This window comes from Flavobacterium sp. UMI-01 (assembly GCF_019656315.1).
GTDB lineage: Bacteria > Bacteroidota > Bacteroidia > Flavobacteriales > Flavobacteriaceae > Flavobacterium.
The window spans coordinates 115,343-173,013 of sequence record NZ_BPLU01000073.1 but is presented as its reverse complement, the minus strand read 5'-3'; the positions used below and the strand labels follow the sequence as shown (position 1 = coordinate 173,013).

Annotated in this window: 48 protein-coding genes (2 of these 48 running past the window's edge); 23 read left to right on the top strand and 25 right to left on the bottom strand. The window is 35.2% G+C overall.

Features of this window, described 5'->3' with window-relative positions; translation table 11 throughout:
• From K5R64_RS17025 to K5R64_RS17015, 3 genes are all read right to left on the bottom strand, one after another.
• A protein-coding gene (locus K5R64_RS17025; RefSeq protein WP_220765147.1) for a DEAD/DEAH box helicase crosses the window boundary here: on the bottom strand, positions 1–1,032 show its 5' portion. It extends 306 nt beyond the left edge of the window; the window shows 1,032 of its 1,338 coding nt (coding positions 1–1,032); it begins with the start codon at positions 1,030–1,032; its stop codon lies off the left edge, out of view.
• 46 nt (positions 1,033–1,078) lie between these two features.
• Positions 1,079–2,635, bottom strand: a complete 1,557-nt coding sequence (locus tag K5R64_RS17020; RefSeq protein WP_220765145.1) for a DEAD/DEAH box helicase — start codon at positions 2,633–2,635, stop codon at positions 1,079–1,081.
• Between the two features lie 96 nt (positions 2,636–2,731).
• Positions 2,732–3,268: a DUF6155 family protein gene (locus K5R64_RS17015; RefSeq protein WP_220765143.1), complete on the bottom strand. Its 537-nt coding sequence runs from the start codon at positions 3,266–3,268 to the stop codon at positions 2,732–2,734.
• A gap of 92 nt (positions 3,269–3,360) precedes the next feature.
• Between K5R64_RS17015 and K5R64_RS17010 the strand changes: the two genes are divergently transcribed.
• Complete coding sequence (locus K5R64_RS17010; protein WP_220765142.1) at positions 3,361–3,645, top strand: DUF3817 domain-containing protein; 285 nt, start codon at positions 3,361–3,363, stop codon at positions 3,643–3,645.
• A gap of 147 nt (positions 3,646–3,792) precedes the next feature.
• Here the strand turns inward: K5R64_RS17010 and K5R64_RS17005 are convergent, their stop codons facing one another.
• Both K5R64_RS17005 and sucC read right to left on the bottom strand, forming a co-directional pair.
• Positions 3,793–4,128, bottom strand: a complete 336-nt coding sequence (locus K5R64_RS17005) for a hypothetical protein (RefSeq protein ID WP_220765141.1) — start codon at positions 4,126–4,128, stop codon at positions 3,793–3,795.
• A gap of 373 nt (positions 4,129–4,501) precedes the next feature.
• Complete coding sequence (gene sucC / locus K5R64_RS17000) at positions 4,502–5,695, bottom strand: ADP-forming succinate--CoA ligase subunit beta (protein ID WP_220765140.1); 1,194 nt, start codon at positions 5,693–5,695, stop codon at positions 4,502–4,504.
• A gap of 416 nt (positions 5,696–6,111) precedes the next feature.
• Between sucC and gltB the strand changes: the two genes are divergently transcribed.
• From gltB to K5R64_RS16985, 3 genes are all read left to right on the top strand, one after another.
• Entirely contained in the window at positions 6,112–10,626 is a 4,515-nt protein-coding gene (gene gltB, locus K5R64_RS16995; RefSeq protein WP_220765139.1) for a glutamate synthase large subunit, read from the top strand.
• A gap of 4 nt (positions 10,627–10,630) precedes the next feature.
• Complete coding sequence (locus tag K5R64_RS16990; protein WP_220765138.1) at positions 10,631–12,085, top strand: glutamate synthase subunit beta; 1,455 nt, start codon at positions 10,631–10,633, stop codon at positions 12,083–12,085.
• A gap of 136 nt (positions 12,086–12,221) precedes the next feature.
• On the top strand, positions 12,222–12,698 hold the full coding sequence (locus tag K5R64_RS16985) for a DUF6265 family protein (RefSeq protein ID WP_255580413.1): 477 nt from the start codon (positions 12,222–12,224) through the stop codon (positions 12,696–12,698).
• Positions 12,699–12,817: 119 nt separating this feature from the next.
• Here K5R64_RS16985 and K5R64_RS16980 read toward each other — a convergent pair whose 3' ends face one another.
• Positions 12,818–15,061 (bottom strand): heparinase II/III family protein, encoded by a 2,244-nt coding sequence (locus K5R64_RS16980; RefSeq protein ID WP_220765137.1) that lies wholly within the window; start codon positions 15,059–15,061, stop codon positions 12,818–12,820.
• A 353-nt stretch (positions 15,062–15,414) separates the two neighbouring features.
• Here K5R64_RS16980 and K5R64_RS17330 point away from each other — a divergent pair, with 353 nt between their 5' ends.
• Both K5R64_RS17330 and K5R64_RS16970 read left to right on the top strand, forming a co-directional pair.
• On the top strand, positions 15,415–15,531 hold the full coding sequence (locus K5R64_RS17330) for a type II toxin-antitoxin system HigB family toxin (protein ID WP_220765167.1): 117 nt from the start codon (positions 15,415–15,417) through the stop codon (positions 15,529–15,531).
• A gap of 5 nt (positions 15,532–15,536) precedes the next feature.
• Positions 15,537–15,893: a type II toxin-antitoxin system HigA family antitoxin gene (locus K5R64_RS16970; protein ID WP_220765135.1), complete on the top strand. Its 357-nt coding sequence runs from the start codon at positions 15,537–15,539 to the stop codon at positions 15,891–15,893.
• A gap of 406 nt (positions 15,894–16,299) precedes the next feature.
• Here the strand turns inward: K5R64_RS16970 and K5R64_RS16965 are convergent, their stop codons facing one another.
• The 7 genes from K5R64_RS16965 to K5R64_RS16935 form a co-directional block, all read right to left on the bottom strand.
• A complete protein-coding gene (locus tag K5R64_RS16965; protein WP_220765134.1) occupies positions 16,300–18,591 on the bottom strand; it encodes a restriction endonuclease in 2,292 nt (763 codons plus the stop codon).
• Positions 18,592–19,047: 456 nt separating this feature from the next.
• Positions 19,048–20,520, bottom strand: a complete 1,473-nt coding sequence (ilvC, locus tag K5R64_RS16960; RefSeq protein ID WP_220765133.1) for a ketol-acid reductoisomerase — start codon at positions 20,518–20,520, stop codon at positions 19,048–19,050.
• A 3-nt stretch (positions 20,521–20,523) separates the two neighbouring features.
• Entirely contained in the window at positions 20,524–21,057 is a 534-nt protein-coding gene (ilvN, locus tag K5R64_RS16955) for an acetolactate synthase small subunit (protein ID WP_220765132.1), read from the bottom strand.
• Positions 21,058–21,160: 103 nt separating this feature from the next.
• Positions 21,161–22,858 carry a biosynthetic-type acetolactate synthase large subunit gene (gene ilvB / locus K5R64_RS16950; RefSeq protein WP_220765131.1) on the bottom strand — a complete coding sequence of 566 codons (1,698 nt, stop codon included), beginning with the start codon at positions 22,856–22,858 and terminating at the stop codon, positions 21,161–21,163.
• 123 nt (positions 22,859–22,981) lie between these two features.
• A complete protein-coding gene (gene ilvD, locus K5R64_RS16945; RefSeq protein ID WP_220765130.1) occupies positions 22,982–24,655 on the bottom strand; it encodes a dihydroxy-acid dehydratase in 1,674 nt (557 codons plus the stop codon).
• A 36-nt stretch (positions 24,656–24,691) separates the two neighbouring features.
• Entirely contained in the window at positions 24,692–25,810 is a 1,119-nt protein-coding gene (leuB, locus tag K5R64_RS16940; RefSeq protein WP_220765129.1) for a 3-isopropylmalate dehydrogenase, read from the bottom strand.
• Between the two features lie 12 nt (positions 25,811–25,822).
• Positions 25,823–26,998 (bottom strand): 2-isopropylmalate synthase, encoded by a 1,176-nt coding sequence (locus K5R64_RS16935; protein WP_220765127.1) that lies wholly within the window; start codon positions 26,996–26,998, stop codon positions 25,823–25,825.
• Between the two features lie 154 nt (positions 26,999–27,152).
• Here K5R64_RS16935 and K5R64_RS16930 point away from each other — a divergent pair, with 154 nt between their 5' ends.
• The 10 genes from K5R64_RS16930 to K5R64_RS16885 all read left to right on the top strand — a co-directional run bounded on the left by K5R64_RS16930 (position 27,153) and on the right by K5R64_RS16885 (position 36,658).
• The gene (locus K5R64_RS16930; protein ID WP_220765125.1) at positions 27,153–28,697 is read left to right on the top strand and encodes a hypothetical protein; all 1,545 of its coding nucleotides are present in this window, start codon (positions 27,153–27,155) and stop codon (positions 28,695–28,697) included.
• Positions 28,698–28,851: 154 nt separating this feature from the next.
• The gene (locus K5R64_RS16925) at positions 28,852–29,802 is read left to right on the top strand and encodes an isopenicillin N synthase family oxygenase (protein ID WP_220765123.1); all 951 of its coding nucleotides are present in this window, start codon (positions 28,852–28,854) and stop codon (positions 29,800–29,802) included.
• A 173-nt stretch (positions 29,803–29,975) separates the two neighbouring features.
• A complete protein-coding gene (locus tag K5R64_RS16920) occupies positions 29,976–30,308 on the top strand; it encodes a translation initiation factor (protein WP_220765122.1) in 333 nt (110 codons plus the stop codon).
• 14 nt (positions 30,309–30,322) lie between these two features.
• The gene (locus K5R64_RS16915) at positions 30,323–31,192 is read left to right on the top strand and encodes a nucleoside phosphorylase (protein WP_220765121.1); all 870 of its coding nucleotides are present in this window, start codon (positions 30,323–30,325) and stop codon (positions 31,190–31,192) included.
• Positions 31,193–31,258: 66 nt separating this feature from the next.
• Positions 31,259–32,110, top strand: coding sequence for a substrate-binding domain-containing protein (locus K5R64_RS16910; RefSeq protein WP_220765120.1), 852 nt, complete (start codon positions 31,259–31,261; stop codon positions 32,108–32,110).
• 22 nt (positions 32,111–32,132) lie between these two features.
• Positions 32,133–33,065 (top strand): transglutaminase, encoded by a 933-nt coding sequence (locus tag K5R64_RS16905; RefSeq protein ID WP_220765119.1) that lies wholly within the window; start codon positions 32,133–32,135, stop codon positions 33,063–33,065.
• Between the two features lie 62 nt (positions 33,066–33,127).
• A complete protein-coding gene (locus K5R64_RS16900; protein WP_220765118.1) occupies positions 33,128–33,763 on the top strand; it encodes an SGNH/GDSL hydrolase family protein in 636 nt (211 codons plus the stop codon).
• 91 nt (positions 33,764–33,854) lie between these two features.
• Complete coding sequence (gene rlmD, locus K5R64_RS16895) at positions 33,855–35,270, top strand: 23S rRNA (uracil(1939)-C(5))-methyltransferase RlmD (RefSeq protein WP_220765117.1); 1,416 nt, start codon at positions 33,855–33,857, stop codon at positions 35,268–35,270.
• 82 nt (positions 35,271–35,352) lie between these two features.
• Positions 35,353–35,874 carry a DUF6452 family protein gene (locus tag K5R64_RS16890; RefSeq protein WP_220765116.1) on the top strand — a complete coding sequence of 174 codons (522 nt, stop codon included), beginning with the start codon at positions 35,353–35,355 and terminating at the stop codon, positions 35,872–35,874.
• Complete coding sequence (locus K5R64_RS16885; protein WP_220765115.1) at positions 35,846–36,658, top strand: DUF6048 family protein; 813 nt, start codon at positions 35,846–35,848, stop codon at positions 36,656–36,658. The genes K5R64_RS16890 and K5R64_RS16885 overlap by 29 nt, the downstream gene beginning before the upstream one ends.
• Before the next feature lie 38 nt (positions 36,659–36,696).
• Here K5R64_RS16885 and K5R64_RS16880 read toward each other — a convergent pair whose 3' ends face one another.
• Both K5R64_RS16880 and K5R64_RS16875 read right to left on the bottom strand, forming a co-directional pair.
• Complete coding sequence (locus K5R64_RS16880; protein WP_220765114.1) at positions 36,697–36,933, bottom strand: hypothetical protein; 237 nt, start codon at positions 36,931–36,933, stop codon at positions 36,697–36,699.
• A gap of 62 nt (positions 36,934–36,995) precedes the next feature.
• Positions 36,996–38,159 carry a class I SAM-dependent RNA methyltransferase gene (locus K5R64_RS16875; protein WP_220765113.1) on the bottom strand — a complete coding sequence of 388 codons (1,164 nt, stop codon included), beginning with the start codon at positions 38,157–38,159 and terminating at the stop codon, positions 36,996–36,998.
• A 392-nt stretch (positions 38,160–38,551) separates the two neighbouring features.
• Between K5R64_RS16875 and K5R64_RS16870 the strand changes: the two genes are divergently transcribed.
• The 3 genes from K5R64_RS16870 to K5R64_RS16860 all read left to right on the top strand — a co-directional run bounded on the left by K5R64_RS16870 (position 38,552) and on the right by K5R64_RS16860 (position 40,906).
• Positions 38,552–39,316: a class I SAM-dependent methyltransferase gene (locus K5R64_RS16870; RefSeq protein WP_220765112.1), complete on the top strand. Its 765-nt coding sequence runs from the start codon at positions 38,552–38,554 to the stop codon at positions 39,314–39,316.
• An 80-nt stretch (positions 39,317–39,396) separates the two neighbouring features.
• The gene (locus tag K5R64_RS16865) at positions 39,397–40,068 is read left to right on the top strand and encodes a ZIP family metal transporter (protein ID WP_220765111.1); all 672 of its coding nucleotides are present in this window, start codon (positions 39,397–39,399) and stop codon (positions 40,066–40,068) included.
• 40 nt (positions 40,069–40,108) lie between these two features.
• Positions 40,109–40,906, top strand: a complete 798-nt coding sequence (locus tag K5R64_RS16860; protein ID WP_220765109.1) for an NYN domain-containing protein — start codon at positions 40,109–40,111, stop codon at positions 40,904–40,906.
• Here K5R64_RS16860 and K5R64_RS16855 read toward each other — a convergent pair.
• Positions 40,872–43,283: a hybrid sensor histidine kinase/response regulator gene (locus K5R64_RS16855; protein ID WP_220765107.1), complete on the bottom strand. Its 2,412-nt coding sequence runs from the start codon at positions 43,281–43,283 to the stop codon at positions 40,872–40,874. The genes K5R64_RS16860 and K5R64_RS16855 overlap by 35 nt on opposite strands.
• Before the next feature lie 463 nt (positions 43,284–43,746).
• Here K5R64_RS16855 and K5R64_RS16850 point away from each other — a divergent pair, with 463 nt between their 5' ends.
• From K5R64_RS16850 to K5R64_RS16840, 3 genes are all read left to right on the top strand, one after another.
• Positions 43,747–44,325, top strand: a complete 579-nt coding sequence (locus tag K5R64_RS16850; RefSeq protein WP_220765105.1) for a non-canonical purine NTP diphosphatase — start codon at positions 43,747–43,749, stop codon at positions 44,323–44,325.
• Positions 44,326–44,526: 201 nt separating this feature from the next.
• Positions 44,527–46,416 carry a DEAD/DEAH box helicase gene (locus tag K5R64_RS16845; RefSeq protein ID WP_220765103.1) on the top strand — a complete coding sequence of 630 codons (1,890 nt, stop codon included), beginning with the start codon at positions 44,527–44,529 and terminating at the stop codon, positions 46,414–46,416.
• 91 nt (positions 46,417–46,507) lie between these two features.
• Positions 46,508–47,278, top strand: coding sequence for a carboxypeptidase-like regulatory domain-containing protein (locus K5R64_RS16840; RefSeq protein ID WP_220765101.1), 771 nt, complete (start codon positions 46,508–46,510; stop codon positions 47,276–47,278).
• Between the two features lie 23 nt (positions 47,279–47,301).
• On the opposite strand, the gene bcp is transcribed toward K5R64_RS16840, so the two are convergent.
• Positions 47,302–47,754 carry a thioredoxin-dependent thiol peroxidase gene (bcp, locus tag K5R64_RS16835; protein WP_220765099.1) on the bottom strand — a complete coding sequence of 151 codons (453 nt, stop codon included), beginning with the start codon at positions 47,752–47,754 and terminating at the stop codon, positions 47,302–47,304.
• Positions 47,755–47,952: 198 nt separating this feature from the next.
• Here bcp and nth point away from each other — a divergent pair, with 198 nt between their 5' ends.
• Complete coding sequence (nth, locus tag K5R64_RS16830) at positions 47,953–48,603, top strand: endonuclease III (RefSeq protein ID WP_220765097.1); 651 nt, start codon at positions 47,953–47,955, stop codon at positions 48,601–48,603.
• A 62-nt stretch (positions 48,604–48,665) separates the two neighbouring features.
• Here nth and K5R64_RS16825 read toward each other — a convergent pair whose 3' ends face one another.
• From K5R64_RS16825 to K5R64_RS16790, 8 genes are all read right to left on the bottom strand, one after another.
• A complete protein-coding gene (locus K5R64_RS16825) occupies positions 48,666–48,809 on the bottom strand; it encodes a hypothetical protein (protein ID WP_220765095.1) in 144 nt (47 codons plus the stop codon).
• A gap of 51 nt (positions 48,810–48,860) precedes the next feature.
• Positions 48,861–49,445: an RNA polymerase sigma factor gene (locus K5R64_RS16820; protein ID WP_220765093.1), complete on the bottom strand. Its 585-nt coding sequence runs from the start codon at positions 49,443–49,445 to the stop codon at positions 48,861–48,863.
• 231 nt (positions 49,446–49,676) lie between these two features.
• A complete protein-coding gene (locus K5R64_RS16815; protein ID WP_220765091.1) occupies positions 49,677–50,432 on the bottom strand; it encodes a family 16 glycosylhydrolase in 756 nt (251 codons plus the stop codon).
• A gap of 2 nt (positions 50,433–50,434) precedes the next feature.
• Positions 50,435–52,741 carry a beta-glucosidase BglX gene (bglX, locus tag K5R64_RS16810; RefSeq protein WP_220765089.1) on the bottom strand — a complete coding sequence of 769 codons (2,307 nt, stop codon included), beginning with the start codon at positions 52,739–52,741 and terminating at the stop codon, positions 50,435–50,437.
• A 58-nt stretch (positions 52,742–52,799) separates the two neighbouring features.
• Positions 52,800–54,446: a family 16 glycosylhydrolase gene (locus K5R64_RS16805; RefSeq protein ID WP_255580412.1), complete on the bottom strand. Its 1,647-nt coding sequence runs from the start codon at positions 54,444–54,446 to the stop codon at positions 52,800–52,802.
• An 11-nt stretch (positions 54,447–54,457) separates the two neighbouring features.
• A complete protein-coding gene (locus tag K5R64_RS16800; RefSeq protein WP_220765085.1) occupies positions 54,458–56,083 on the bottom strand; it encodes a hypothetical protein in 1,626 nt (541 codons plus the stop codon).
• Positions 56,084–56,137: 54 nt separating this feature from the next.
• Positions 56,138–57,616 (bottom strand): RagB/SusD family nutrient uptake outer membrane protein, encoded by a 1,479-nt coding sequence (locus K5R64_RS16795; RefSeq protein ID WP_220765083.1) that lies wholly within the window; start codon positions 57,614–57,616, stop codon positions 56,138–56,140.
• A gap of 11 nt (positions 57,617–57,627) precedes the next feature.
• A protein-coding gene (locus tag K5R64_RS16790) for a TonB-dependent receptor (protein WP_220765080.1) crosses the window boundary here: on the bottom strand, positions 57,628–57,671 show its final stretch. Its footprint extends 3,004 nt past the window's final position; only the last 44 of its 3,048 coding nucleotides appear in the window; its start codon lies beyond the right edge, outside the window — the gene reads right to left on this strand; the stop codon is at positions 57,628–57,630.

Genomic DNA, 57,671 nt, shown 5'->3' with positions numbered 1-57,671 from the left:
CAAGGATAATCCTTCTCCTCCTGCTCTCGCAGTTCTTCCGCTACGATGAACATAATTTTCATAAGTGTCTGGCAAATGGTAATTGACTACATACGAAACCTCTTTGACATCGATTCCTCTTGCTGCCAAATCAGTAGCTACCAATATATTGATATGTCCTTCCCGAAATTGCTCCATAATTCGGTCTCGAATACCTTGGGTCAAACTCCCATGAATTGCCCCCGACGAAAAACGGTTTATCGCTAAATTTTTTGCTAACTTATTGACCGCTGCTTTTGTTTTACAAAAAATTATACCGCGTTCTCCCTCTTTACTATTTAGAAAATGCATCAACACTTCCAATTTTTCAATGGGTTCTACAACTACATATTGATGTTGAATTCCTTGATTCCCTACTGTTTCCATATCAGCATTAATTTGAACAACATTTTTATTCAAATAATTCTGTATCAATTGCTTGATTGTTCCTGGTAAAGTTGCAGAAAACAATATGGTTTTATGATTTTTAGGCAAAGAAGCTACTATTTCGTCCAAACTCTCTTTAAGTATAGAAACCATTTCGTCAGCTTCATCTAACACTAAAAAGGCGGTAGCCGATAAATCAATCGCTTGACGTTGAATCAAATCGACTAATCTACCAGGTGTGGCCACTAAAATATGAGTGGGTTGTTTTAATCTTTCTATTTGAGGTTTGATAGGAACTCCTCCACAAGTGGAAACAATTGAAATCCCTGAAATATTTTTACCAAAAGATTCAAGATTACTAAAAATTTGATGTCCTAATTCTCGTGTGGGAACCAAAATTACTGCTTGTATTGTTGCAACTTCTGTAGATACCAGTTGAAGTAAGGGCAGGCCAAAAGCAGCTGTTTTACCAGTACCTGTTTTAGCGATACCTACTAAATCTGTTGTGTTGCGCAGTAATAACGGAATTGTTTTTTGCTGAATTTCTGTAGGTTCAACAATATTTAATGCCGTAAGTGCTTGCAGAATTGGTGCCGAAATTCCTAAATCCGAGAATTGTTTTGTCATGATAATGAACTTGTTTTAATCAATTAAATTTTAGAATCTCTACTTATTATTCCTCATCATCTTCTTCTTCTAACTCTCGCAATATTTTTTCTCTATATTTTTTGCCTATCAATAGCGTCAATTTTTGTTTGTAGTCATCTACTAACCACTCTCGGTAATTTTTACTACACTGACTCAAACATTTAGAATACCTTTTGATTCGGCATTCTATATCTTGATCCAACTCTTTGGATAACAATCTAGCCTCTTTTAAATCCTCAGTGTTATCCACACACATCGAAGCGTGTTGGTCTAACGATTTTTCGAGCACTACCTTTGAACGTAAATTCTGTGCAATCGCTTGTTTGTGTTCTTCATCGACATCAAAAGTTACATCAGCAGTTTTACTAAACTTAGCACGCAATTCTGGTGGCATAGAATATTTAAAATGCAATTCAATTTCCGAATCGTCTCTTAAATTTTCAAGATAAAATTCAGGTGATTTAAAAATATGTTGCCAATTGACTGGCTCACTCCATAACCCAAAACGAGCTGCGTTATTTCCTAAATCGATAACAGTAAATTCTTCTTTATTGGCTAATTTTCGAGAACCACGACCTATCATTTGAAAATATAAAGTAAGAGACTTAGTTGCTCTATTCAAAATGATGGTTTCTACTGTAGGTTCATCAAAACCCGTCGTTAAGATTCCAACAGAAGTTAAAATAGCATCGGGTGTGTGCTTGAACCAATATAAAATCTCTTTTCGCTCCTCATTACTACTAGTATTGTCTAAATGGCGAATAGGGTAACCCGCTTCTCTAAAAGTATCATATACATACAACGAAGTATTAATACCGTTATTAAAAATTAGGGTTTTCTTACCTAATGATCTTTCGGTATAAGCATGCAATAATTTTTCTTGCATCATCGTATTTGTATATAAATCATCGGATGATTTTACAGTATAATCTCCATTGATTCCCACTTTCAGCGAAGTTAATCCTACATCATAACTATAGGTAACAGCACGAGCTAAGAATCCTTTTTCAATTAAAGACGCAATCGTATCGCCTACAATTAATTCGTCATAGCTCTGATGCATTGGCAACTTGATATTCGAACTTAATGGTGTAGCGGTAACTCCTAAAATAAAAGCGTTTTTAAACGAGTTTAATAATTTTCTAAACGAATTATAATGTGCCTCATCAATGATTACCAAACCAATATTGTCCAAATGCAATTTTTCATCATTGATTCGGTTTTTCAAAGTTTCGACCATAGCTACAAAACATGAAAAATCATTTTGGTCTGGAAGGTCTTTTACCTTACTGTTGATGATTTTATTTTTTACTCCAAAACCTTTTAACATCTTGGAGGTTTGCTTACACAACTCAATCCTATGTGTTAAAACGACAACTTTTTTATCGTGTTTGGAAAGATACCTACGAACAATTTCAGAAAAAATCACCGTTTTTCCACCACCAGTAGGTAGTTGGTACAAAAGATGATGTTGCTTTGGTCCATTATCTATACGTTCAAAAATGGCGTCAATATCGCCTTGCTGATACGCATAAAGTTCTTTTTTCTCTTCTTTTTCTACTTCTAAAATGTTTTCGAGCATTATCTATTATTGATTTTTTGCAAAAATACGTCTAAAAAACAGTTAAACGGTTATAATTAAACAAAAAGATAGATAATCTTTAAATAAATAGGAATTCTAATTGTTTTCCCGTTCAAATAGTTCTATAATCGCATTAAATTGCGCTTGATTTTTCCATTTTTGCACTAAAATTTCATTATGTATGGCTATAATTCTTTTTTCAAACGCAGCAACCATGCCATTTGCAATAACAAAACGCACCGCTTGCTCATAAGAATTGAAGATGCTTTTGTAAAAAGACTCAAGTCTATTCTTGTTTTCTGCTGAAAATGCCAACGCAATTTCAATAGTATATAACATTAAATCGGCAGTAATAAAAGGATCTACTCCTAAAAGTAAAAATTGCTTGATGTGCTTTTGGGCAACAGAACGTCGCATCTTAGGCTTGCTCCTTTTTCCCGTCGTTTTTACTGGAAAAAATTCGTTCGAGATCTTAAGTTTACTCTCTCGTAATAACACTTCTTCCTTTGGGTTAAAAACAAAATCATAATAGGTTTTTACAGGCAAAAACTTATCATACAAAGAAATAATCTGCTCCTCGAGTTGTTCTTTATTCAACTCAATCAAATATTTTTTTAATTCTCTTTTACTCATAGTTAAAAAACACAAAAACAACGTTAAAATTGCTCAATATATGATATTTAAGCCAATGTTATTGTTTATTTTTGCCCAAAAACAAAAACATCATGTTCAAACTTTTCAAAATCACCGCTATATTAGAAGGAATATCTTATTTGGTTTTATTTTCAAATATGCTTTTCATTAAAACCACTAATCCTGAATTATACCACACCTTACTATACCCTATCGGAATGAGCCATGGCATCTTGTTTATTGGTTATGTAGGCTTAGCCATACTATTAAAAAAGGCTCAAAACTGGGATTGGAAGACATTAGGAATTATTCTAGTAGCTTCGTTAATACCGTTTGGCACTTTTTATATCGATAAAAAATATTTAGCTACTGCTTAAAAACACCTCTTAGGAATTAACCCCTGGCTTACTATATAAACAAAAAATGTTCATGCTTTCAAACTGCAATGAACATTTTTTTTATAAAATAATTTAGCTATTCTTGAATACCAAATTCCAAATTCATCTGCATTTGAAATTTTATCGTTAAGACTGAAAATTTACTTCAAAAACATAGTCTTTATCCAACTGGATATCGTCAGTTAATAGTTTTTTATAATTTAATTTTTCAATAATGTAGTTGCTCAATTCCGAATTATCGGTATCCGTATGCAAAACAATAATCTCTCTATTGGAGTTCACTCTAATCCTTACTTTTACCAAGGTTGGACTTTCTAGTTCGCCTACCGCACGATCAGGAGTTAAAAAATTAGTTAGTTCCGTAGTAGTGGACAATTGTCTCTTTTTAGGTTTTAATGCTTTGGCCTCAACAACTGAACCCATCATTAAAAAGAACGCTATTATTAATGCTATTTTTTTCATTGTTACTTATCGTTATAATTTGACTTATTTTCTTATTACAAGACAAAATTACAGTCTTACTCACAAACAAAACAGCATGTTGCAAGGACTTAACGCAATGGTAAAATGCATAAAAAAAGTAAAAAAATTGTTTAACTATTTTATTTCTTGAAAAAATACCAACCATAAAAAATTAAACTAGTATCGATGCGTTTTTAACAATAAAAAAGCAAAACACCCCTTAAATATTCATCTAATGGAGCTATTCTTATCATTAACATTCCAATAACCTTACAGTAGTTTTCCTTTAAATTTAGCATAAAAAAAATCCTGAGCAGTACTCAGGATTTTTATAATGATGTGTTATAAAAATAACACTTTATTTACTTTTCAATTATGATAAAGCAGCTTGTACTTGGTCTGCAGCTTCTTGGAAAGCAACAGCTGACAAAATTGGCATACCTGAATTATCAATTAATTCTTTTGCAATTTCGGCATTTGTACCTTGTAAACGAACGATGATTGGCACTTTAATAGCGTCTCCCATATTTTTATAAGCATCAACAACACCTTGTGCCACACGATCACAACGAACGATACCACCAAAAATGTTAATCAAAATTGCTTTTACGTTTGGATCCTTTAAGATGATACGGAAAGCTGTTTCAACACGTTTTGCGTCAGCAGTTCCTCCTACATCTAAGAAGTTTGCAGGCTCAAAACCAGCATACTTAATTAAGTCCATAGTTGCCATTGCTAATCCAGCACCGTTTACCATACACCCTACAGTTCCATCAAGGTCAACATAGTTTAATCCTACTTCTTTAGCCTCAACTTCGATAGGGTTTTCCTCAAGAACATCACGCATTTCAGCATACGCTCTTTGTCTGTACAAAGCATTATCATCAATATTTACTTTAGCATCTACAGCCAAAATTTTATCATCAGATGTTTTCAAAACAGGGTTAATTTCAAACATAGAAGCGTCAGAACCAATATAAGCTTTGTATAACGCATCAATGAATTTCACCATTTCTTTAAAAGCATTTCCAGTTACGCCTAAGTTAAAAGCGATTCTTCTAGCTTGAAAACCTTGTAATCCTACCGCAGGATCAATTTCCTCAGTAAAGATTAAATGCGGAGTATGCTCAGCAACTTCTTCAATATCCATTCCACCTTCAGTAGAATACATAATCATATTACGACCAGTAGCTCTATTCAATAATACGGAAACATAAAATTCAGAAGTTTCACTTTCTCCTGGATAATATACATCTTCAGCAACTAATACTTTGTGTACTTTTTTCCCCTCAGCAGATGTTTGAGGAGTTACCAATTGCATTCCGATGATTTGACCAGCAATTTCAGCAACTTGATCTAAATTTTTAGCCAATTTAACACCACCACCTTTACCACGTCCACCTGCGTGAACCTGAGCTTTAATAACGTGCCAACCTGTACCAGTTTCAGCAGTTAATTGTTTTGCAGCTGCTACCGCTTCTACTGCATTATTAGCCACTATTCCGCGTTGCACGCGAACTCCGTAGCTAGCTAAAATTTCTTTACCTTGATATTCGTGTATGTTCATAATATAGATTTTATCTGGACCCTGAATTTGTTTCAGAATAAATAAGTGGCACAAAAGTAGCAAAATACATCCTAAGAGAGAAACGTTTTTGGAATTTAAAAATCAATAATTTGATAACAAATGTTAAATAAAACGAATTTCATTTTTTGCATCAAAAAAATTCAGTTTCTAGAAAATCGCGTCACTATAACGTTTGAAAATTCGCAAAAAAAATTACAAAAACTTATCCAAATTGGTTAAAATAGCCTTTTAAAAACAAATAAAATTATTAATTTATCAAAACAAGATAGCAAAAACCGAATTATTTACAATTTTACTCAGATTTTATGCTTTTATTACAAAAATATAGCTTCCGTCTCGTTTTCAATTCATAATATATAATGAAATCTTTATTTTTGTAAAAAAATTTATCAAGCATGAAACTTAAAGAACAAGGCCTTTATTTGCCAGAATTCGAGCATGAAAACTGTGGAGCTGGTTTTATTTGCAACCTTAAAGGTGAGAAAACGAATCAAATTATACACGACGCATTAGAAATTCTAGTAAAACTAGAGCACCGTGGTGGTGTAAGTGCTGACGGAAAAACGGGAGATGGTGCTGGACTTTTGATTGACATACCACACGAATATTTCAATAGAGTTTGTGACTTCTCAATACCTGCCCCTCGTGAGTATGCAGTTGGAATGGTGTTTTTACCAAAAATCAAAAATCAATATGTATATTGTAAAGACATTTTTGAAAAAGAAATTAAAGCGCAAGGACTTTCTGTTTTAGGATGGAGAGAAGTTCCTGTTGATTCTACTCAATTAGGTGAAATTGCATTAGCTTCGGAACCAACGATTGAACAAATTTTTGTTGGAAAAACTGAAGCTATTGACGAAGCTACTTTCAAAGCTAAGTTATATGCTGCACGTAAAATCACAGAACATACTATTGCTGGTTCTAAAATCTCGCAGAGTTCTTATTTTTATGTTCCTAGTTTATCTACTACTACCTTAATATATAAAGGTATCATTATGCCTGAAGATATTGGGCCTTATTATACCGATTTACAACAAAGTGACTTAGTGACTCGTTTGGCTTTAGTACACCAACGTTTCTCTACTAACACGATGCCTACTTGGGAGCTAGCGCAACCATTTAGATATATGTGTCAAAATGGAGAGATTAACACGTTGCGTGGAAACGTAAGTAGAATGCGTGTACGTGAAGAAATCATGAAGAGTGATGTCTTTGGTCCTCAAATCGAAAGATTGTTCCCTATCATCTTACCTGGAAAATCAGATTCTGCTTCTATGGATATGGTGGTAGAGCTATTAACCCATACAGGTCGTTCATTACCGGAAGTTATGATGATGATGATTCCTGAAGCATGGGAAAAACACAAAACCATGTCTGAGGAAAGAAAAGCGTTCTACGAATACAATGCTTGTATTATGGAACCTTGGGATGGTCCTGCATCTGTACCATTTTCTGACGGTGATTACGTAGGAGCTTTATTAGACCGTAACGGTTTAAGACCTTCTCGTTATACTGTTACTAAGAGTGGTAAATTGATTATGGCTTCTGAAATTGGTGTGGTCGAAGTAGATCCTGCTGATGTAGAAAGCCACGGTAGATTAGAGCCAGGAAAAATGTTCTTGGTTGACATGAACGAAGGTCGTATCATCAATGACGAAGAAATCAAAAGTAAAATTGTTTCTGAAAGACCTTATAAAGAATGGTTGAAACAATACCGTTTGAACTTAAAAGATGTTCCTACCACATCTAAAGCATGTCCAATCGAAACAATTGATTTAAAAACAAGAGAACGTTTATTTAACTATACCTTAGAGGATATTCAGGATATGATTACCCCTATGGCTCAAGTAGGAAAAGAAGCTTTGGGTTCTATGGGTATCGATACCCCTCTTGCTGTTTTGTCAGACAGACCTCAATTGATTCCAAATTACTTCAAACAATTATTTGCTCAAGTAACCAATCCTCCTTTGGATGGTATTCGTGAAGAAATTGTAACTGATATCAGCTTAGCTTTAGGACAAGACCGAAATATTTTTGATATTTCTAGCAAACAATGTCGTAAATTAAGAATTCAGAATCCAGTTATCTCTAACGATGATTTGGAAAAAATTAGAAATATTGATATCGATCATTTCAAAGCTGAAACAATCGAAATCCTTTACTCAAAATCAAAAGGATTAAATGGTTTAGAAAATGCTTTAGAGGACATTATCATCCAAATTACAAAAGCTGTTGAAAGAGGAACAAACATCATTATCCTATCTGATAGAGGTGTTAATAAAGAATTCGCTCCTATCCCTGCTTTATTAGCTTGTTCTTATGTTCACCACCAAATGAACCGTTTGCGTAAGCGTTCTTATTTTGATATCATTATCGAATCAGCTGAACCACGTGAACCACATCATTTTGCTACTTTATTTGGGTATGGCGCAAGTGCCATCAACCCTTATATGGTAAACGAAATTATTCGCGTACAAGTACAAGAAGGTTTCATTACTGGAATTAGCGAACAAAAAGCAGTGGACAACTTCAACAAAGCAATTGGTTCAGGAATTTTAAAAATCATGAACAAAATTGGAATCTCTACTTTACACTCGTATAGAGGTTCTCAAATTTTTGAAATTGTTGGTTTCAACTCTAAATTTGTTGAAAAATACTTCCCATACACTGCTTCAAGAATTGAAGGTATTGGATTGTATGAAATTGAAAAAGAAATTAGCGAAAGATATAACTATGCGTATCCAGACGTATTAATTCCAAACCGTTTAGGATTAAACATTGGTGGAGAATACAGATGGAGACGTAACGGGGAAAGACACATGTTCAACCCAACTACTATTGCTAAATTGCAACAAGCGGTACGTTTGAGCGATCAAGCGAGTTATGATGTGTATGCTAAAACCGTAAACGATCAGGCTAAAAACTTAATGACTATTCGTGGTTTATTTGAGTTTGACAACTTAGATCCTATTCCGTTAGACGAAGTAGAACCATGGACTGAAATCGTAAAACGTTTCAAAACAGGTGCGATGTCTTACGGGTCTATCTCTAGAGAAGCACACGAGAATTTGGCCATCGCCATGAACCGTATTGGAGGAAAATCCAATTCAGGTGAAGGTGGAGAAGACAGAACTCGTTTCCAACCAGATGTAAATGGTGACAGTCGCAACTCGGCTATCAAACAAGTAGCTTCTGGACGTTTTGGAGTAACTTCTCACTATTTATCAAGCGCCAAAGAGATTCAAATTAAAATGGCTCAAGGGGCTAAACCAGGAGAAGGTGGACAATTACCAGGTGAAAAAGTATTGCCTTGGATTGCGTCGGCTCGTAACTCAACTCCGTTCGTTGGATTGATTTCACCTCCACCACACCACGATATTTATTCAATTGAGGATTTAGCACAATTAATCTTTGACTTGAAAAATGCCAACAGAGAAGCCCGTATTAACGTGAAATTAGTATCTGAAGTTGGTGTTGGTACGATTGCTGCAGGTGTTGCTAAAGCAAAAGCGGATGTGGTATTAATCGCAGGTTACGATGGTGGTACTGGAGCATCTCCTTTAACTTCATTGAAACACGCAGGTCTTCCTTGGGAACTTGGATTGGCAGAAGCACAACAAACGTTAGTATTAAACAACTTAAGAAGCCGTATCGTTGTAGAGTGCGACGGACAATTAAAAACAGGTCGTGACGTAGCTATTGCTGCTTTATTAGGTGCTGAAGAGTTTGGTTTTGCCACTGCTCCTCTAGTAGCTTCAGGATGTATCATGATGCGTAAGTGTCACTTGAATACTTGTCCGGTAGGTATTGCAACTCAAGATAAAGAATTGCGTAAAAACTTCAAAGGAACTCCTGAGCACGTAATCAACTTCTTCTACTATGTAGCAGAAGAGTTAAGAGGAATTATGGCTCAATTAGGTTTCAGAACCATGGAAGAAATGATTGGTCAAACGCACAAAATCAATTCTAACAAAGCTATTACCCATTACAAAGCAAGAGGATTGGATTTGTCTTCTATCTTACACAGACCTGACACGTACAAATACATGACGGTTCGTAACACTGAGAAACAAGATCACGGATTAGACAATGTATTGGATTTCCAAATCCTGAAAGATTCTCACCGTGCTTTGTATAGAAAAGAAAAAATGACATTGAATTACCCAATTAGCAACATCAACCGTTCAGTGGGAGCTATTGTAAGTAACGAAATTTCAAAAATATACGGTCACTTAGGATTACCAGAAGACACTTTAAATATTAATTTCACTGGTTCAGCAGGACAAAGTTTAGGTGCTTTCAGTGCACATGGATTGACTTTTACAGTTGAAGGAAACACCAATGACTATTTAGGAAAAGGACTTTCTGGAGCTAAATTAATCATTAAGAAACCAGCAGCAGCTACCTTTGTTGCAGAAGAAAACATCATCGTAGGTAACGTTTGTTTATTTGGTGCCATCGAAGGAGAAGCTTACATCAACGGTATAGCAGGAGAGCGTTTTGCTGTACGTAACTCAGGTGCCATTGCTGTAGTAGAAGGTGTGGGAGATCACGGTTGTGAATACATGACAGGTGGTAAAGTAGTTGTTCTTGGTAAAACAGGAAGAAACTTTGCAGCAGGTATGAGTGGTGGTATCGCTTACATCTATGATCCAGAGCATAAATTCAAAAATGGTTTGTGTAACACCGAAACAATAGAATTTGAAACTGTGGAAGGCAACGAAGCTGATGAATTGAAACAATTAATTGAGAGACACGTACTGTACACTAACAGTAGTAAAGGAACGCAATTATTGAATGATTGGAACGCTAGCTTAAACAATTTCGTAAAAGTAATGCCTACAGAATACAAAAAAGCATTGAAGCGTTTGGAAACTGAGGTACAAATGGTAGAAGAATTAACAGTATAATACAATGGGAAAAGTAACAGGTTTTAAAGAATTCGAAAGAAAAGATGAATCATACACAGCAGTACAAGAGCGTGTAGGACATTATAAAGAATTTACAGTTCCTTTGAGTGAAGCTGAAATTACAGAACAAGGTTCTCGTTGTATGGATTGTGGTATTCCATTTTGTCATAGTGGATGTCCATTAGGGAATTTAATCCCTGATTTCAACCACATGGTACACCAAGGAGAATGGCAAAAAGCGTCTTGGATACTTCATTCCACTAATAATTTCCCTGAATTCACAGGACGTTTATGTCCTGCGCCATGTGAGAAAGCATGTGTATTAGGGATTATTAACGAACCAATTTCTATTGAAAATATAGAAAAAAATATTGTGGAACGCGCCTTCGCAGAAGGATGGATTAAACCACAACCTCCAAAAACAAGAACAGGTAAAACAGTTGCTGTTGTAGGTTCAGGCCCTGCTGGTTTAGCGGCTGCACAACAATTAAACAGAGCCGGTCACACCGTTACTGTTTTTGAAAGAGACAACGCTATTGGTGGATTATTACGTTATGGTATCCCTAATTTCAAATTGGAAAAAGAAATTATCGACCGTCGTATTGCTATCCTTGAGGCAGAAGGAATTACTTTCAAAGTCAACACTAACGTAGGTGTAAACTATGATATCAATGACTTAAAAGCATTTGATTCTATCGTTCTTTGTGGTGGTGCAACAGAAAGAAGAAGCTTACCTACCCCAGGTGCTGATGCAGATGGTGTGGTCCAAGCAATGGATTTCTTAACACAACAAACCAAAGTTGTTTTTGGAGAAAAAATCGAAAATCAAGTAGTAGCTACTGGTAAAGATGTAATCGTTATCGGTGGTGGAGATACAGGTTCTGACTGTGTGGGTACTTCAAACCGTCAAGGAGCTAAATCAGTAACCAACTTTGAAATTATGCCAAAACCTCCTGTAGGAAGAAGCGAAACAACGCCTTGGCCTTACTGGCCGTTGCAGTTGAAAACATCTTCTTCTCACAAAGAAGGATGCGAAAGAAACTGGTTAATCAACACCAAAGAATTTATCAAAGATGCTAATGGCAAATTAACTGCGCTTAAAACAGTAAATGTTGAATGGAAAATCGTTCCTGGACAACGTCCTGAGTTGATTGAAGTAGAAGGCTCAGAGAAAATATGGCCATGTGACTTAGCTTTATTAGCTTTAGGTTTTACAGGTCCAGAAAAAACTTTAGCAGAACAATTAGGTCTTGAAACCGACTTTAGAAGCAATTACAAAGCAAACAATTACCAAACCAATATTCCTAACATCTTTACAGCTGGGGATATGAGAAGAGGACAATCTTTAATTGTTTGGGCAATATCTGAAGGTCGTGAAGCAGCTAGAGAAGTAGATTTGTATTTAATGGGAACAACTAACCTTCCTACGAAAGAAGGTGGTGATTTACCAGGAGTATAAAACTCTATTTTATCAATTCATAAGAATGAGGCTGTCTATTTTTAGACAGCCTCTGTTTTTTTACACTCCTATTAATTGTGTATAAACTATCTTTTTTTCCTATTTTAGCCACTGAAAACCATCATTAAAATATTTTATGATTCCTAAAATTACTCTTTTTTCGCTCTTGATAGCCTGTGCTTCGTGTTCTAAAAGTACAAAGTCAGACAACGAACTCATTCGTTCCTCTGAATGGATTTTAGGAAAATGGGAACAACAATCCTCCGAAGGAAAACTAACAGAGAATTGGGTAAAAACGAATGACAGTACCCTGACTGCTACTTCCTTTTTTATTAGAGAAAAGGACACTATTCACAAAGAATATGTATCCTTGCAACAAGTAGGTGATTCTTTGATTTTTAAAACTAAAATCATAGGACAAAACAACAACCAACCGCTCGTTTTTTCATCTAAAGAAGAAATTGAAAACCAACTTCAATTTGAAAACCCAAATCAAGACTACCCTCAAAAAATTAGCTATTCTACTCCCAAAGCAAATCAGTTAGTCGTACAAATTTCGGGGAAACAGTTGGGCAAACCTAGTACTGAAAAATACACTTTATCAAAAAAATAAAGGAGCCACAATAGGCTCCTTCCATTTTTTCTATCCGATTAAACGTTTGAAGAGCATAAAAAGGATGCAATTAGCAACTCCCCTACTATGAGACCTAATCGAAAAATAATCGCATTAGACTATTTTATTTCAATTGTAATCGATTCTCCTGGTTTAAGAACGAATGCTTTTTTAGATTTAGCATAACCATACGCTACTGTTACGTCTTTTGTATGGAGTGATTGAATCGTGATCTTTTTTTCGTTTTGCATCACAAACGCATCGGCTGGCTCAGAAAACGCAATCGTCACTGAAGGAAGCGTTACTTTTTTTACAGCAAATAACACCGTTTTGCCTTCCTTAGTCAAGGTGGTAGCCCCTATTCCTTCTATTCCCCATTTGGACGAATTCACTTCCCAACCTTTTAAAGAAGGATTCTTTTTATCTTCATCAATTCTATCATCAAATTTTCTGAAAGGAACAATTGCAGTGATAAAATTAAAATGAGTCTTATCTTTTGTAGCCACTACAGACCATTGCTTGCCATTTTTCCCCGAAGTTTCAACCAAATCCGTCGGTACCAGTTGGTAAATATCACTACCTGAACCATCATTAAAACTTGAACGCAATAAATTTGGTGCTTTTTCTAAGCTATAATGACCTTGCCACACTTGTTTATAGGTGTGAGGTGTTGCCGAATGAAAATCATCTTTAACCAACCAAAAATCATCTTTTAAATAAATCACCTTTCTTGCATACGTAACCCCGCTTTTTTCAAATCCATCATGACTTCCTATATAAACTTCTATAGCATCATTGACATTCCAAGAAATTGTTTTGGGATGAGGCAAAACAGCAAATTTTCCAAAACCGCTTCCGCCTTGATTGCCTGCATATTCCTTGCCTTGCAATTCACCATCAACTAAAGCTACATTTTTGACCATTGAATTTTTGAAAAATTCATAATCTTTAAGCGAATAACGCACTTGATAATTGGGTAAAATGACCTGACCGTTTGCCATCGCCTGAATTCCTAACATATCGCCATGCTGATGGTCAGGTTTATCAGGATCCAATCCATTAGAAATGGCCATCACCATTGCATCTGGCTCCCAACCTTGGCGCATGATATAATAACCCGTATCAGGAAACACCACCGACTTAAACTCAGGTTTCTTGGCTTGAATCGCCTTTAGCATTTGCAACTGGGTATCATTCAAATACCAATACATATCCGACTCTACAAAATCATTTGCAAAATACCCCATTTCAGGTTCTCCAAACAACAAATAGCCCAACGTAAGCGCTCCTGAAATTGTATTTTTTTCAGCCCAAGGTGCATTGGTATCATCCGAAAAAACAGGAGCCGACTTGTCGGGATATGCAATTTTGGTCAAGGTAGTAAACAACGATTTCAGTTTGCTTTCCCAAAAAGTATCTACTTGTATGTTGCTGTTTTTGGCTAATTGATACACATAATAATAGGTGTCAATATCGCTGATATGATAATGTACGGTACGTTCAAATTGGAATCCATCTTTATTAATTTCTTTAGACAAATGTTGTTCTAACAACCCCATCGAACGTTGGTACCATGCATCAGCATCTTTAAAATCTCGAAACAAAATTGAAAGCATGGCCAAAGCCGACATCCCCCGTGTTTGATGATTTCCGGGTACAAATTCGGTGTTTGTTGCATACAGATTGGAAGCGTGTTGCAATAAGGTAGCAATTGTTAGCAATTGGTCGTCATCAGAATATTCTTTTTCACCCAAAAAGAAAGTGTGAATGTGTAACCAATTTAATATGCGATAACCCGAACGAAAAGCTTCATATACCCCATTTCCGTCCTCAATAGTTTCATATTTATTCGCCAATAAAGCAGCATTTAACGACGCCATTTGATTTTTAAAATACCTCAGGTATTCTGGATTTTTTTGTTGGTATTTGTAATAAAAAGCAATATCCACCATCTTGTGCTGACGCGCCAAATGACGCAAAGCATACGCATTGACTGGTTCACCGTTTTGGTAATTGTAGGGCAATTTCCATTGTGCATTCGCTGGAAATTTGGTCATGTGGTCTAAAGCTCTTTCGGTATGATGGTGTATGGCATTTTCATAAATGGTCGTGTATTGTTTGAAACGTTCTTCTCCATTTTTCCAATCGTAAAAATACCTTTCTGAAAATTTAGTTCTAAAATATTCCGCTAATTGAGCAGTAGAAATGGCATTGACTCCTCCTAACGCCTGTTGAACTTCGGGTTTCAAATACGCACTTAATTTATTGGAGGCAATAATTGATTCCGAGGGAATGGTTTGAGCGGTACTTATTTGGAAAAAAACAGCCAGTAAGAAAAGCGTACTACGTCGTATAAAGTTCATTGTATAAAAGTTAATAGTTAGTAATTCTGTCCCCATTTTAATGCTATATCCTTCCCTGGTCAAAAGAAAGAAATTAAAAATGGTAAACCAAAATGGTAAACCAAATATACTTATATATTTTGAAACTATACAAAACTCTTTTAAATAAATAGCAGCATAGACCTCCATAAAAATTATCTGAACGACTATGATAGCGATATCTGCGTTGCAAATGCTAAGATTTATTATTTAGTTTAAGAAGGCAATAATGGGATTGAGCATTAGAAGATACGCTAAATAACGACAGAAATAAATTAATAACCAACATAATAAAAACCGTTTTTTATTACTTTTACTTATAAAAAGTAGTTTCAATAAATTTTCAACAAGCTTCTTGTTATGTAATATGGTTTGGAACACATAAAGAATATGACAAAATAGACGTAGAAACAATAGCCTTTGATACCACGATTTTAATTAATAAAAAGTAATGATGATGAACTGGAAAGTATTAAAAACCGAAGACGATTACAATAAGGCTTCCATTCGTATGATGGAAATCTTTCACGCCATACCCAATACACCCGAAGATGACGAACTGGATTTATTGATTGTTTTAATTAAAGATTATGACGAAAAAAACTATCACTTACCTGAACTCGATGTTCTTGAAGTAATAAAATATAAAATGCAGGAAATGGGCATCAAAGCAAAAGATTTGGAGCCTATTATCGGCAGCAAAGGACATGTTTCTGCTATTCTTTCAGGCAAAAGAGAAATCACTTTGAAAATGGCACAAAAACTAAAAAACTTTTTTAAACTGCCTGCTGAAGTATTTTTGCATAGTGTTTAAACATTTCTAATAACTAAATATTTCATTAACTAAGGAAAGATTACTACAAAGAGATGATTATATTAGTATTCGTGATTAATACAAATTATCTTTTAATTTAATAGGTTACTGGATGCAATCGAAGCAGTAAGGCAACTCGACTGCGCTCGATGTGACACAAGTTTATGTTTACTTTAAACCTATTGTCAGGTCGAGCGCAGTCGAGACCAATTAGTATACTTTTCAATCTTCATAGTAATACCTTTGTATAAATTACAACAACTTATTTATAAGTATCCGCGTTACAAACGCCACTAATCTTCTTTTAATTTAAGTAGGTATTCGTTGCAAACGAGCACCAGATGGGTTACTACAAAATTCGCAATCTTGCCAAACGCCTGTTAGCGTCAGTTTTTTTTATAGGGAACTAACGTTCAAATATTGCATCGATATCATCATCACTTGAACTTCCAGAATAAAAACCACCGTGACTGTCTCGATCATAGTCAGGCTCATAACTTTCCAAATATCTAGTTATTTTTGAATCTACATCAATACTTGATATTATGTCTGATGTTGAAAAAGAAATTTTATTAAGAACATTTTCATTGAAGCCATCTAAAAATGAATCAAGATTTTGTCTTATTTCATCTTCAATACCATTAATATCAACATCTGGCTCATAATCACCTTCATAATAATTGTATGAATTTGAGATGTGTCTGGAGTAATCTATATCCAAATCATTATTGTTAACAATACTAATTAAGTATTTATCAAGTAAAATATTAATTTGCATTAAAATATTTTCATCATCAATATCATTATCATCAACAAAATTTAATAGTCTTTTTAATGTGTCTTCATCATCTACATCGTTTATAAAACCATGCAGAAATTCGAAATTTTGAAATTTAATTTTGGGTTCAAATTCTGTGAGAATGAATAATAATTCCCACAATCTCTCACCACTTGGGTTATCTGCGTTTATTATAATGTTCAAAAAGTTTTCTAATCTTTTATTAATTATATCATCAAAAAAGTCAATGTAACTTAGGGTAATTAAAAAATCCCAATTCTCATCTTTTAGTTTACTTTCAAAGAAGAAATCAAATAGATTTTCTAATATTCTACTAGTAAGATTTTTATTTATTTTGTTATTCCTCAATAAAGTATGTAAATAATCAATTGATACTTCTGAATTTAATGATTTTAGAATATTACAAATTAAATCAATTTCATTTGAGTATGTACCTAATACAAAATCTGCAATTGAAGGATTAAATAGCACATATTCATATTTTTCGTCACCAATTTTATTTCTATTCAATAATGATTTTGTAGCTAGCTTTCTTACCGATTCAAAACTTTTATCAGAATTATCTCCAAAATTTAACGGGTGAATCCTTAGATATGTATTATAAGAATCTCTCAAACTTTCTTCAGATATTTTACCATTATTAAAAACAGTTAAAAATGTTAGAGCTCTTACAAAGTCATCAGTTTGATTTTGAAAATATCCTTCCCAAATAACTTCAGGGTTATTTAGACTTTGATGAATATATGTCCAATAGTTTTCTGATTTAATATCACCAATAACAGAAGAATCGGTTATAAATTCGATAATTCTTGGATTAAAATTTCTGTGCTTGATAATGTCTTTGTATCTTTTATCTTTATAAATTACATCAATGAATTGTTTTGGTAATTTTGAATGATAAATATGATTATAAAGAATTTTTGCTTTATCTATATTAGTTAAGTTTTCAATTGTAAGTAGAAATTCATTCTCTCTTATTTTTAAATTTTGAAAAATATGACTTAAACTATAAGCTTTATTCAAAATGTTTGTACGTGATGTAAGAATAAATTTTTTACTATTATCCTTTCTAATTCTACTAATGAATTTGACAATATGGGAATCCTTTTTATTATTGATAGCGTCATAAATATTACTTCCTAAGAAGTCATCACAATAAAAAAGAATTTTTTTTTGTTCATTTTCGCGATACAAACTTTCAGCTTCACTTATATCTTCTTCAATGTCACAGAATTCATAACCTTTTGCTATATATAGAATTGCCAAATTATCAGCAAGTGTAGTTTTACCAATCCCTGGTTCACCTGTCAGAATTATAACATTATTTTCTTCTAAAATTTTAAGCCCCTTGTTATGATTTTCAGTAACTACATATCTAAATGATTTTTCTTCAATGTCTCGTATAGTAAATTGACTTCTACCTTTTATTGCATTGTTAATTAAAATGTCTAGTACACTTGTACTAGTAATCCATAGTTTATAGTTTCTTTCGACAACGTCCTGATTTTCTTTCTTAGATAAAAACAAATTCAAGTCTTCTTTTCCCCAAATATCTCTTTCAGTTTGAATGTATGGTTTAAAAATATTTAGAATTTCTTTTTTATTTATTCTAGAAAGTGTTTTTGAAGTTATAAAAATATATTTACTAGGATTTAACTTTTTTACTTTGTCTAATTCCTCGTTTTTTAATTTTGAAATTAATTGTGAATAAGGAGTTTCTAAATAATGTTTGCATTGTATAATGCCTTCTTTTTTGTCTCCAATCCAGAATCTACCATCTACACCACCATCTCTTCCAGACTTAAAAATTTCAACTTTAATGCTATATTCTTTTTCAATTACAGTTGCTGCTAAAATTTCAAATTCTCTGTCATTTAATTTTGAGTAGTCATATTCCATTTCCTTAATTAGTTTTATCCAAATATATGGAATTATAATTCTCTATTTTTTTGGACGGCTTTTTTGCAAAATTGTCGCTAACTTGTATATGTATGACAAACATCATACTTTATTAAAAACCAAATATATTGAAATTATCTTACAAATTATAGATGAGCTATAAAATTGAATTTTAAAAGAGATAGTAATAAAACAAAACGTCTTTCATAGCCCCGATAGCAGTGAAAATCCTCTTGTATGGCGAATAGCCTATACAAGAGATTGTAACGAATAGCGGGACTACTGGTTATTTTGGAAATGATAAGTTCTGCTCCTAAAAAATAATAGGCACAAAAAAAAAGCGAAGTAAAATTAATTACTCCGCTTTTTAGTTTTATTATCGTTATTAGGACTTCGACAAGCTCAGTCTGACATTACTTCGACTCCCGACGCTTCGGGACAGCCTGACAACTAAAATTAAACGATTTTTTTCATTGCAGTCATTGACTCTCTTAACCAAGCTCCTACTTCTTCTACTGGGTGGTTACGGATGATGTTGTTTACTTCGATTAATTCTCTGTTATCAACTCCGTTGCTTCCGTTGTTGAATGGACGACCAATTAAGTTAGATGGTGCGTTTTTCACGTACTCAGCGATTAATGGTTTACAAGCGTGGTCAAATAAGTAACATCCGTACTCAGCTGTATCAGAGATTACACGGTTCATTTCGAACAATTTCTTTCTTGCAATTGTGTTCGCAATAAGTGGCGTTTCGTGTAATGACTCGTAGTAAGCTGACTCTTCGATGATTCCTGAATCAGTCATTGCTTCAAAAGCCAATTCTACTCCCGCTTTTACCATAGCAACCATTAAAGTACCGTTGTCATAGTATTCTTGCTCTGAGATTTCAACATCACCAGCTGGTGTTTTTTCGAAGTTGGTTTCTCCTGTAGCTGCTCGCCAAGCCAATAAGTTTTTGTCATCATTAGCCCAGTCTTCCATCATTGTTTTAGAGAAGTGACCTGAGATGATATCATCCATGTGTTTTTGAAACAACGGACGCATGATGTCTTTTAATTCTTCTGCGGCGTTGAATGCAGCAATTTTAGCTGGATTAGACAATCTATCCATCATATTTGTGATACCTCCGTGTTTCAAACCTTCGGTAATTGTTTCCCATCCGTATTGGATTAATTTAGAAGCGTATCCTGGCTCAACACCTTCCGCTACCATTTTGTCAAAACATAGGATAGAACCTGTTTGCAACAATCCACAAAGAATCGTTTGCTCACCCATTAAGTCTGATTTTACCTCAGCTACGAAAGAAGAACGCAATACTCCTGCTCTATCTCCTCCTGTTGCTACAGCATACGCTTTAGCTTGAGCTAAACCTTCACCGTTAGGGTCATTTTCAGGGTGTACAGCAATTAAAGTAGGTACACCAAATCCTCTTTTATATTCTTCACGAACTTCAGAACCTGGACATTTAGGAGCACACATAATAACCGTTAAGTCTTTACGAATTTGCATTCCCTCTTCAACAATGTTGAAACCGTGAGAGTAAGCCAATGTAGCGCCTTGTTTCATCAAAGGCATAATTGCATTTACTACTGCTGTGTGTTGTTTATCTGGAGTTAAGTTACATACTAAATCAGCTGTAGGAATTAAATCTTCATACGTTCCCACAGTGAAACCATTATCAACTGCATTCTTATAAGACGCTCTTTTCTCAGCGATAGCTTCAGCACGCAAAGCGTAAGAGATATCTAAACCTGAATCTCTCATGTTCAAACCTTGGTTTAACCCTTGGGCTCCACAACCTACTATAACTACTTTTTTTCCTTTTAAAGCAGTAATTCCGTCCACAAATTCAGATTTATCCATGAATTCGCAAACGCCTAATTGTTCTAACTGTAATCTAAGTGGTAATGAATTGAAGTAATTTGCCATTTTTTAGTATTTATTTATATTTAATTCTTGTAATAATGTTGATATTTCCATTGGTTCTTTTGAAACTGAAATTCGTCCAGAACGTACAAATTGCATGATTCCAAAAGGTTTTAATTTTTCATATAATTCTTCAATCTCAGAACGACGTCCCGATTTTGATATCACAAAAAAATCTCTTGAAACCGTTACTATTTCAGAGTTGCTTTCTTTTATGATGTTTTGAATTTGTCTTTCGTCAAATAACAAACTGGATTTAATTTTAAACAAAGCGTTTTCAAGGAAGATGGTTTCTTCATCTACGTGATAAAAAGCTTTGATTACTTCTATCTGTTTTTCTATCTGACCAACAATATTTTGTACCCATTTTTCAGTTGTGTCAACCACAATAATAAATCTTGAAACGTTTTCAATCTCTGATTCAGAAACGTTTAAACTCAAAATATTGATATGTCGTTTCAAAAAAATACCTGAAATACGATTCAGCAAACCTACGTTGTTTTCTGAATATACTGAAATGGTGAATGTTTTATTTTCCATTATTTTTTTATTTAAAGTTTAAAATCGTTTAAAGTTTAAAATCGTTTAATGAATTAACAACTCATTTTAATAAACAACTTTAAACCTTACACTTTAAACCATTTTAAGATAATCTGATATCCGAAACCGAAGCACCTGTAGGAATCATCGGGAACACATTGTTTTCTTTTTCTACCATTACTTCTAAGAAATAAGAATCTTTTGATGCTAGCATTTCAGCAATGGCTTCGTCAAGTTCTTCTCTCTTGGTTACTTTTCTCGCTTTGATGTAATAACCTTCGGCAATCGCACAGAAATTAGGATTAATCATCACTGTAGAAGCGTATCGGTAATCAAAAAACAATTCTTGCCATTGACGCACCATTCCTAAGAATTCGTTATTCAATACCACAATTTTTACAGGTACTTTGGTTTGATGAATGGTTCCTAATTCTTGAATATTCATTTGGAATCCTCCATCACCTATAATTGCTACTACTTCACGATCAGGTCGTCCCATTTTGGCACCGATAGCTGCAGGTAAAGCAAACCCCATCGTTCCTAAACCTCCTGAAGTAACATTACTTTTGGTTTGATTGAACTTAGAATAGCGACAGGTAAACATTTGGTGTTGTCCTACATCCGAAACCATAATGGCATCCCCATTTGAATGTTTGTTAATCATTTCGATGGTTTCACCCATAGAAATTCCTTTTCCATTCGTAGGTGCCAACTCTTCATTGATGACCGCATCTAATTCAATTTGATAGTACTTCTTGAATTCATTATGCCATTCTTCGTGCGAATTGGATTCGATAAAAGGCAATAAAGCTGTTAAGGCTTCTTTTAGGTCTCCCAAAACGGCTACATCCGTTTTAACATTTTTATCAACTTCGGCTGGATCAATTTCAAAATGAATTACTTTGGCTTGCTTTGCATACGTTGCTAAGTTTCCAGTAACACGGTCGTCAAAACGCATTCCCAATGCAATTAATACATCACATTCGTTAGTCAAAAGATTAGGACCGTAATTTCCGTGCATACCTACCATCCCTACATTCAATGGGTGTTCGGTAGGTAAAGCTGAAAGTCCTAAAATGGTCCAAGCTGTAGGAATACCTGCTTTTTCGATTAAAGCTTTTAACTCTTGTTCAGCTTGACTTAGGATTACGCCTTGTCCAAAAACGATAAAAGGTTTTTTAGCTTTATTAATAATTTCAGCCGCTTCTTTTACCTTGTCAATTTTTAAAACTGGTTTTGGATGGTAACTTCTAATATCAGTACATTTTTTGTAACTGAAATCCAAGGTATCAAATTGTGCATTTTTAGTAATATCAATCAATACTGGACCTGGACGTCCTGATCTTGCGATATAAAATGCTTTTGCTATAATTTCAGGAATTTCATGTGCCTCTGTAATTTGGTAATTCCATTTGGTTACCGGAGTTGAAATACCAATGATATCGGTTTCTTGAAAAGCATCAGAACCCAATAAATGTTTCCCTACTTGTCCAGTAATACATACCAACGGAGTAGAATCAATTTGAGCATCTGCAATTCCAGTCACCAAGTTCGTAGCTCCTGGTCCAGAAGTTGCGATTGCAACCCCTACTTTCCCGGTAGCTCTCGCAAACCCTTGAGCCGCATGAGCAGCCCCTTGTTCGTGACGCACCAAAACGTGATGCAATTTATCTTGAAATTTATATAATTCGTCATATACTGGCATGATTGCCCCACCTGGATATCCGTAAACCAAGTCGGCACCTTCTTCTAGCAAACACCTAATTACGGCTTCTGCTCCAGTGATTTTTGTTGTTTCCATTTTGTGTTTTTTATCTACTCTTAGCGCTCTAAACTAAAGCGCGTGTTGAGACTGATTTATAGCTTTTTACTTTTAATTCTAAAATAAAACTTTGGAATCTCCTCTCTATGAGGAAACCAAGTATTATTTGTCTGTTACACATCCTTCAGATGCACTTGAGACTGAACGCATATATTTAAGTAAAACACCTTGTGTAATTCCATTGTCAGGTCTAGTCCAATTTGCTTTACGCTTAGCCAATTCTTCATCAGAGACTTTCATATTGATGGTGTTTTTCACCGCATCAATCGCAATAACATCACCGTTTTGAATCAAGGCAATACCACCACCTTCATAAGCTTCAGGCGTTACGTGCCCTACCACAAATCCGTGAGAACCACCTGAAAAACGTCCATCAGTAATTAAGGCAACAGTACTTCCTAAACCTGCACCCATAATAGCCGAAGTAGGTTTCAACATTTCAGACATTCCTGGACCACCTTTAGGACCGCAGTAACGGATAACCACTACATTTCCTGGTTTTACTTCCCCAGCTTGAATTCCTCTGATAACGTCTTTTTCATTTTCATACACCACAGCCGTTCCTTCGAAGAATTCTCCTTCTTTACCACTAATTTTAGCCACACAACCTTCAGTAGCAATATTTCCGTAAAGAATTTGGATATTACCTGTTGCTTTTAAAGCTTGGCTAACTTCAAAGACAACATCTTGACCTTCGTGTAATTCTGGTACTTCTGCTAAGTTTTCAGCGATAGTTTTTCCAGTTACAGTCAAACAATCTCCATGCAAGAAACCTTCTTTCAATAAATACTTCATCACAGCAGGAACACCACCTACATTATGCAAATCTTCCATTAAGTATTTACCACTTGGTTTCAAATCAGCTAACAAAGGTGTTCTATCGCTGATATCTTGGAAATCTTTCAAAGTCAATTCAATCCCTACAGAATGAGCCATTGCAATTAAGTGCATAACCGCATTGGTAGAACCACCTAAAACTGCTACCATTGTAATCGCATTTTCAAATGCTTTACGAGTCATAATATCTCTAGGCTTGATGTCTTTTTCTAATAATATTTTGATAGCCTTACCAGCATTCGCACATTCTTCTCTTTTCTCTGGACTCAAAGCTGGGTTAGAAGAACTGTATGGCAAACTCATCCCTAAGGCTTCAATAGCTGAAGACATGGTATTAGCCGTGTACATTCCTCCACAAGCTCCTGCTCCTGGGCAAGCGTTTTGTATCACTCCTTTAAAATCTTCAGGAGTTATGGAATTGCTAAACTTTTTTCCTAAGGCTTCAAAAGCAGAAACAATATTCAAATCTTGTCCTTTCCATTTTCCTGGATGAATAGAACCCCCATACACCATAATCGATGGACGATTAACACGACCCATAGCCATTAAAGCACCTGGCATATTTTTATCACAACCTGGCACGGCAATCATACCATCGTACCATTGTGCTCCCATTACCGTTTCAATAGAATCAGCAATAACATCACGAGATACTAATGAAAAACGCATTCCGTCATTTCCATTAGACATACCATCACTTACACCAATAGTATTAAAAATAAGACCTACTAAATCTTCCTTCCAGACACTTTCTTTGATATCTTTAGCCAATCCGTTTAAGTGCATGTTACAAGGATTACCATCATACCCCATACTCACAATTCCCACTTGCGCTTTTTTAAGATCCTCTTCTGTTAATCCTAATGCATAGAACATCGCTTGAGAAGCTGGTTGTGTTTCGTCTTGAGTGATTGTCTTACTGTATTTATTTAATTCCATTATATATATGTTTGTATATGTATTATTATTTATTTTTTAAACTATGGTTGATTGGCCGATACTTACATTGTCATTGTTAAAGTAGAGCAAATCATCTTTATCTAAAATAAAATTAGAGATGAAATCTCCAACTTCATTGGTTCCGAATTTTGACTCTGGATTCAAGTCCATGGTGACGACTTTTAGTGCGATAGCTTTTTCAACTGCGTCATGAATTTTTTTAGCTTCTTTATGCAAACCAAAATACTCTAACAACAATCCTGCTGATAATATAGAAGCAAATGGATTGGCAATGTTTTTTCCTTTAGCTTGTGGAAAAGTTCCATGAACAGGCTCAAATAAGGCATGAGTATCTCCAATAGAACTAGATGCTAACATCCCTATTGAACCCGTAATAATACTCGACATATCCGAAAGAATATCACCAAATAAATTTTCAGTCAAAACAACATCAAACTGTTTGGGTTTGGCAATGATTTGTTTAGCAGCATTATCTACATACAAATAATTTAATTCTACATCGGGATAGTCTTTACTTACGGTAGTTACTACTTTTCTCCAAAGTCTAGACGTTTCCAAAACGTTTGCTTTATCGATTAAGGAAACTATTTTTCTTCTCTTTTGTGCCGCTTGAAAAGCCAGATGAGCAATTTTTAAAATTTGTTCTTCTGTATATTTACACAAATCTGTAGCAATAGTTCCTTCATCGTTTATTGTTTTTTCATCAAAATAAATTCCTCCTGAGAGTTCTCTATAAATCAAAAAATCAGTTCCTTCAATAATTTCTTTTTTCAAAGGCGAACTTTCTAGCAAACCGTCATACGGTTTTATTGGCTTGTTATTGACAAACAAACCCAAAGCTTTCCTTAACTGAAACAACCCCTGCTCTGGACGAATCTTAGCTTCGGGGTCATTATCGTATTTAAGATCCCCAATAGCTCCAAACAAAACAGCATCTGTGTTCAAACACAAATTCAAAGTTTGTTCCGGCAATGGTTTCCCTGTTTTTTCAATAGCCGCAGCTCCTACTAAAGCTTCTTCAAAAATAAACTCATGATCAAACATGACAGCGGTCGCTTTCAATGCTTTCATGGCCTGCAAAACTACTTCAGGACCTATACCGTCCCCTGCGAGTACTGCTATTTTTAAATTCATGGCTCTAAGAGTTTAATTTCTAACTAAATCGTCTTTTAAATTTGACGCTGCAATAATTTGATGGATATCATCATCCATTACTTCTTTCTTAATATCAGCAAATTTCAAAAACTCTTGGTAAACGATATCTAATTGAGTTTTTGTTAATTCGTAACCTACTTTTTTAGCTCTATAAGCTAATGCTGCCCTTCCACTTCGAGCGGTTAAGATAATCGAAGACTCATTGACACCTACATCTAATGGATCCATGATTTCATAGGTCTCTCTGTTTTTAATCACACCATCTTGATGAATCCCGGAACTGTGTGCAAAAGCATTCGAACCTACAATTGCCTTATTAGGTTGTACCATCATTCCCATGCTGTCCGAAACCAAACGACTCATTTCATTCAATTGTTTGGTATCGATATCAGTGTATAAATTAAGGTAAGGATGTTGCTTGAAAATCATTACCACTTCCTCAAGGGCAGTATTTCCTGCACGCTCACCGATACCATTGATTGTACATTCAATTTGTCTCGCTCCATTCATCGCTCCCGCAATTGAATTGGCTGTTGCCATACCCAAATCGTTATGACAGTGGCAAGAAATAGTGACGTTTTCAATACCTTTTACATTTTCTTTAAGGTATTTTATTTTTTCACCGTACTCGTGTGGCAAACAATACCCAGTAGTATCTGGAATATTAAGTACTGTAGCTCCTGACTTGATCACTTCTTCACAGACTCGAGCCAAGAAAGCGTTATCCGTACGACCAGCATCCTCTGCATAAAACTCGACATCCTCAACATACGTTTTAGCGTGAGCAACAGCAAATTTTGCTCTAGCAATAATATCTTCTGGAGTTGTATTTAATTTATGAATAATATGGGATTGTGAAGTACCAATTCCGGTATGAATACGAGGTTTTTTAGCGTGTTTCAAAGCTTGACCTGCCACATCAATATCGTTTTTCACAGCACGTGTCAAACCACATACGGTTGCATTTTTTACAATTTTACTAATTTCAGAAACAGATAAAAAATCACCAGGACTTGACACAGGAAATCCAGCTTCGATGATATCAACACCCATTCCGTCCAATCGTTCTGCTATTACGAGTTTCTGTTTGGTATCTAATTTACATCCTGGAACTTGTTCGCCGTCTCTTAAAGTGGTATCAAAAATTTGAACTTTCTCTCTATTCATTTTAATTTATTTAATGTAATTTCACAACTTCATAACAAAAATAGATTTCATTACTTTAATATAAAACTCAAATTAATGAAATATACTGCTTATAAAGCGAACCAAAACTTTGTAAATCACTATAAAACAAGTAATTAAGCTCATATATTTTACAATGGCTAACCATCAAAAAGATTTCTTATTTGTATTAATAAAATCACTTTCAAAGTCTGAAAAAAGACAATTTAAGATTTTTGCCAGTCGATTAGAGACTAGTTCCAATACAAAATTTATAGAATTATTCAATATTTTAGACAAATCTGAAGTTTATGATGAAAAATTAATTTTGAAAAGCGGCATCATCAAAAAGGTGCAATTATCGAATCTTAAATCCTATTTGTACAAACAAATATTGGTGAGTATTCGATTGAATATTCCCAGTCAAAACATCCGCTATCAATTAAGAGAGCAGATCGATTTTGCCACCATTCTTTACAATAAAGGATTGTACAAACAAAGCTTAAAAATTTTGGATAAAACCAAGATTCAAGCGCTAGAAAATGACGAAAAATACATCGCTTTTGAAATCGTAGAATTCGAAAAACTCATCGAATCCCAATACATTACACGCAGTATTCAAGGCCGTGCAGACGAATTAGTCATTCAAGCCAAAGAACTCAACTATCGCAACACCATTTCTAGTAAGTTATCCAATTTATCGTTACAGTTGTATGGTATTATGCTCAAAACAGGCTATGTTAAGAACGACGAAGAGTATAAATATATTGACGATTATTTTATCAAACACACCTCCAAACTAGACGAAAACAAATTTGGTTTCAGAGAAAAATATTGGTTTTACAATGCTAATTTATGGCGTAGTTTCCTTGTTCAGGATTTTCTTTCCAGTTATAAATTTGCCTACAAATGGGTGACTTTGTTCTATGATAATCCCAACATGATTTACTTAAACCCTGTTTTTTTCTTAAAAGGAAATAATTATTTCTTGGAATCGGTTTTTATGTTGAAATACCAAACCAAGTTTAAAAAATACTTGAATTTACTTGAACATACTATCGAAGATTCGCGTTTTCCTGTTAATGATAATATTGCTTCATTGTCCTTTTTGTATTTGTATAACAACAAATTAAACTATCACATACTAGAAGGTTCTTTTGAAGAAGGCGAATACCTGATTCCTGCTATTTTAGAAAAAATCCAAATACACAGTGACCACTTAGATGAGCATCACGAAATGTTATTTTATTACAAAATAGCCTGTATTTACTTTGGTTCAGATAAGTTCACCGAATCGATTTATTATTTAGAGAAAATCATCAACAATAAAAACCTGACCATGCGTGAGGATTTGATGTGTTTTGCCCGATTATTACATCTTATTGCACATTATGAATTGGGGAAAGATTTTCATTTGGAAACTCAAATCAAAAACACTTATAAGTTCTTACTCAAAATGAACGACTTACATGAGGTTCAAAAAGAAATCATCCGATTCATGAGAAACCTTAACTCTATTTACCCGTCAGACATCAAAAAAGAATTTGTCAAAATGAGAGAACGTTTTATTGAATTAGAAAAAATCCCTTATGAAAAAAGAGCATTCCTATACCTCGATATTATTTCGTGGCTAGAAAGCAAAATTGAAAATCGAAAAATAGGAGACATTATTAAAGAAAAAGCCAAATTAGGCAATCGATGAGAAATAGGAATTATGAGGTTAGAGATTAGAGTTAAAAATTAAAAGATTAATTGTACAAAACAAACTAATCCCCCTCTTTAACTCCTTAAAAAATTAAACCCTAAACAATTAACCGATTAACCGCTTACTCAACCCCCCTTAAACTGACAACAAAATGCAAAATATTCCCAGTGTAGATTTAACTGATTTTCTGTCCGAAGATCCAAAACGTAAAGAAAAATTTGTAAACGAAATTGGTGCTGCCTTTGAGGACATAGGCTTTGTAGCGCTCAAAGGACACTTTTTAGAGCAAAGTTTGGTTGACGAACTATATGCTGAAATTCGAAAGTTTTTTAGCCTTCCATTAGAAATCAAACAAAAATACGAAGACCCCGCTCTAGGCGGACAACGAGGGTATGTCTCTTTTGGAAAAGAACATGCCAAAGGACGCAAAGAAGGCGATTTAAAAGAATTTTGGCATTTTGGACAATATGTAGGAGACAGTTCAAAATACGCCTCTGAATATCCAAAAAACATAACTGTCGAGGAATTACCACGCTTTAATGCCGTAGGAAAAGAAGCGTATCAAATGCTTGAAAAAACAGGGATTTATGTTTTGAGAGCTTTGGCATTGCGCTTGGGATTAGACGAATTTTACTTTGATAAATACGCCGAAGAAGGAAATTCCATTTTGCGCCCGATACATTACCCTCCTATTACGAGCGAACCTGAAAATGCCATCAGAGCAGCTGCGCATGGTGATATCAATTTGATTACCCTTTTGATGGGTGCACAAGGTAAAGGATTGCAAGTTCAAAATCACAATGGCGACTGGATTGATGCTATTGCACAACCCGATGAATTAGTTATCAACGTAGGTGATATGCTTTCTCGCCATACGAACAACAAATTAAAATCAACCATACATCAGGTGGTCAATCCACCTAGAGAATTATGGGGCACTTCCCGTTATTCTATTCCGTTTTTCATGCACCCAGTGAGCGACATGCCTCTAAATTGCTTAGAAAATTGTATCGATAGCGAAAATCCTAAACAGTTTGAAGACATCACAGCTGGAGAGTTCCTATACGAGCGTTTGGTTGATTTAGGATTGATAAAAAAATAAAACTGACGTGAACAGGGTACACTGATGACACGGATTCGCAAAACCGAATCGCTGATAGAAACTGATTTTCATTTATTTAGCTATTAAAAATCCGTTTTTATCAGTGTCTTTACCAAGTAAATCTGTTTTTATCAGCGTCCTTTTTAAGTGTTCCAAAAAAATAAAAATAAAAAATGAGTTTAGAAGACCAATTAAAAAACTTATTCCCAGACCACGTTCCTAGCAATGAGCCTGAGGAAATTGATGATACCCCACACGAATTATATATTCAAAAAGAACCTATCATTTGTAAATACGAAAAAAGAAAAGGCAAAGCCACCACTATTATTGAGGGTTATGAAGGAGAAGACGAAGATTTTAAAATACTTGCCAAAGAACTCAAAACCAAATTAAGTGTAGGCGGTAGTTTCAAAGACGGAGCATTGATTATTCAAGGAGATTATCGCGATAAAATCATGACTATTCTCAAAGAAAAAGGTTTTAAAGTAAAACGTGTAGGCGGATAATTTATGTACTAAAAATGATAGCATCATCTGAATTAATCTTGAATCCTGACGGAAGTGTGTATCACTTGAACCTCAAACCCGAAAATATTGCTCATGATATTATCTTTGTAGGTGACCCTGATCGTGTGGAAAAAATTACACAGTTATTTGACTCAATAGAATTTTCAACACAAAAAAGGGAATTCAAAACCCAAACAGGAATATACAAAGGCAAACGACTCACCGTCATCTCAACAGGAATTGGCGCAGACAATATTGATATTGTACTAAACGAATTGGATGCTTTAGTCAACATCGATTTAAAAACGAGAACAATTAAAGACAAGCTAACTTCTTTAAATATTGTTCGGATAGGTACTTCGGGTTCTTTGCAGGTTGAAATACCTGTTGATTCGTTTGTAATGTCTAAGATAGGTTTAGGACTTGACAACATGCTTCGCTCCTATCAAAATAATTCTGTTACCAATTCAAACTTGGAAGAAGCTTTCGTGAACCATACTAATTGGGACAATCGAAAAGGAAAACCCTATGCCGTTCATTGTTCTGAAAAACTAGAAAAACAGTTTGAAAGTGATCGTATTTACAAAGGAATTACTGCTACCGCAGGAGGATTTTTTGGTCCTCAAGGACGAATTTTACGCCTAGCAATCCAAGACGAAAAATTGAATAACAAAATAGACTCATTCAATTACAAAGGAATAAAAATCACGAACCTCGAAATGGAAACCGCCGCTATCTATGGACTTTCGGCTCTTTTAGGACACCATGCACTTTCCTTAAATGCCATTATTGCCAATCGCGCAAACGGGACATTTAGCAATAATCCTGACGTAACAATTGAAAAATTGATTGATTACGTTTTAACTCAAATAAGCAAAGAATGAACACCATAAATATAGATTTCTTAAATTTCTCCAATTTTTAAAATCTGTGTTCCAAAAAAAATAAAAATGACAACGATAAAAATTGTAAGCGTACCCGAACATTTTAATTTACCTTGGCATTTAGCCCTTGAAAACAAAGCATTCGAAAAAGAAAACATCGATTTACAATGGACAGACGTTCCCGAAGGTACTGGAAAAATGTGCCAAATGTTACGATCTGGCGAAACGGATATGGCCGTTATTTTGACGGAAGGAATCATCAAAGACATCAATGCTGGCAATCCTAGTAAACTCGTTCAAATATATGTAGAAACGCCTCTTATTTGGGGAATTCACGTGGCAGCTCAATCTAACTATCATACAATTGCTGATTTAAAAAATACCAAAGCCGCTATATCCAGATTAGGTTCGGGCTCCCAGCTAATGGCGTATGTCAATGCCAACAATCAGGGATGGGAAACCAACGATTTACAATTTGAAATAGTCAATACAATTGATGGCGCTGTTGAAGCATTATCTAGCGGAACAGCAGATTATTTCATGTGGGAACGATTCATGACAAAACCGCTAGTAGATAAAGGAATCTTCAGAAAAGTAGGCGATTGCCCTACGCCTTGGCCTTGCTTCGTTATTGCTGTTCGGGACGAAATCTTAGCAACAAAAACTGATGTGATAAAAACGATTCTGAAAATCATAAACCAAACAACACAGACTTTCAAAAGCATTCCCAATATCGATACCGTTTTGGCTACCAAATACCATCAAAAAATAGAAGACATTCAGGAATGGCTTTCTTTAACCGAATGGTCTCAGCATAATTTAGATGAAAAATTGTTAAACAATGTCCAAAAACAACTTTTTCAACTCAAAATCATTAATAAAATAGGTACTTTTGAAGAAATTGTAAAATCAATATAGTTTTTACCTTTTCAGGTTATTTATGTTTAAAATAAAAAACATTACGTTTACTCAACTAAGACAAAGTCTTCAGCTAAGAAAGCCATGGGACGATGTCATTATTTTTGTTCTTAATGTTTTGCTTTCCATTCCGTTGTTCATCATCGCTCATGAGAATTTAATCGAGCTTAACTGGATATTCAATTTAGACCGAGTGTTACTTTTTGTGTGCTTGGTTATTCTCATCCAACTCCTATTAAGACTTTTACGAACCATTATCATCATTTGCATTTTTTTGTATGTATTGGTTTTGTTTTATGGGACCACTTTTGGAAATTACGGATTCAACAGTGTATTCGAAGATTACAATTCGATGATTTATACCATGTCAGACAATCCCTATCCTCAAGACATCATTGTATCCAAACTCTTGCCGTTTCCTAACAAATCCAAAATTCTTAATGCAATCGAGTATCAAAATCCTAAAGTGCGCAACTTTGCCGTTATGGCTACCACCAAGCATTTTAAAAATATTAAAGGATATTCTGACTACAGAACCATCATTCAATGTTTTGCTGTTTTTAAAGAAATTAACGAACGTTGGAATTACGTCAGTGACCCTAAAGACGGTGATTATATAGCCAGTGCCAGTGAATCGCTAGACTATTTTTCGGGGGATTGTGACGATCATTCCATTCTGATGGCGGCTTGTGTACGAGCCATAGGCGGCACACCCCGACTAATCCATACCAAAGGACATATTTATCCTGAAATTCTTATTGGCAAAATGAATGACCTCGAAACGGTAAATTTTTTGATAAAAAACACCTTATTTTCAAAAGAAAGTTTTCGAAAACAATTGCACTATCATATCGACGAACGCAATCAAATATGGCTCAACTTAGACTACACCGCCAAATATCCTGGTGGTCCCTTTATGTCTGAAGAAATTTTAGGAGCCTTAACTTTGAATTAAGAATGCTTCTTTATTTTTGTGATATCCAAAATTATTGTCGCTAAACAATTAGATACTTTTCCATGAAATCGCCTACCGCCACACAAGATTGGCCCTACCTAAAAAAATATCAAGAGGAAAACTTGGTAATCAGTCAGCATCCAAATACCGGAAACCGCATTGTTTTTATGGGAGATTCGATTACAGAATTCTGGAGTAGAGAGCATCCCGCATTTTTTTCTAGGAAAGAATACATCAACCGAGGTATTAGTGGGCAAACTACACCTCAAATGCTCATCCGTTTTAGAGCTGATGTAATTTTACTGAAACCAAAAACAGTAGTGCTACTTGCTGGTGGTAACGATATTGCAGGTAATACAGGCGAATCTACCCTTGAAATGATAATGAACAACATCATTTCGATGGTAGAGCTAGCCAAAATGAATATGATTAAAGTCGTATTATGCTCTCTTCTACCTGCAAATTATTTTTATTGGAATCCCAAAGAATGTCCAGCCCATCGGATTATTGCACTAAATCAATTGTTAGCTGCCTATGCTGAAGCTAACCAGCTTCCTTTTGTAGATTATTATTCAGCAATGGTAGATGATGAACAAGGGCTTAAAAAAGAATACTCAGAAGACGGTGTCCATCCCAACCAAGCTGGGTATCAAATTATGACTCCTATTCTTGAAAAAATGCTCCACAACTTGGTATAACAATCTTATGGTAGCTACTGTCAATCTTACTTTTTTAAAAATATTTCACAAATTGAATTTATAAAAGCCAACAAACACTTATTTTTGCGCCATGGGTAGAAAAAATACAGACAAAGTTGTCTTTCATCAGATAAAAGTCCTTGATGCAGGTGCAAAAGGCGTTTCGGTAGCAAAGGCTCCCGATGGAAAAGTAGTGTTTATCCCGAATGTAGTTCCGGGTGATGTAGTGGATGTGCAAACTTTCAAAAAACGCAAAGCCTATTACGAAGGTAAAGCAGTTAAATTTCACGAATATTCCGAACATCGTGTTGAGCCAATTTGTGAGCATTTTGGTGTTTGTGGCGGTTGTAAATGGCAAAACATGAATTATAACCAACAGCTGTTTTACAAACACAATGAAGTTAAAAATCATCTGCAACGCATTGGAAAAATTGAATTACCTGAATTTGAACCTATTTTAGGTTCAGAAAAACAATTTTTCTATAGAAACAAAATGGAATTTTCGTTTTCCAACAGCCGTTGGTTAACCGAAGCTGAAATTGGAAGTGATGAAGATTTAGGAAATAGAAATGCTCTTGGTTTCCATATTCCAAAAATGTGGGACAAAATTCTGGACATCAAAAAATGCCATTTACAGGAAGATCCTTCAAATGCCATTAGAAACGAAGTTCGTGATTTTGCGAATGCAAATGATTTGACTTTCTTCAACCCTAGAGAACATGCAGGCCTGTTGAGAACCTTAATGTTGCGTACTGCTTCAACAGGTGAAATCATGGTTTTGATACAGTTTTTTGAAGATGACCAAGCCAAAAGAGAATTGCTATTAAATCATTTGTACACCAAATTTCCGCAAATCACCTCTTTACAATATGTTGTAAACAATAAAGCCAATGACACGCTTTACGACCAAGACATTCAATTGTATAAAGGGCGTGACTATATTTTGGAAGAAATGGAAGGTTTGAAATTTAGTATCAACGCCAAATCATTTTATCAAACCAACTCAGACCAAGCCTATGAATTATACAAAATAACACGCGATTTTGCTGGTTTAACAGGAAATGAAACGGTTTATGACCTATATACAGGCACAGGAACAATTGCACAATTTGTTTCTAAAAAAGCCAAAAAAGTAATTGGAGTTGAAAGTGTCCCAGATGCGATCAAAGATGCTAAAGCAAATGCCGTACGCAATAATATTGACAATTGCGAGTTTTTTGTAGGTGATATGAAAGTTGTTTTTAATGATAACTTTATTGCTCAACACGGACAGCCAGATGTTATTATTACAGACCCTCCACGTGACGGTATGCATAAAGATGTGATTGAACAAATCATGAAAATCGCACCTGAAAGAGTCGTTTATGTCAGTTGTAACTCAGCGACACAAGCACGAGATTTAGCGTTAATGGACGAAAAATATAAAGTTACTCGAGTACGTCCCGTGGATATGTTTCCTCAAACACATCATGTGGAAAATGTGGTGTTGTTAGAACGACGTAAGTAAAAGGTTGTCTCGCATGAACTGTATGGACTAGCTGATTCAAACCACCAATCCTACAGTGATGCCATTCACAAAATAAAAAAATATGAAATACATTTCTTTGTTACTTGTACTGCTGAGCATCACCTTCTCAAGTTGTGAGAAGGATGATATTTGTGATGAGAACACCATTACCACTCCCCGATTGGTTATTACTTTTTATGATATTAATGACCCTTCTACCTTAAAATCAGTGACAGATTTAACCATTATTGCTGAAGGAATGGACACTGGAATAACCTATAACGGAACTACATTAATCAATACGAGTCAAGTGGCAATTCCTTTAAAAACGGAAGCTGATGTTGTAAAATTCAAATTTATTTTAAATTATGAAAATGACAATACAGCCCTAATTAACGAAGACGAAATCGTATTTAATTACAGCCGAACCAATCAATTTGTTTCACGTGCATGTGGTTTTAAAACCAATTATGAATTAAATCAATTGAACCCTTTTACCCATACTGATGCTGCGGTTGCTGATGGAAAATGGATGCAAACAATTTCAATTAAAAACAGATCAATTACAAACGAAAATGAAACACACCTTGAAGTCTATTTTTAGTATTGGTCTTTTTCTCCTGTTTTTTATGGCTCACGCACAAGAAACAAGTGCCAAAAAACCTATTGTTACTCCAGATGCAGGTGTTATCTCTGCGCAAACTGCTACAACAAAACAGGCAAATTTGGCACCAAATAAGGATACCGTAAAGGCTCTACCTAAAACAAATCGATACGGATTGCGAGTGGGTATCGATTTATTTAAATTGAGTCGAGGCTTTTATGACAAAGATTACCAAGGATTAGAATTAGTAGGTGATTATCGCTTAACAAAAAAATATTACCTAGCTGCAGAATTAGGGACTGAAAACAAAACAACTGATGATACCCGACTCAATTTTACAACTAAAGGTTCCTATATAAAAGCAGGTTTTGATTATAACGGCTACGAAAACTGGTTGGATATGGAAAACATAATTTCAGTAGGATTGCGTTATGGTTTCAGTACCTTCAATCAGGAATTAAATAGTTATCGAATTTACAATACGTCACAGTATTTTAGTGAAAATCAAACATTAACTTCTGGAGCAAAATACAACGGCCTAACAGCAAGCTGGATTGAAGTAGTTGCTGGTTTAAAGGCTCAAGTAATAAAAAATGTATTTGTTGGCTTTAGTTTGAGATTAAACACTTTGGTGACCAACAAAAAACCCGACAACTTTGACAACTTATACATTCCGGGTTTTAATAGAACCTATAACGGAAGCTTTGGCGTAGGCTTCAACTATACCGTTAGCTATTTCATACCCCTGTATAAGAAAAAAGTAATTCCTACAAAGGCCAACTAATTTAGAGTCTGGTTGCGCTTACATGCTAAAAAATTGGATTAACCAATTTCGCGAACCCCTTTGATAAAAATCCATTTCATGAAGAGTTTTTCTCCTTGTTGTGTTCGAATGGCTTTGAATTTTGGTGCGATTAATGTCGCGACCACAAAAGCCGTAATTGGAATCCAAAAACCAGTTAAATAGGTGAAACTTGTTATCAAATAACGCACGCTGATAAACAAGATTGCAAAACAACCCAATTGATATAAAAACGCTCTTATTTCTAGTTTTGTCATGATTTTTTTAGTTTAAGAGAGAAAGGTTCTTAGCTTCTCAGAACCTCGCGCTTCAAAAATTACTATTCTTTCGTTTGAAACTTAGTCCGTTTACTTCCTTCGTACATTTCGTATTTCACCAAACGAGATTCGATACTGGCATTAAATAATTTAATTTTTCGAGAAGGTTTCAAACCTACAAATTTCAAGGCTTCCAAATTCCCAGTAATAAACCAAGCATTGGTTCCTGGATAATTTTTCTTTAAAGTATCTCCAATATTTCGGTAAAATTCTTCCATGTGAATATCCAAACGCTCATCATAAGGCGGATTGAAAACAATATGTAATTTTCCCTCGCTCCTTTTTTCACTATCAAAAAAGTTTTCTTCTTGAATGGAAACGTAATCTTCCAAATTAGCATTTCGAATGTTGTCCTTAGCTTTAGCCACAGCAGAGGGTGCTTTGTCATACCCCTTGATGGTGTAATGAAAATCACGAACCTTACCTAGCAAACTATCAACAATTTTATCAAACAAATCATTGTCCCAATCTTTCCATTTCTCGAATGCAAATTCTTTACGATTTATATTAGCTGGAATGTTACAAGCTATCATGGCTGCTTCTGCCAAAAAAGTTCCAGAACCACACATAGGGTCCAAGAAGTCTGACTGTCCGTCCCAGCCTGACAATAGTAAAATCCCCGCTGCTAATACTTCGTTAATCGGCGCAATATTAGTTGCTGTTCTATAACCGCGTTGGTGCAATGAATTTCCAGAAGTATCCAAGGCCACCGAAACTTGGTCTTTATCGATATGAATATTAATTCTTAAATCAGGAAATGCTTTATCAATACTCGGACGTTGTCCTGTACGTTCTCTAAATTGATCTACAATAGCATCTTTACACTTTTGGGAAACAAATTCAGTATGATTAAAAAAAGTAGAGTGAACAGTCGCATCAATCACAAAAGTTTGGTTAGCATTGATAAATTTAGACCAATTGATACTTCCAACACCCTTATACAAAGCCTGCTCATTATTAGCTCTAAAAGTATGAATGGGTTTAAGGATTTTTAATGCCGTACGCAATGCCAAATTAGCCTTGTACATAAAACCTTTATCCCCTTTAAACCGTACCATACGCACTCCTTGTTCTACTTCTTGAGCGCCCAACTGACTTAATTCTTTGGCTAATATTTCTTCAAAACCAAAAAAGGTTTTGGCAATCATTCTAAAATTTTCTTCCATCTGTATCTGTTCCGTATTTCCGTTTTCTATCCAAAAAAGAAGTACACTATTATTTTTTTAATCTTACTCAAAATTTCCCAACCGCTAAGAAACCTATTTTTGCATCTATATGTTTTATTAATACTTAAAAAAATTGACACTAATTCCACTCAAAACGAATCAATAATAATTAAAAACGGCGTATTTGCAGTTATTTTTTCTTTTACCCATTCATTTTATCGTGAACCCTACCAAATTTGTATCATTAAATCATCATACCTTTCTAATTTATGCTTATTGGTATAATTGGCGACGCACTTTTTTATCTCTTTATCTGTACTTGACAGTTAAGTAGGTAATTTTTCAGCAAAAATACACTAAATTTGCCGGATAGAATAAATTGAAAAGAATAAATGTCTTCAGAACAGCACCCCATAACTTCAAATCCTGACGAAACAAAACCTGCATGGTTTAGCTCATGGTTTGACACTCCTTATTATCACATCCTTTACAAAGAACGCAATTACCGTGAAGCTCAGCTATTCATGGACAACCTAACGCATTATCTAAACCTTCCTGAAAAGGCTAAGGTGCTAGATTTGGCTTGTGGAAAAGGACGCCATGCCATCTATTTAAATCAATTAGGGTATGATGTGCTTGGTGCTGATTTATCCGAAAACAGCATCAAAGAAGCCGCCAAAAACAGCAACGCTTATTTGCACTTTAAAGTACATGATATGCGTGAACCCTTTGATGATAAATTTGATGCCATCTTTAATTTATTTACAAGTTTTGGGTATTTTGAAAATGATGACGACAACCTTACCACCCTCAAAGCCATTAAAAACAGCTTGACGGACTATGGTTTTGCTGTCATTGATTTTATGAATGTCAACCAAGTCATCAATTGTCTTGTTCCTCAAGAAATAAAAACCGTTGATGGTATTGATTTTCATATCAAACGATATGTAAAAGATGGTCATATTTTTAAAGAAATTGATTTTGAAGACCAAGGACAAAAATTCCATTTTACTGAAAAAGTAAAAGCATTGACCTTGGAAGATTTTCAAAACATGATGGACGAAGCAGGCATTTACTTATTGGATATTTTTGGTGATTACAAACTGAAAAAATTCCATAAAACCGAAAGTGAACGACTCATCATGATTTTTAAATAAAAAAGGTTTCATCACTTAATGAATTAACTGAAGAAACGCTTCACATTCTAACTGATTAAGTTTATAGCTATAAATTACAAATGAATTACCTCTTACCCCTAGTTTCTGTCCTTTTGGGTTATGGCATTGCCTTGGTTTTAAAACCAAAAAAGAAAAGCAATCTTAAATTACTACTCGCTTTTAGTGGTTCTTTTTTGCTTTCCTTAACGGTAATGCATTTGTTGCCCGATGTATATGAAACCCATAATAATGCTATAGGAATATTTATTATGATTGGTATTTTATTTCAAATTATATTAGAATTTTTCTCTAAAGGAGCTGAACACGGTCACGTACATGGACACCCAAACATGACCCATATTCCTTGGTTGTTGTTCATTAGCCTTTGTATTCACGCTTTTTTGGAAGGATTTCCCGTAGGACATCATGAAGATAATCTCGCCATAGGTATTGCTATTCACCACCTTCCAATTGCCATAATCTTAACCACTTTTTTCATCAATTCGCATCTTAACCAAAAAGCCATTTTTGTTTTCATGACCACTTTTGCCATCATGACTCCTCTAGGAACGTTTGTTTCGGATTATGTTCCAATATTAAGCCAGTTTCAAACAGAAATTACCGCAATAGTCATTGGTATTTTATTTCATATCTCCTCTACTATAATATTTGAAAGTAGCGAGGGGCATAAATTTAATGTGGCCAAAGTGTCCATGATTGTGCTAGGAATTGTATTAGCGTTTTTTTTATAAAATTTCCTGTATCTTTGGGGAATACTCTACATTCAAAAATATGTCACAAAACGTTCCAGATTTAAAATTAGCCGTTCTTATTGATGCCGATAACGTTCCGTACAGCAATGTCAAAGGAATGATGGAAGAAATAGCCAAATATGGCACACCCACCACCAAACGTATTTATGCTGACTGGACAAAACCTAACGCCAATGGTTGGAAAGGGGTGTTATTAGAACATGCTATTACTCCTATTCAACAATACAGCTATACTACCGGTAAAAACTCTTCGGACTCTGCATTGATTATCGATGCGATGGATTTACTATATTCGGGCAAATTAGATGGTTTTTGTATTGTTTCTAGCGACAGCGATTTTACCCGTCTTGCAACTAGACTTCGTGAATCAGGAATGAAAGTTATTGGAATTGGCGAGCAAAAAACCCCAAAACCCTTTATTAGCGCTTGTGACCGATTTATTTTCATCGAAGTACTTGATGGAATAAACAAGAAAAAAACACCAAAAACGACTGTTGACACTAAAAAACCTGCTGGAAAAGTACCTGCCAAAGCGCCTGAAAAACCAGCTCAAAAACCGCTTAATAAAATTAACGAACCCACCATCGAACTTATTGAATCGACTATTGAAGACCTCGCTGACGATGATGGGTGGGCATTCCTTGGTGATGTTGGAAATTTGATTGTAAAGAAAAAACCCGAATTTGACCCTAGAAATTATGGTTTTTCAAAACTTACCCCTATGTTGAAATCTTTATTAGATATTCTAGAAATAGACGAAAGAGATTCAGACAAAAAAGGCATCAAACATGTGTATGTTCGATTAAAACTGAATTAAACACTTGTTGCATGGTTTGGTAAAGTGTTTCTTTTTTGACGGGTTTAGATAAATAATCGTTCATCCCAATATCTATTACCCTTGTTTTGGTTCCTTCCATAACATCTGCTGTTACAGCAATAATAGGAATGGAACTGTTTTCAAGACCAGCTTCTCCGTTTCGTATAGCTATAGTTGCTTCGTAACCATCCATTACTGGCATTTGTAAGTCCATCAAAACAATATCGATTTTATTTGCTTTTAGAGCATCCAAACCTTCTTGACCATTATTCGCAAAAAGTACCTTGGTATTGGCCCATTTTTTCATAATCATTTTTATCACCATTTGATTCACCGAGTTATCTTCAACAACCAAAACCGTTTTGCCTTTCAAATCATATACCTCTGGTTCTATAGCAACTATTTCTTGCAGTGAGGGTGCAACCGTTTCAAAGTCCAATGAAATTGCACAAGTTGTACCTTTGCGAAGATAACTGTTCATAGTCACGGTACCCTCTTGCAAGTCCACCAAGGTTTTTACGATATACAACCCCAATCCTAATCCACCAAATTTTCGTTTATTATCAATATTGTGTTGCGTAAAGGAGTCAAATATCGTAGCCATTTTATCTTTTGATATTCCCACTCCCGAATCAGTAATGGTAAAAAGAAAGCGTGTATGTGTAGCGGAAACCTCACTTGCTTTAACCTCAAATTTAATATAGCCTTCAGCCGTAAATTTTATTGCATTGCTCAAAACATTATTAATGATTTGCGCCAATCGTGCTTCGTCACCTATAATCAAACTTGGCAAAACACCATGTTGTATAAAACTAAAATCCAAGCCTTTATCTAATGCTCTTAATTCGACGCTTTTGGCTACTTGAGTAATTGTGGACAGCGGATTAAAGGCTACTTGATCTAATTTTATCTCTTTTTTTTCAATCTTAGAAAAATCTAAAATATCATTGACAGAACTCAACAAACTGTGTGACGAATACTTAATCACCTGACAATTCTTTTTGATTTTCTCATCTTCAACCTCATTTGAAACCGCATCAATTAAATTCATGATGGCATTCAAAGGGGTTCGCAATTCATGACTGATATTGGATAAAAAATAAGATTTCAAATCATTCATTTCCTCTGATCGTACCAAAGCCAATCGATTCAATTCGTTCTTTTCATTCTTTAGATTTCGAATCAAATTTGCCATAGATAAGGAGAGAAAAATAATTTCCAATCCGGTTCCAAATTTGGAACTGTTTTGGATTAAAAATGTACTAGGCAATATCCCAAAATTATTTAGAATAAATACTCCAAAACCTAAAACTAGGAATAGAATACCACACGTAAAGAAAGAATCAACATTAACTTTTGCTCGTAGCAATACAACAATGGAACTAATGATTAATAGCAAAATAAACAACCCTAAAATATTGGCTATAGGATAACAATAGACCATGGCTGCAGGAACAAAAACTATCAGACCAATCAAAACAAAGGCCAACCCAAATACAACATTAAACATGGTGTGAATGCGCTTATTATGCTCTTTAATTTTCAAGAAAACAGCACTGTATTTACCTAGTAAAACTCCTGTAACCATAGCAAAAAGTAGTACTGAATGTTGTGATAACCAACCACCATCAGGGGTAAAATATTTATAAAAATACCCATCCAACGACAACTGCATCAAACTCACAAAAAATACATACAAACTGTAATACAAAAAACTCAATTCTTTGAGCGCAAAATAGAAGAAAAAATAGATAATCGTCGCTATCAACAAAATCCCATAAAAAATCCCAAAAATAAATTGCTCAAAAGATCCCGTTCTATTAAAACTGTCTGATGAATGCAACACCACAGGCATTTTGATAACTTCACCATCACTTTTTAAATGCAAAAATAAATCAAGTGAAGTTTGAGGGGGAATATGAAGTTTAAAAATAGTTTTCCTATTAGCATAAGCCCTTTGGTCAAAAGGAATATTATCGCCACTTACAGATTTTATTATTTTTCCCGCCTTTCTATTTACTACATACAATTCTACCCTATCGGTAATCGGACGGGCCGTTTCAAAATAGTAGTGTAAATCTAATTTTGAAGCATTTTTAAGGGAAATTTTACCCCAAAAATAATTATTAGTAAATCCTAAGTCGTCATTATCTGATGCTAAAACTTTAGGGTTTAAAGTAGAAAAACGCGCCATAAGCTGCTGAATTTCCAATTTATCTTGGCCTACATCTACAATGGATGTATAGGGGTGTAACGAAATTTTTTGAGGAATAGCTTCTGGTTGAAATACATATTGAGAATAGCTATTACTTATGAACATCATGAAAAAAAAGATCACTAGTCCATTACATTTAAGTGTGGTATTTACTAATGTCATGGTTTTGATTTTGGATTAGATAAACTTACGAGAATTAATCCTTAAAGGTTTTATAAAACCATACATTAATTTTAAACAAAAACACAAACAACTAATAAAGAACAGATTACAACAAAAAAAGGAGCGCTTTTACACGCTCCCATTGTAGGTTTTGGTTTACCATCTTCAACTTATACTTCCAAAATATTCCATCTTATAGTTGAACATTGAGTCATCAGTCTCATGTAAAAGCTTGATGCAAACAAATGATTAATCAAAACCACGTATCAAAGATACGATAAAAACACACCTAAACCATTAATAAACAACACATTAACCTTAATTTAACAAAAAACAGAACTGACTTTGAAGATAATTTTGACTTTCAACCGAATTGCTTTCTTTTCAGCATTGTTCATTTGCTTTGAAAAATCAATTTTAAAAAAAATGTAACTTTGTTGTTTTCAATCCTAAAATACACTCTATGCAACTCGTATTTGCCTCCAATAATAAAAATAAGATTAGAGAAATTCAGCAATTATTACCCGATACCATTCAGATTTTAAGCCTAACCGATATAGGTTGTCACGAAGAAATCCCTGAAACAGCGACTACTATTGAGGGAAATGCCATTCTCAAAGCCAATTATGTTACCCAAAAATACGGTTTCGATTGTTTTGCCGATGACACAGGACTCGAAGTGGCTACTCTTGATGGTGCTCCAGGGGTATATTCAGCGCGTTATGCAGGAGAACCGTCAAATGCTAATGCTAATATGGAAAAGTTACTTCATGCTCTGGACGGCGAGCAACATAGAACTGCTCAATTTAAAACGGTGATTGCCTTGAATTTAAAGGGTAGTCAACAACTTTTTACTGGAATTGCCAAAGGGAAAATCACAACAGAAAAACTTGGAAATGAAGGTTTTGGCTACGACCCCATCTTTCAACCCGAAGGTTATGCCGAAACATTTGCCCAAATGAGCGCAACATTAAAAAACCAAATTAGCCATCGAGGAAAAGCTACACGAGCCCTTATTGCCTTTTTAAACAGATTACAATAACCAATTATTACACAATATTTTGGAGTAAAAGTGAAGCGCATAGACGGTTTTTGAGCTGAAATTTGTAAAATCAGATTATTTTCAAAACCACCACAAACATAACTTTCTGATAATCAAATACAAATAAATCATTAATTCTTAAACAGCTATTAGTTTATATGGATTTTTAACAGTACTTTTGCACCCTATTTAAAATTACATATGAATAAATTTGAACAATTAGGATTGAGTGAATCGTTACTGAAGGCGATTTTAGATCTAGGATTTGAAAATCCGTCAGAAGTACAGGAGAAAGCGATTCCCCTATTATTGGAAAAAGATACAGATTTAGTTGCGTTGGCTCAGACTGGGACAGGGAAAACGGCAGCTTTTGGTTTTCCAGTTATTCAGAAAATTGATGCCGACGACAGAAATACACAGGCGTTAATTTTATCTCCAACACGCGAGTTGTGTTTACAGATTACTAACGAACTTAAAAACTACTCTAAATACGAAAAAGGTATTAATGTGGTAGCAGTTTACGGAGGAGCTAGTATAACAGAACAAGCTAGAGAAATTAAAAGAGGAGCACAAATTATTGTGGCAACTCCAGGTAGAATGCAAGACATGATCAACAGAGGATTAGTAAATATCTCTAAAATCAACTATTGTATTCTTGATGAGGCAGACGAAATGTTGAACATGGGATTCTACGATGATATCGTAAACATCCTATCTACTACCCCAGACGAAAAGAACACTTGGTTGTTCTCTGCTACTATGCCAGCCGAGGTGGCACGAATTGGAAAACAATTCATGAGCAACCCTGTTGAAGTTACTGTAGGAACCAAAAATTCAGGTTCAGCTACGGTATCTCACGAATTTTACCTAGTAAATGCTCGTGACCGTTACGAAGCTTTGAAGCGTTTAGCCGATGCTAATCCAGACATTTTCTCAGTGGTATTTTGTAGAACCAAACGTGATACTCAAGCCATTGCCGAAAAATTAATTGAAGACGGCTACAATGCTGCGGCGCTACACGGAGATTTATCTCAAGCACAACGTGATGGTGTAATGAAATCTTTTAGAAGCAGACAAATCCAAATGCTTGTTGCGACTGATGTTGCCGCTCGTGGAATTGATGTGGACAACGTAACACACGTAGTAAACTACCAATTGCCTGACGAAATTGAAACTTACAACCACCGTTCTGGTCGTACAGGTCGTGCAGGAAGATTAGGAACTTCTATCGTGATTGTAACGAAAAGTGAATTACGTAAAATTTCGTCTATCGAAAGAATCATCAAACAAAAGTTTGAAGAAAAAACAATTCCTTCTGGAATCGAAATTTGCGAAATCCAATTATTACACTTAGCAAATAAAATTAAAGACACAGAAGTTGATCACGAAATTGACAACTACTTACCAGCAATCAATGACGTATTAGAAGGTTTATCTAAAGAGGAATTGATTAAGAAAATGGTATCAGTAGAATTCAACCGTTTCATCAATTATTACAAAAAGAACAGAGATATTTCCGCTTCAAGTTCTGATAGACGTGAAAGAGGTGATAGCGCTCCAAGAGAAGGCGGAAACGCTGGTGGTGCTACTCGTTACTTTGTTAACATTGGTTCAAGAGACAACTTCGACTGGATGCAATTAAAAGATTTCTTAAAAGAAACTCTTGACTTAGGTCGTGATGATGTATTTAAGGTAGATGTAAAAGAAGGCTTCTCTTTCTTTAATACTGATGCTGAACATACAGATAAAGTAATGGAAATTTTGAACAACGTTCAACTAGAAGGACGTCGTATCAATGTTGAAATCTCTAAAAACGATGGTGGTGGAAGACGCGACCATAACGGCAGAAACTCAGGTGGAAGACGTGAGGGAGGAAGACGCGAAGGTGGTTTTGCACCCCGTCGTGAAGGCTCCGGCGGATTTAGAGGAGAAAGAAGTTCAGGTAGCAGAGAAGGCGGTTTTGGAGGTAGAAGACGTGAAGGCGGATTCTCTGACAGAGCTCCAAGAGGAGAAGCTACACCAGATAGAGCTTCTAGACGTTCTGAAAGCTTTGGTGATTCCCCTAGACCAAGAAGACCAAGAAGAGACTAAGACACTCTTCTGTTAATTTTCTTGTAATTATACAACGAAACTACAAAATATTAAAGGTTGATTTATTACTTTTAGAGTCTTAAATCAGTTTATGAAATATTTTGTAGTTTTCTTTTTTTTAACCTTATCCTTGGCCACACAAGCTCAGGAGGTTTCCCTTTCCCAAAAAGTTACAGGTTATATCTATAACGACAATACTAAGCTTCCTTTGAACGATGCTAATGTAATCAACATCAACAAAGTACGTGGAGCACAAACCAACAATAAAGGGTATTTTGAAATCGATGTTCACCCTAACGACACCTTACACATTTCCCTATTAGGTTTTCAATCCTTAAGAGTAAAAGTAACCAACGACTGGTTGAAAAATAAAGTAGCCAAAATCTTTTTGACCGAAAGAGCCATTGCCTTAGAAGAAGTTGTTATCAAACCCTTTAATTTGACTGGTTATTTAGAAGTGGATTCTAAAACCATACCTGTCAAAGAAAACTATCGCTATAGCATTTCAGGACTCACCAGTGGTTATGAAACAGGAGAATACGCTCCTAATGCCTTCAATAAAATATTGGGATCAATATTCAATCCTGCTGATATGCTTTATAATGTCTTTAGCAACAAAGCAAAAGAATTTAGAAAACTCAAAGACATGAAAAAAGACGATACCGTAAGAAATCTTTTAGCTTCCAAATTTGATCGTGAAACTCTTGCTGTATTACTCGGAATTGACAAAAAAGATATCCCTGAAATCTTACAACGCTGTAATTATTCAGAAGCCTTTATACAAACCGCCAACGACCTCCAAATCATGGATGCCATTAGCGGCTGTTATGAAGAATATAAAATTTTGAAAAAAATAAAATAACACCGTAGGTATTTAACTGAATACTATTTTAAAATTTGAGCCGCGTGCTCCTTTGTTTTCACTTTATCAATAACTTCTTCAATAGTACCGTTTTCATCAATTACAAAAGTAATACGATGAATACCGTCATATTCTCGTCCCATAAATTTTTTAGGCCCCCAAACACCAAAAGCTTCAATGACAGCTTTATCTTCATCTGCTAATAACGGAAATGGAAACTCATATTTGTCTTTGAATTTGGCCTGTGCTTTAGCCGAATCAGCACTCACACCCAACAAAGCATAATTATTGGCTTTAAAACGTTCAAAATTATCTCTCAAATCACAGGCTTCAGCCGTACATCCGGGAGTATTGGCTTTTGGATAAAAAAACACTACTAATTTTTTTCCTTTATAATCGGATAAATTATGTGTGTTGCCATCTTGATCAATAGCTGAAAATGCAGGCGCTTTATCTCCTTTTTTTAATGTTATCATCGATATGTTTTTTTTAAGGGTTATAAGATTCTGAGCCACTATACATCTAAGGTTTTAGGTTCATAATTAAAAAAGATTTTAAGTTTCAACCTTGTTACATCTTAATAATCAAATTCAAAATAAAAATCTAAGTTCCTTAGCAACTTTAAACTCAGAATCTAAAAAAGAACTATTTTTACAATTCATAAAAGTACTAAAATGACCAAGCAAGAGCGTGTAACATTTGTTATAAATACGTTAAAAGAATTCTACCCTACTATTCCAATCCCCCTTGATCACAAAGATCCTTACACCTTATTGATTGCGGTTTTATTATCTGCTCAATGTACAGATGTACGCGTGAATCAGATTACACCTTTATTGTTTGCCAAGGCTGACAATCCGTATGATATGGTAAAAATGAGTATCGAAGAGATCAAAGAAATCATTAGACCTTGTGGCCTTTCGCCTATGAAATCCAAAGGCATTCATGGCTTATCAGAAATTTTAATTGAGCAACACAACGGAATTGTGCCGCAAAGCTTTGAGGCGCTTGAAGCGTTGCCTGCCGTAGGACATAAAACTGCCAGCGTGGTTATGTCTCAAGCTTTTGGCGTTCCTGCTTTTCCGGTTGACACCCATATTCATAGGTTGATGTATCGCTGGAATTTGAGTAACGGAAAAAATGTGCAACAAACCGAAAAAGATGCCAAGCGAATTTTTCCAGAACACACTTGGAACGATTTGCATTTGCAAATGATTTGGTATGGAAGAGAATATTCCCCCGCAAGAGGCTGGGACTTAGACAAAGATATCATCACTAAAACAATAGGACGAAAAAGCGTGATTGAAAGTTATTATAAAAAATAAGATTCACTTATCCAATAACATTGAATAAGTGAATCTTACAATACTAAAGAACTACAAAAAACTTAGTTTGAAATAATTTCAAAACTATTTTTTTCGCCTTTGACAACTTTCAAAGCTTTAGAATAATTCAATAGAAAAGAAATGACTTCCTTTTTAGGCTTTTTCACTTTGGAAGTATTGTTTTTCTTAGAGTAGATTTTGGCCATAAGTATCTTAATTAAATTTATACTTAAACGACCATTATTACAAAATATTGTCTAATTGGTTAAAACAATTTGATGTTTATCAATCACCTTACGCAAATTCATAAGAGCATAACGCATTCGACCTAAGGAGGTATTAATACTTACTCCAGTAATTTCTGAAATTTCCTTAAAGCTCATATCCTGATACATACGCATCATCAACACTTCCTTTTGATCCTCAGGAAGCTCCTTTAGTAATTTGCGCACATCACTTTCCACTTGCTCCATAATAATTTGATTCTCTACATTTGGAGATTCATCAGACATAATTGAAAAAATAGAGAAAGCCTCTGTTTCTCTAAACATAGGCATTTTTTTATTTCTTCTAAAATGATCGACTATCAAATTGTGAGCAATACGCATGACCCAAGGAAGAAATTTTCCTTCCTCGTTATACGAATTTGATTTTAAAGTTTTGATTACTTTGATGAAAGTATCTTGGAAAATATCATTGGAAATATCTGTATCCGAAATCTTTGAATAGATAAAACCGTATATTCTGGATTGGTGTCGCTTGATTAATATCTCCAAGGCTTTCTCATTACCTGCCACATAATCTTTAACCAATACAGCATCTGAGAGTTCTAGTATAGCCATAATTTACCTTTTAGTTTAATTAAAAATTTTTGAAATAATTTTTCTAAAAAAGTAATTTTATCGAATAGGCTCTTGGTTATAGATTGATAGATGAACCAAATTTAACAAATATTTATTTTAATATACAAATAATAGGGATTAAAATTACGCTAAGGCAATTTTAATCCCTATTATTTGCTTAATTTATTCATGAATCAAATGCAATCTAAATTCCGTGATTGCTTTCAATTTTTATTGATACACCTTAATATAGTCTATACTAAAATCTTGAGGAAAAATGGCATCATCCACTTCTGGACCTCCAAAATTACCTCCAATCGCCATATTGATGATAAAATAAAAAGGTTGGTCATACGGCCAAATCGCTTCTGTTTTATCTGTTGGATTGAACGTATAAACTAAGATGTTATCTACAAAAAAATCCATTTTATCCTTAGTCCAATCAATTGCATACAAATGAAAACCTTGTTCAATAGTATCTATTCGTGTTCTCTTCGTATTGATGGTATTGCCGTGACTTGCTGTGGTGTGTAAGGAAGTGAAAACCATATGAGGTTCTTTGCCCACATATTCCAAAATATCTATTTCACCACATTGTGGCCAACCTACCGTCTTAATATTGGAACCTAACATCCAGAAAGCAGGCCAAATTCCTTTGCCCACAGGCAATTTGGCTCTAGCTTCAATATATCCGTATTGAAACTCTTTTTTGCCTTGGGTCGTTATTCGGGTAGAAGTGTATTGTGTTCCTTCCTTTTTTGCTGTAATGACTAACTTTCCGTTTTCCATTTTATGGTTCGTCTTTGTGTATAGCTGGCGTTCACTATTGCCCCAACCACAGTTAGGGCATCCATCACCTAGTTCAAAGTTCCAATTTTTAGTATCTAATTCTTTACCATTAAAATGTTCTTCCCATACCAGTTTTTTTCCTTTAGTTTGTGCAAAAGAGAAGGTGGTTGCTAAAAGAACAATAAAAAATTTATTCATGATTATTTTTTTAAATATTGAAAATCAGCTTCGAGTGTTTTAGCCGAACTACCTCCTACAAAGACTTTAAAATCTCCTGGTTCTGCCTCCCACTTTGAATTGGCCGTAAAGAATTCAATGGTTTTAGCATCAATTGTAAAACGTACCGTCTTAGATTCGTTTGGTTGTAATTCAATCATTTCAAAGCCCTTAAGCTCTTTTACTGGACGAGTTACCGTGGCAAACAAATCCCTAATATACAATTGAACCACTTCTTTACCAACGTATTTACCCGTGTTTTTTACCTCAACACTCACCTCAATTTTCTCTTGATTTGAAAAAGCATTTTGGCTCAACTTTAAATTAGAATACTCAAAAGTTGTATAGCTTAATCCATAACCAAAAGGATATAAAGGCGTATTTTTTTCATCAATATAATGCGACCAAAACACACTATCAGGTTCACTCATCTCAGGACGTCCCGTGTTTTTGTAATTATAATAAATAGGTACCTGTCCCACTGAACGAGGAAACGTCATAGGTAATTTACCGCTAGGATTGTAGTCACCGTATAACACTTGCGCAATAGCATGACCACTTTGTGTTCCAAGATGCCAAGCTTCCACAATAGCTGGAATATGAGCATCGGCCCAAGGAATGGCTAAGGGTCTCCCGTTGTTTAAAACCAATACAATATTAGGATTTACTTTGTACACTTCCTCTAATAATTCTTGTTGTACACCAGGCAAACCTATATCGGTTCTGCTGCGTCCCTCACCTGATTGAAGTCCGTGTTCTCCCAAGACCATCACCACTACATCAGCGGTTTTAGCAACTGCAATCGCTTCTGCAAATCCGCTTTTATCTGTCGTATTGATTTTGGTTTCCCAAACAAATTGCGTTCTACCCTCTGCCACATTTGCTCCTTTTGCATACGTTAGTTGGTTTCCTTTGTATTGTTTCATCCCTTCTAAAACGGAAATGGCAGTTTCATCATCAGCGGCGATTCGCCAACTCCCCAAAGGACTGGTTTTATCAGCAGCCAAAGCCCCTATTAAAGCAATCTTTTGCCCTGATTGTTTTAAGGGTAATAACTCTTTTTGATTTTTTAAAAGTACAATTGATTTTTTAGCCATTTCCAAAACACCGTCGTGAAAAGCTTTTTTACCAAGTGTTGCTGCTTCATAACGTTCATCACAATACAAATAAGGGTTATCAAATAATCCTAATTCAAATTTGACTTTTAAAATTCTTCTAGCCGCATCATTAATCAAACTTTCGTTGACTTTACCTTCTTTCACTAGTTCGGCTAAATGTGCTACATAAGCGCTAGATTCCATATCCATATCTGAACCTGCATTGATAGCAATTTCAGCAGCTTGTTTGTTATCCTTTGCATAACCGTGCGCAATCATTTCGTTGATAGAACCCCAATCCGAAACGACAAAACCATCAAATTTCCAATCGCCTTTCAAGATTTGTCTTTGTAAATATTTGTTCCCTGTAGCTGGAATTCCGTTTAACTCATTAAAAGAATTCATGAAAGTACGTACTCCTGCATCAACCGATGCTTTGAATGGAGGAAATACGATGTTTTGCAAGGTAGATTCTCCAATATCCACTGTATTGTAATCTCTACCTGATTCAGCAAAAGCGTAGCCAGCAAAATGTTTGGCACAAGCCAAAATCGTATTCTTTGCTTTCAAATCTTCACCTTGAAATCCTTGAATTCGTGCTACTGCAATTTGGCTACCCAAAAAAGGATCCTCTCCTGAGCCTTCCATTACTCGACCCCAACGGGCATCCCTAGCAATATCTACCATAGGAGCAAAAGTCCAGTTGAGACCTACTGAAGCCGCTTCTTCGGCTGCTATAGCCGCAGATTTTTTGATTTCAACTAAATCCCAACTTGCAGCTTCAGCAAGCGGAATAGGACTAATGGTTTTGTAGCCGTGGATGACATCAAAACCAAATAGTAGTGGGATTCCCAAGCGGGTTTCTTCAACGGCTATTTTTTGCAAAGCCCTAACATCTTTTACGCCTTTTACATTCAACATAGAACCTACTAAACCCTTTTTGAGGTCTTCGTATTTCTTTGCTGCCTGGCCTTCTTTAGGAGTCGGTCCTGTTATTTCCCAAAAACCGTTGTATTGATTGAGTTGTCCTATTTTTTCTTCCAAGGTCATCAATTTCAAAACAGAATCAACTCGCTTATCGAGATTATTTTCATTTGAAAGAACAACCTTAGGTTGGATGATTTTCTGGCTACAATTCACCATTACAATGGCAGTTAGGACAAATGATACTTTTTTTATTATACTCATCTTCATTCATTTTATTAAACAAAAGGCCGATAACCTCGACCTTTTGCTATAATTCCAAATTTTATTATTGGTACACTCTTACATAGTCCACTTCCATAGTCCCCTGTGTAAAGGCAGTATCTATAGTTCCTCCAAAAGTTCCTCCCATGGCTACGTTAAGAATCATAAAGAAATCTTTATTGAAAGGCAGAGAACTACTGTTTGCTACGGTGTGAAACAATACATCGTCCACATAAATTTTAACTGATGCCGGACTCCATATCGCTTTGTAAACGTGAAATTCTGAAGAAGCATTTGTAATTGTTGTTGTATTTCCGTTTCCATTTCCTCCTGAATTTCCAGGATAGTGAAGGGTTCCATGAATTACATTGGGTTGGTTTCCTTTGTGTTCCATAATATCAATTTCACCGCAAGCAGGCCATGTATTGGTTGCATAATCTGAACCTAACATCCAGATGGCCGGCCATGTACCACCTCCTACAGGAAGTTTGGCTCTCACCTCAATTTTTCCGTAAGTGAATTTAAATTTACCTTCGGATTTTAAACGAGCAGAGGTATATGCTGAACCTGATTTTTTTGCGATGATTTTCAATGTACCTCCTGAAACAACAGCGTTATCAGTACTGTTAGTATAGGTTTGAACTTCACTGTTTCCCCAACCTCCAGCGCCTAAATCATAGGTCCACTTGGTTGCGTCAGGCGCTCCATCGGTACTGAATTCATCAGACCAAACCAAATTTGTATAATCTGTAGTAGGCGTATTTTGAGTAGGCTTGGTCGTTGTAAAGGTATGGTACCATGCCACGCCTGCATCGTTGCCTGCAATAGCTCTAACGACCATTCTATTAGCTGTGATGGACAAAATTTCATAGGAACTTTGACCAATATAGTACCCCATAAATCCACCACCTGAAATATTCATCACGGTCCCTCTAGTTTGAGTTGCCGCATTTGGATTGTTTAAAATTACCGACTCAGATGGACTCAAAGAAACAACTTTAGCTCCTGTAGTCGCATAACTCAAACAAGAGTCTTCAGAACCAGAACCACCACCCACACTTAAGAAAGCCGTATTGAAGAAGGTTTTTCCACCATTATCTAAGTTGAATTTTAACTGATCGCCCTCTAATGTAAAAGTCAATACATTGTCATACAAACAGCTACTACTAGCAGCTCCCCCTTTTTCAAAAGCAGCAGCTTGGTACCAAAAACCATAATAATTTTGATCCGCATTATTGTTGTTAGGCCCTACTCCCAAATGTCCTACTTCAGAAGCAGAGAAGTACCATTTTTTAGAACTACCACCTGTCAAAAGTGCGACTGCTTCGTCATCGCTAAAAGTACTTAAAACAGTTACATCTACTGTTGAATTAGTGGTGATTCCACCGGTACCTGAAGCGGCAACAGTTACTGTATAGGTGTTCACTCCAGTTTTTGTAAAACGTTTTTCAAAAACTCCATTTGGAGCATTTTCTGTCGTGCCATCATCAAAAATGAATTTATACGAAATGGCATTAGCAGCTTTTACCGAAAACTTTACTTTTCCTGAACCGTCTCCATTAGGATTTTCCGTTGTTTTCCCTATTATCTCGGACTGAATCACCAAATTAGAAGGAGCTGTCAAACTCCCAAAAGAATAATCATCTTTGGAGCAATTTACCATTAGTAGCACAGCAAAAATGGCAATTGTATTTATTACTATCTTTTTCATCATGTATCTTTTTAGTTGGATTGTTTTATATCGTCAAAATAGTAGGTAGTTCCTGTACCTGCTACATTAAAATCTGGGAACAAAATCACTCGGTCATAAGCATTGGCTGTATTAAAAGAAGCTGAACTTGTGAGATCAAATGTCATTACTTGCCAAGAATTAGCTACAGTAGTAGTTCCTTGAACTTCCACAAAAACAGTTGGGTTTCCATTACCGTCTTTTGGTGATGTGGACACCTCCATTTTGAATAATATAGTTGCACCTACCTTAGGAGACCAAACATTGACTTTTACCTTAGTTCCATTAGCAAAATTGACTTTGGAATCCAAATCTAAACTAGCGCCAGCCCACACTTGCGCACCCGCTGGTTTCTCTATTTTTACGACTTTATTGGAGAGGTTATTACCTGTTTTATCAGGATTAGTAACTACTGATGCTGGAATAGCACCAAAATCAGCTGCTCCAAACCCATTCCATTTGTATGTTAATACAGTGGATTCAAAATCAATTGGCATTTCGATTAAAGCAGTCGGTGTTTTATAAAAATAAATGTTATCAATAAAAACACTTCCTCCAGCCCAAGGAGTACCCACAAATTTTAATTGAAAAATATCGGCCACTGTTAATCCTTGACTCGTAAAAGCCGTGATAGGAATATCAATAGAAGTCCACTGGTTAGCTGTAAGGTTTTTGACAACTGGTTTTTCACCATTTGTTTTGCTAATAAGCGATGTCTCAATTTTTTCCAAATCGGCTGTCCACACATCCATGTGCAAATAATCCATTCCTGACACATCAATCGTTTTTCCATCAGCTAATGCAATTCCTTGGTAACTTAATTTGATATAATTTAGCATTTTGTAGCCATTCAAGTCAAATTCAGTCCAACCGCTTCCTTGCCCAGCTTGTCCCCAATCAGGGAAATAATTAGTCCCACTAACGTCTGCATATTTCGAACTATAAATAGAAATCACATCCGAAGTTTGTCTATTAGGAGGTGTTGGTGCCGAAGTAAACGGTTTGTTTACCGCTGTTACCGTAAAGACTTTTGTAAATTCTGTTGTTTTGATAGCAGCACTTTTAGACACTACTCTAATAGTATAGTCACCTGTATTTTGATACGTATAAGATACCGATTCTCCGTTATTGGCCACTACAGGTTCAGTTACGCCCGGTTCTCCAAAATAAACCTCATAAAACAACGCATACGTAGCTGTTGCTTTGACAGTTACTTTTTTTGAAACAGCCAAATCATTTTCAATAGTCACCACTAAATTTTCGGGTGCTTTAAACGTAACTTCAACTTTTTGAGTAACCTCAGTCGATTTTCCATTAATTGTTGTTCCAATGATTCGAGCATTATAAACTCCTTCTTTGTAGAGGTGATCCACCGTTCCTCCTGGACTCACATAAGCAGGTGTTTCAGTACCGTCTCCAAAATAAATTGTATATTGGGTTACTCCTTCTCCACGGGGTAAAAAAGTCACTTTTCCCGTATTGTCTTGTGTCACGGTAGTCAAAGCTGAAATACCGTCTGGAGCACCTAGAGCATCCAAATCGATTAAATCATTCTCAGTAGAACAACCAAGCGCTATCGATAGTGCTATAAAGCTTATTATCTGTTTTATATTTTTCATACGTTCTAATTTATTGTTAATGCCTATCTACCCTAAGGAAGATGTAATTCATTTCTAGTATTTAGGATTTTGGCTCCAGTTTCCGTTTGAAAATTGAATTTCTTCAATAGGAATAGGGAACAATTCGTTTTTACCTGCTGTAAAACCTGGTATTTCCTGAGCCGCCTTACCTGTACGAACTAAGTCAAAGAAACGATGTCCTTCTCCCACTAGCTCTACTCTTCTTTCAGCCCAAATAAAATCAGTTAATGCATCACCCGAAGCTGAAATATCATGATTTAAATCACCAAAAGCTCTACGGCGAACTTCATTCAAATAGCCTCTTGCTTTCCCATCATCGATTTTACCACGGTTGTAAGCCTCGGCCGCCATTAACAATACATCTGCATAACGAATGGCTCTATAGTTATTAGGATTTGTCAGATTCAAATCTCCCGCAGCGGTCGCACTACGTTTTCTTGGTATGTATTTGCGATTGTAATAGCCAGTGTGCTCGTATCCTTCACCATAAGTAGCTCCTGTTTTTTGAGCCCAATCTTTAATGTCTAAAATAGCAACGTCCTTACGTTTGTCTCCTACTTCAAAAGCATTAACCACTTTAGCAGTTGGTACATTGAAGCTAAATCCAGACGTAAATAAAGTTCCTGTATAGTTTCGAGGCCCATTAAAACCTACTGCAACATTTCCTTCGCTACATTGCAAACAACCAAAACCAGCACCTTCCACATCCGTATATTGAATCTCAAAAACAGATTCTGGACCATTTTCACCTTCTGCTTCGAAAAGGGCATTATAATCCGTTACTAATGAATATTTTGACAATCCTATCAAGGTTTCAAAAGTAGGTGCGGCTTTGTCAAACTTATTTTGATACAAATAGGCTTTCCCTAATAACGCTAATGCAGCACCTTTGGTAGCTCGGCCTGCTTGACTAGCAGTCGCGTTTAAGTTAGTTGACGCAAAAATTAAGTCATTCTCTATCGAAGTGTAAACATCCGTAATGGAAGAACGTGGAATGCTTTTTTCATCCCCAATTTTAAAACGAGCATCTCCTTTTAAAGGAACACCCCCAAACCATTTCACTAGTTCGAAATGGTAGTAAGCTCTTAGAAAACGTGCTTCTGCAATAATTTGGTTTTTGCCTTCAAAATCGGTTTTATTTTGGAATTCCAAAATATAATTGGCTCTGCTAACTCCGGCAAACATCCAGTTCCAAATGTCTCTTAAATTGCTATTAACGGGAGTATGAATCATATCGTCGATTTGCTGAAAACCGATAACATCTGTTTGACTTTCTCCGCCACACAAAGTATTATCCGAAGCTATTTCGCCCAAAAGAACATTCACATACGAAGATTGTAACGGGTCATAAGCTGCAATTAATGCATTTTCATAATCCGTTTTAGAATTAAAATAATTTTCGGAATCTATTGAGTAAACAGGGTCACGTTCAACAAATTCATCACTACATGAAACAGTCAACATCGAAACAAATGCTACTGAAATCATGGCTATATAGGTGTACTTTTTCATCTTAATTGGAATTAAAAATTAATATTTAGACCTAACAAATAGGTTCTAGGGATAG

What these genes read in the sequence shown, in the direction of transcription:
- K5R64_RS16900 (WP_220765118.1), top strand. Translation starts at nt 33,128, where the DNA reads ATGAAATCGCCTACCGCCACACAAGATTGGCCCTACCTAAAAAAATAT.
- K5R64_RS16990 (WP_220765138.1), top strand. Translation starts at nt 10,631, where the DNA reads ATGGGAAAAGTAACAGGTTTTAAAGAATTCGAAAGAAAAGATGAATCA.
- ilvB (WP_220765131.1), bottom strand. Translation starts at nt 22,858, where the DNA reads ATGGAAACAACAAAAATCACTGGAGCAGAAGCCGTAATTAGGTGTTTG.
- K5R64_RS16855 (WP_220765107.1), bottom strand. Translation starts at nt 43,283, where the DNA reads ATGACATTAGTAAATACCACACTTAAATGTAATGGACTAGTGATCTTT.
- gltB (WP_220765139.1), top strand. Translation starts at nt 6,112, where the DNA reads ATGAAACTTAAAGAACAAGGCCTTTATTTGCCAGAATTCGAGCATGAA.
- K5R64_RS17010 (WP_220765142.1), top strand. Translation starts at nt 3,361, where the DNA reads ATGTTCAAACTTTTCAAAATCACCGCTATATTAGAAGGAATATCTTAT.
- K5R64_RS16860 (WP_220765109.1), top strand. Translation starts at nt 40,109, where the DNA reads ATGTCACAAAACGTTCCAGATTTAAAATTAGCCGTTCTTATTGATGCC.
- sucC (WP_220765140.1), bottom strand. Translation starts at nt 5,695, where the DNA reads ATGAACATACACGAATATCAAGGTAAAGAAATTTTAGCTAGCTACGGA.
- K5R64_RS16800 (WP_220765085.1), bottom strand. Translation starts at nt 56,083, where the DNA reads ATGAAAAATATAAAACAGATAATAAGCTTTATAGCACTATCGATAGCG.
- K5R64_RS17020 (WP_220765145.1), bottom strand. Translation starts at nt 2,635, where the DNA reads ATGCTCGAAAACATTTTAGAAGTAGAAAAAGAAGAGAAAAAAGAACTT.
- K5R64_RS16870 (WP_220765112.1), top strand. Translation starts at nt 38,552, where the DNA reads ATGTCTTCAGAACAGCACCCCATAACTTCAAATCCTGACGAAACAAAA.
- ilvN (WP_220765132.1), bottom strand. Translation starts at nt 21,057, where the DNA reads ATGGAAAATAAAACATTCACCATTTCAGTATATTCAGAAAACAACGTA.
- ilvC (WP_220765133.1), bottom strand. Translation starts at nt 20,520, where the DNA reads ATGGCAAATTACTTCAATTCATTACCACTTAGATTACAGTTAGAACAA.
- K5R64_RS17015 (WP_220765143.1), bottom strand. Translation starts at nt 3,268, where the DNA reads ATGAGTAAAAGAGAATTAAAAAAATATTTGATTGAGTTGAATAAAGAA.
- K5R64_RS16965 (WP_220765134.1), bottom strand. Translation starts at nt 18,591, where the DNA reads ATGGAATATGACTACTCAAAATTAAATGACAGAGAATTTGAAATTTTA.
- K5R64_RS16815 (WP_220765091.1), bottom strand. Translation starts at nt 50,432, where the DNA reads ATGAATAAATTTTTTATTGTTCTTTTAGCAACCACCTTCTCTTTTGCA.
- bcp (WP_220765099.1), bottom strand. Translation starts at nt 47,754, where the DNA reads ATGATAACATTAAAAAAAGGAGATAAAGCGCCTGCATTTTCAGCTATT.
- K5R64_RS16840 (WP_220765101.1), top strand. Translation starts at nt 46,508, where the DNA reads ATGAAATATTTTGTAGTTTTCTTTTTTTTAACCTTATCCTTGGCCACA.
- K5R64_RS16920 (WP_220765122.1), top strand. Translation starts at nt 29,976, where the DNA reads ATGAGTTTAGAAGACCAATTAAAAAACTTATTCCCAGACCACGTTCCT.
- K5R64_RS16905 (WP_220765119.1), top strand. Translation starts at nt 32,133, where the DNA reads ATGTTTAAAATAAAAAACATTACGTTTACTCAACTAAGACAAAGTCTT.
- K5R64_RS16795 (WP_220765083.1), bottom strand. Translation starts at nt 57,616, where the DNA reads ATGAAAAAGTACACCTATATAGCCATGATTTCAGTAGCATTTGTTTCG.
- K5R64_RS16805 (WP_255580412.1), bottom strand. Translation starts at nt 54,446, where the DNA reads ATGAAAAAGATAGTAATAAATACAATTGCCATTTTTGCTGTGCTACTA.
- K5R64_RS16845 (WP_220765103.1), top strand. Translation starts at nt 44,527, where the DNA reads ATGAATAAATTTGAACAATTAGGATTGAGTGAATCGTTACTGAAGGCG.
- K5R64_RS16930 (WP_220765125.1), top strand. Translation starts at nt 27,153, where the DNA reads ATGGCTAACCATCAAAAAGATTTCTTATTTGTATTAATAAAATCACTT.
- K5R64_RS16875 (WP_220765113.1), bottom strand. Translation starts at nt 38,159, where the DNA reads ATGGAAGAAAATTTTAGAATGATTGCCAAAACCTTTTTTGGTTTTGAA.
- K5R64_RS16880 (WP_220765114.1), bottom strand. Translation starts at nt 36,933, where the DNA reads ATGACAAAACTAGAAATAAGAGCGTTTTTATATCAATTGGGTTGTTTT.
- K5R64_RS16910 (WP_220765120.1), top strand. Translation starts at nt 31,259, where the DNA reads ATGACAACGATAAAAATTGTAAGCGTACCCGAACATTTTAATTTACCT.
- K5R64_RS16915 (WP_220765121.1), top strand. Translation starts at nt 30,323, where the DNA reads ATGATAGCATCATCTGAATTAATCTTGAATCCTGACGGAAGTGTGTAT.
- K5R64_RS16885 (WP_220765115.1), top strand. Translation starts at nt 35,846, where the DNA reads ATGAAACACACCTTGAAGTCTATTTTTAGTATTGGTCTTTTTCTCCTG.
- nth (WP_220765097.1), top strand. Translation starts at nt 47,953, where the DNA reads ATGACCAAGCAAGAGCGTGTAACATTTGTTATAAATACGTTAAAAGAA.
- K5R64_RS16985 (WP_255580413.1), top strand. Translation starts at nt 12,222, where the DNA reads ATGATTCCTAAAATTACTCTTTTTTCGCTCTTGATAGCCTGTGCTTCG.
- K5R64_RS16925 (WP_220765123.1), top strand. Translation starts at nt 28,852, where the DNA reads ATGCAAAATATTCCCAGTGTAGATTTAACTGATTTTCTGTCCGAAGAT.
- K5R64_RS16820 (WP_220765093.1), bottom strand. Translation starts at nt 49,445, where the DNA reads ATGGCTATACTAGAACTCTCAGATGCTGTATTGGTTAAAGATTATGTG.
- K5R64_RS16865 (WP_220765111.1), top strand. Translation starts at nt 39,397, where the DNA reads ATGAATTACCTCTTACCCCTAGTTTCTGTCCTTTTGGGTTATGGCATT.
- K5R64_RS16980 (WP_220765137.1), bottom strand. Translation starts at nt 15,061, where the DNA reads ATGAACTTTATACGACGTAGTACGCTTTTCTTACTGGCTGTTTTTTTC.
- K5R64_RS17005 (WP_220765141.1), bottom strand. Translation starts at nt 4,128, where the DNA reads ATGAAAAAAATAGCATTAATAATAGCGTTCTTTTTAATGATGGGTTCA.
- K5R64_RS16850 (WP_220765105.1), top strand. Translation starts at nt 43,747, where the DNA reads ATGCAACTCGTATTTGCCTCCAATAATAAAAATAAGATTAGAGAAATT.
- bglX (WP_220765089.1), bottom strand. Translation starts at nt 52,741, where the DNA reads ATGAAGATGAGTATAATAAAAAAAGTATCATTTGTCCTAACTGCCATT.
- leuB (WP_220765129.1), bottom strand. Translation starts at nt 25,810, where the DNA reads ATGAATTTAAAAATAGCAGTACTCGCAGGGGACGGTATAGGTCCTGAA.
- rlmD (WP_220765117.1), top strand. Translation starts at nt 33,855, where the DNA reads ATGGGTAGAAAAAATACAGACAAAGTTGTCTTTCATCAGATAAAAGTC.
- K5R64_RS16970 (WP_220765135.1), top strand. Translation starts at nt 15,537, where the DNA reads ATGAACTGGAAAGTATTAAAAACCGAAGACGATTACAATAAGGCTTCC.
- K5R64_RS16890 (WP_220765116.1), top strand. Translation starts at nt 35,353, where the DNA reads ATGAAATACATTTCTTTGTTACTTGTACTGCTGAGCATCACCTTCTCA.
- K5R64_RS16825 (WP_220765095.1), bottom strand. Translation starts at nt 48,809, where the DNA reads ATGGCCAAAATCTACTCTAAGAAAAACAATACTTCCAAAGTGAAAAAG.
- ilvD (WP_220765130.1), bottom strand. Translation starts at nt 24,655, where the DNA reads ATGGAATTAAATAAATACAGTAAGACAATCACTCAAGACGAAACACAA.
- K5R64_RS16935 (WP_220765127.1), bottom strand. Translation starts at nt 26,998, where the DNA reads ATGAATAGAGAGAAAGTTCAAATTTTTGATACCACTTTAAGAGACGGC.